Origin of the sequence: Caballeronia arationis, from assembly GCF_001544975.2 — a bacterium.
GTDB lineage: Bacteria > Pseudomonadota > Gammaproteobacteria > Burkholderiales > Burkholderiaceae > Caballeronia > Caballeronia arationis.
Map to the genome: position 1 here is coordinate 1 of NZ_FCOG02000014.1, position 57,671 is coordinate 57,671.

45 protein-coding genes and 2 pseudogenes (1 of these 47 running past the window's edge) are annotated in these 57,671 nt (G+C 63.7%); 17 read left to right on the forward strand and 30 right to left on the reverse strand.

The features are described from left to right. A partial coding sequence (locus AWB81_RS10760; protein ID WP_144444126.1) for a DUF3300 domain-containing protein occupies window positions 1-530 on the reverse strand: 530 nt, incomplete at its 3' end. Window positions 531-1,029: 499 nt separating this feature from the next. On the opposite strand from AWB81_RS10760, the pseudogene AWB81_RS46805 reads away from it, so the two are divergent. Further along, window positions 1,030-1,260 (forward strand): annotated as a pseudogene (locus tag AWB81_RS46805) (SUMF1/EgtB/PvdO family nonheme iron enzyme); the annotation flags it as partial. Window positions 1,261-1,304: 44 nt separating this feature from the next. On the opposite strand, the gene AWB81_RS10770 reads toward AWB81_RS46805, so the two are convergent. Together AWB81_RS10770 and AWB81_RS10775 are read right to left on the reverse strand one after the other, a co-directional pair. Next, window positions 1,305-2,657, reverse strand: a complete 1,353-nt coding sequence (locus tag AWB81_RS10770; RefSeq protein ID WP_062635041.1) for an NAD(P)/FAD-dependent oxidoreductase — start codon at window positions 2,655-2,657, stop codon at window positions 1,305-1,307. Between the two features lie 18 nt (window positions 2,658-2,675). Continuing rightward, a complete protein-coding gene (locus AWB81_RS10775; protein WP_062635043.1) occupies window positions 2,676-3,110 on the reverse strand; it encodes a hypothetical protein in 435 nt (144 codons plus the stop codon). Between the two features lie 139 nt (window positions 3,111-3,249). On the opposite strand from AWB81_RS10775, the gene AWB81_RS10780 reads away from it, so the two are divergent. Continuing rightward, entirely contained in the window at window positions 3,250-4,212 is a 963-nt protein-coding gene (locus AWB81_RS10780; protein ID WP_062635045.1) for a LysR family transcriptional regulator, read from the forward strand. Window positions 4,213-4,249: 37 nt separating this feature from the next. Here the strand turns inward: AWB81_RS10780 and AWB81_RS10785 are convergent, their stop codons facing one another. From AWB81_RS10785 to AWB81_RS10795, 3 genes are all read right to left on the reverse strand, one after another. Continuing rightward, window positions 4,250-5,083 carry a class II glutamine amidotransferase gene (locus AWB81_RS10785; RefSeq protein ID WP_062635047.1) on the reverse strand — a complete coding sequence of 278 codons (834 nt, stop codon included), beginning with the start codon at window positions 5,081-5,083 and terminating at the stop codon, window positions 4,250-4,252. 107 nt (window positions 5,084-5,190) lie between these two features. Continuing rightward, window positions 5,191-6,282, reverse strand: coding sequence for a glycosyl hydrolase (locus AWB81_RS10790; RefSeq protein WP_144444127.1), 1,092 nt, complete (start codon window positions 6,280-6,282; stop codon window positions 5,191-5,193). Continuing rightward, entirely contained in the window at window positions 6,272-8,335 is a 2,064-nt protein-coding gene (locus tag AWB81_RS10795) for a PAS domain-containing hybrid sensor histidine kinase/response regulator (protein WP_062635051.1), read from the reverse strand. Before AWB81_RS10795 ends, AWB81_RS10790 begins: the two co-directional genes overlap by 11 nt. A gap of 273 nt (window positions 8,336-8,608) precedes the next feature. Between AWB81_RS10795 and AWB81_RS10800 the strand changes: the two genes are divergently transcribed. Then, entirely contained in the window at window positions 8,609-9,091 is a 483-nt protein-coding gene (locus AWB81_RS10800; RefSeq protein WP_062635053.1) for a hypothetical protein, read from the forward strand. 25 nt (window positions 9,092-9,116) lie between these two features. On the opposite strand, the gene ptsG is transcribed toward AWB81_RS10800, so the two are convergent. Further along, a complete protein-coding gene (ptsG, locus tag AWB81_RS10805) occupies window positions 9,117-10,895 on the reverse strand; it encodes a PTS glucose transporter subunit IIBC (protein WP_062635055.1) in 1,779 nt (592 codons plus the stop codon). Window positions 10,896-10,917: 22 nt separating this feature from the next. Further along, window positions 10,918-13,455 (reverse strand): phosphoenolpyruvate--protein phosphotransferase, encoded by a 2,538-nt coding sequence (gene ptsP, locus AWB81_RS10810; protein ID WP_062635056.1) that lies wholly within the window; start codon window positions 13,453-13,455, stop codon window positions 10,918-10,920. A gap of 570 nt (window positions 13,456-14,025) precedes the next feature. On the opposite strand from ptsP, the gene AWB81_RS10815 reads away from it, so the two are divergent. From AWB81_RS10815 to AWB81_RS10845, 7 genes are all read left to right on the forward strand, one after another. After that, entirely contained in the window at window positions 14,026-14,595 is a 570-nt protein-coding gene (locus tag AWB81_RS10815; RefSeq protein WP_062635058.1) for a BPSL1445 family SYLF domain-containing lipoprotein, read from the forward strand. A 293-nt stretch (window positions 14,596-14,888) separates the two neighbouring features. Continuing rightward, window positions 14,889-15,998: an AI-2E family transporter gene (locus AWB81_RS10820; RefSeq protein WP_062635060.1), complete on the forward strand. Its 1,110-nt coding sequence runs from the start codon at window positions 14,889-14,891 to the stop codon at window positions 15,996-15,998. Between the two features lie 30 nt (window positions 15,999-16,028). Beyond that, window positions 16,029-17,567 (forward strand): TolC family protein, encoded by a 1,539-nt coding sequence (locus AWB81_RS10825; RefSeq protein ID WP_200822481.1) that lies wholly within the window; start codon window positions 16,029-16,031, stop codon window positions 17,565-17,567. Then, window positions 17,564-18,691 (forward strand): HlyD family secretion protein, encoded by a 1,128-nt coding sequence (locus AWB81_RS10830; RefSeq protein ID WP_062635064.1) that lies wholly within the window; start codon window positions 17,564-17,566, stop codon window positions 18,689-18,691. Before AWB81_RS10825 ends, AWB81_RS10830 begins: the two co-directional genes overlap by 4 nt. 7 nt (window positions 18,692-18,698) lie before the next feature. After that, on the forward strand, window positions 18,699-19,712 hold the full coding sequence (locus AWB81_RS10835) for a DUF2955 domain-containing protein (protein ID WP_062635066.1): 1,014 nt from the start codon (window positions 18,699-18,701) through the stop codon (window positions 19,710-19,712). Window positions 19,713-19,823: 111 nt separating this feature from the next. Next, window positions 19,824-20,204 (forward strand): potassium channel family protein, encoded by a 381-nt coding sequence (locus tag AWB81_RS10840; RefSeq protein ID WP_062635251.1) that lies wholly within the window; start codon window positions 19,824-19,826, stop codon window positions 20,202-20,204. A 106-nt stretch (window positions 20,205-20,310) separates the two neighbouring features. After that, window positions 20,311-21,129 carry a hypothetical protein gene (locus tag AWB81_RS10845; RefSeq protein ID WP_062635068.1) on the forward strand — a complete coding sequence of 273 codons (819 nt, stop codon included), beginning with the start codon at window positions 20,311-20,313 and terminating at the stop codon, window positions 21,127-21,129. Between the two features lie 195 nt (window positions 21,130-21,324). Here AWB81_RS10845 and AWB81_RS10850 read toward each other — a convergent pair whose 3' ends face one another. Beyond that, entirely contained in the window at window positions 21,325-21,594 is a 270-nt protein-coding gene (locus AWB81_RS10850) for a hypothetical protein (RefSeq protein ID WP_062635070.1), read from the reverse strand. 345 nt (window positions 21,595-21,939) lie between these two features. Between AWB81_RS10850 and AWB81_RS10855 the strand changes: the two genes are divergently transcribed. Next, window positions 21,940-22,629, forward strand: a complete 690-nt coding sequence (locus AWB81_RS10855; RefSeq protein ID WP_062635072.1) for a CBS domain-containing protein — start codon at window positions 21,940-21,942, stop codon at window positions 22,627-22,629. Window positions 22,630-22,727: 98 nt separating this feature from the next. Here AWB81_RS10855 and AWB81_RS10860 read toward each other — a convergent pair whose 3' ends face one another. The 6 genes from AWB81_RS10860 to mdtD all read right to left on the reverse strand — a co-directional run bounded on the left by AWB81_RS10860 (window position 22,728) and on the right by mdtD (window position 35,144). Next, entirely contained in the window at window positions 22,728-24,737 is a 2,010-nt protein-coding gene (locus tag AWB81_RS10860) for a glycogen debranching protein (RefSeq protein ID WP_062635253.1), read from the reverse strand. A gap of 64 nt (window positions 24,738-24,801) precedes the next feature. Continuing rightward, window positions 24,802-27,300 (reverse strand): glycogen/starch/alpha-glucan phosphorylase, encoded by a 2,499-nt coding sequence (locus AWB81_RS10865; RefSeq protein WP_062635076.1) that lies wholly within the window; start codon window positions 27,298-27,300, stop codon window positions 24,802-24,804. 21 nt (window positions 27,301-27,321) lie between these two features. Beyond that, window positions 27,322-29,718, reverse strand: coding sequence for a phosphoketolase family protein (locus AWB81_RS10870; protein ID WP_062635077.1), 2,397 nt, complete (start codon window positions 29,716-29,718; stop codon window positions 27,322-27,324). 588 nt (window positions 29,719-30,306) lie between these two features. After that, window positions 30,307-31,818, reverse strand: a complete 1,512-nt coding sequence (locus AWB81_RS10875; RefSeq protein WP_062635079.1) for a Dyp-type peroxidase — start codon at window positions 31,816-31,818, stop codon at window positions 30,307-30,309. 341 nt (window positions 31,819-32,159) lie between these two features. Further along, complete coding sequence (locus AWB81_RS10880; RefSeq protein ID WP_062635081.1) at window positions 32,160-33,434, reverse strand: EAL domain-containing protein; 1,275 nt, start codon at window positions 33,432-33,434, stop codon at window positions 32,160-32,162. A 261-nt stretch (window positions 33,435-33,695) separates the two neighbouring features. Next, window positions 33,696-35,144: a multidrug transporter subunit MdtD gene (gene mdtD, locus AWB81_RS10885; protein WP_062635084.1), complete on the reverse strand. Its 1,449-nt coding sequence runs from the start codon at window positions 35,142-35,144 to the stop codon at window positions 33,696-33,698. Between the two features lie 114 nt (window positions 35,145-35,258). On the opposite strand from mdtD, the gene AWB81_RS10890 reads away from it, so the two are divergent. Continuing rightward, window positions 35,259-36,638: a CoA transferase gene (locus AWB81_RS10890; RefSeq protein WP_062635085.1), complete on the forward strand. Its 1,380-nt coding sequence runs from the start codon at window positions 35,259-35,261 to the stop codon at window positions 36,636-36,638. A gap of 9 nt (window positions 36,639-36,647) precedes the next feature. Here AWB81_RS10890 and AWB81_RS10895 read toward each other — a convergent pair whose 3' ends face one another. Beyond that, entirely contained in the window at window positions 36,648-37,394 is a 747-nt protein-coding gene (locus tag AWB81_RS10895) for a GntR family transcriptional regulator (protein ID WP_062635087.1), read from the reverse strand. A gap of 211 nt (window positions 37,395-37,605) precedes the next feature. On the opposite strand from AWB81_RS10895, the gene AWB81_RS10900 reads away from it, so the two are divergent. Continuing rightward, window positions 37,606-39,048 (forward strand): MATE family efflux transporter, encoded by a 1,443-nt coding sequence (locus AWB81_RS10900; protein ID WP_087134889.1) that lies wholly within the window; start codon window positions 37,606-37,608, stop codon window positions 39,046-39,048. A gap of 18 nt (window positions 39,049-39,066) precedes the next feature. On the opposite strand, the gene AWB81_RS10905 is transcribed toward AWB81_RS10900, so the two are convergent. The 10 genes from AWB81_RS10905 to AWB81_RS10950 all read right to left on the reverse strand — a co-directional run bounded on the left by AWB81_RS10905 (window position 39,067) and on the right by AWB81_RS10950 (window position 50,339). Continuing rightward, entirely contained in the window at window positions 39,067-39,486 is a 420-nt protein-coding gene (locus AWB81_RS10905; protein ID WP_062635089.1) for a Rap1a/Tai family immunity protein, read from the reverse strand. A gap of 73 nt (window positions 39,487-39,559) precedes the next feature. Further along, window positions 39,560-41,650, reverse strand: a complete 2,091-nt coding sequence (locus tag AWB81_RS10910; protein ID WP_062635091.1) for a dipeptide ABC transporter ATP-binding protein — start codon at window positions 41,648-41,650, stop codon at window positions 39,560-39,562. After that, on the reverse strand, window positions 41,647-42,504 hold the full coding sequence (locus AWB81_RS10915; protein ID WP_062635093.1) for an ABC transporter permease: 858 nt from the start codon (window positions 42,502-42,504) through the stop codon (window positions 41,647-41,649). The genes AWB81_RS10910 and AWB81_RS10915 overlap by 4 nt, the downstream gene beginning before the upstream one ends. After that, the gene (locus AWB81_RS10920) at window positions 42,501-43,511 is read right to left on the reverse strand and encodes an ABC transporter permease (RefSeq protein ID WP_062635095.1); all 1,011 of its coding nucleotides are present in this window, start codon (window positions 43,509-43,511) and stop codon (window positions 42,501-42,503) included. Before AWB81_RS10920 ends, AWB81_RS10915 begins: the two co-directional genes overlap by 4 nt. Before the next feature lie 67 nt (window positions 43,512-43,578). Further along, on the reverse strand, window positions 43,579-45,270 hold the full coding sequence (locus tag AWB81_RS10925; protein WP_062635097.1) for an ABC transporter substrate-binding protein: 1,692 nt from the start codon (window positions 45,268-45,270) through the stop codon (window positions 43,579-43,581). 217 nt (window positions 45,271-45,487) lie between these two features. Then, window positions 45,488-45,967, reverse strand: coding sequence for a cupin domain-containing protein (locus AWB81_RS10930; RefSeq protein WP_062635099.1), 480 nt, complete (start codon window positions 45,965-45,967; stop codon window positions 45,488-45,490). A 104-nt stretch (window positions 45,968-46,071) separates the two neighbouring features. Further along, window positions 46,072-48,177: an elongation factor G gene (fusA, locus tag AWB81_RS10935; RefSeq protein WP_062635101.1), complete on the reverse strand. Its 2,106-nt coding sequence runs from the start codon at window positions 48,175-48,177 to the stop codon at window positions 46,072-46,074. Between the two features lie 277 nt (window positions 48,178-48,454). Further along, window positions 48,455-48,916 (reverse strand): DUF192 domain-containing protein, encoded by a 462-nt coding sequence (locus AWB81_RS10940; protein ID WP_062635255.1) that lies wholly within the window; start codon window positions 48,914-48,916, stop codon window positions 48,455-48,457. 296 nt (window positions 48,917-49,212) lie between these two features. Next, a complete protein-coding gene (locus AWB81_RS10945; RefSeq protein ID WP_062635103.1) occupies window positions 49,213-49,425 on the reverse strand; it encodes a hypothetical protein in 213 nt (70 codons plus the stop codon). Between the two features lie 335 nt (window positions 49,426-49,760). Then, window positions 49,761-50,339, reverse strand: a complete 579-nt coding sequence (locus AWB81_RS10950) for a pseudouridine synthase (protein WP_062635105.1) — start codon at window positions 50,337-50,339, stop codon at window positions 49,761-49,763. Window positions 50,340-50,699: 360 nt separating this feature from the next. Between AWB81_RS10950 and icd the strand changes: the two genes are divergently transcribed. Then, window positions 50,700-51,956 (forward strand): NADP-dependent isocitrate dehydrogenase, encoded by a 1,257-nt coding sequence (gene icd / locus AWB81_RS10955; RefSeq protein WP_062635107.1) that lies wholly within the window; start codon window positions 50,700-50,702, stop codon window positions 51,954-51,956. Window positions 51,957-52,249: 293 nt separating this feature from the next. After that, window positions 52,250-52,498, forward strand: a pseudogene (locus tag AWB81_RS48715) (DUF2628 domain-containing protein); the annotation flags it as partial. 96 nt (window positions 52,499-52,594) lie between these two features. Here AWB81_RS48715 and AWB81_RS44645 read toward each other — a convergent pair. Both AWB81_RS44645 and cspD read right to left on the reverse strand, forming a co-directional pair. Further along, window positions 52,595-52,882, reverse strand: a complete 288-nt coding sequence (locus AWB81_RS44645; protein ID WP_144444128.1) for a hypothetical protein — start codon at window positions 52,880-52,882, stop codon at window positions 52,595-52,597. A gap of 171 nt (window positions 52,883-53,053) precedes the next feature. After that, window positions 53,054-53,260 (reverse strand): cold shock domain-containing protein CspD, encoded by a 207-nt coding sequence (cspD, locus tag AWB81_RS10970; RefSeq protein ID WP_008351201.1) that lies wholly within the window; start codon window positions 53,258-53,260, stop codon window positions 53,054-53,056. A gap of 506 nt (window positions 53,261-53,766) precedes the next feature. Here cspD and clpS point away from each other — a divergent pair. Further along, the gene (clpS, locus tag AWB81_RS10975) at window positions 53,767-54,081 is read left to right on the forward strand and encodes an ATP-dependent Clp protease adapter ClpS (protein WP_050453822.1); all 315 of its coding nucleotides are present in this window, start codon (window positions 53,767-53,769) and stop codon (window positions 54,079-54,081) included. Then, complete coding sequence (clpA, locus tag AWB81_RS10980) at window positions 54,078-56,378, forward strand: ATP-dependent Clp protease ATP-binding subunit ClpA (protein ID WP_062635111.1); 2,301 nt, start codon at window positions 54,078-54,080, stop codon at window positions 56,376-56,378. Before clpS ends, clpA begins: the two co-directional genes overlap by 4 nt. Before the next feature lie 85 nt (window positions 56,379-56,463). Here the strand turns inward: clpA and dut are convergent, their stop codons facing one another. After that, complete coding sequence (dut, locus tag AWB81_RS10985; RefSeq protein ID WP_062635113.1) at window positions 56,464-56,910, reverse strand: dUTP diphosphatase; 447 nt, start codon at window positions 56,908-56,910, stop codon at window positions 56,464-56,466. A gap of 4 nt (window positions 56,911-56,914) precedes the next feature. Continuing rightward, window positions 56,915-57,671, reverse strand: partial view of an LLM class flavin-dependent oxidoreductase gene (locus AWB81_RS10990; protein ID WP_062635115.1) — the 3' portion only. The gene runs 251 nt beyond the window's last position; only the last 757 of its 1,008 coding nucleotides appear in the window; its start codon lies beyond the right edge, outside the window — the gene reads right to left on this strand; it ends in the stop codon at window positions 56,915-56,917.

The following is a 57,671-nucleotide window of genomic DNA, read 5'->3' on the forward strand; positions in this document are numbered from 1 at the left end:
GGATTCGCAGGCTGAATCTGAATGGTGTTCTGCGCGACCACTACTTTTTGCTGATCGCCCGATTTCAGGTTGCCCGCTTCGTGCGCCTGCTTGCGCAGCCGCTGAACGGAATCCATCACATCGTTGGGCTGCGCGAGAAACGCATCGCCGATCTGCTTGACCCAATCGGGCTTCGACGCCATGGTGGCCAGCACCTGCGGAAACGCAACGAGCGACTGCACGCTCGGGTCCCACGGCTGCGACGCGACCGCCTTCACGGCTTCGTCACCGGTCATCGATGCGTGAGACTTCGACCACGCCGCGGCCGATTCCACCTCCTTGGGGAACGTCGTGGCCATCAGCACTTGCGCGAGCAATGGATCAGGATAAAGGGCGACGGGCGCGGTCAGCGAATCGAGTTGTTGATTCGAGACCTTCGCCGCGGGTTGCGCATGGGTGAAGCTCGGGAACGCGATGCCCGTCGCGAGCGGCGCGACGAGCGCAGCGCAAAGCACGAGCACAGTTCGAGTGGATGCTTCGGAAAACTTCACGATCGAACCCTCCCAAGACGCATGTTCAAAGCCGCCCAATACGCATTCCAGCCGGCCCTGGAACTTGATATGTGAACCGGAAAATGGACCAGCGGTCCCGATGTTGTCGTAGAAAGAAGAGGCTTCGATTGTCACCGGCCGGCAGCACGGGACTGGGCGAAAAGAAAAGTTTCGCGTTGAGGTTCGTGTAGCGCAGGCCCGATGGTCTTCTTTTGAGCCGTGTCATTCCATGAAGGGAGAGGGTCGCGAGCAACGACAACCGGGCTTTGCGACATCGCGGGCCGACGGAACGGCACCGGTAAATCCTTCAACACTCGGCTCAGGACGCATGTGGCAAACGCTAGAGAAATTGTTGCCCCGGTGGTCGAGTTTATAAATGGGACTTTGGTCCAATAGCGGCAATTCTTCGGCGGTACTACGTTTAATGTGCGATACAAGGATGCGTAATGCACATCATAAGAAATAATAGTGTCGCTGTTTACCCGCATCGCTCATATTCGGAATCCCTGATTCAAGGGACCCGGCCGACCCGGGCGTTCCGGTCGCGGCGCCCAAGCGCGTGACGCGCGGCGGCTCGTTCCTCTGCAACGACGACTATTGCGTCAGCTACCGGCCAGGCGCACGGCGCGGCACCGATCCGTACAACAACATGTCGCATCTCGGCTTCCGGCTTGTGATGGACAAGGACGCCTGGGAGGGTTCGAACAAGCGTCACCAGGTCGCTCGCGCCGATGCTCGATCTCAACCTCGAACTCGATCGGCGCGCCGTCAGCGTCAGTTCAGTTTCACCGTGGGCCGCACACGTTCGCGGAGCCATTGGCTCGCGGCATACATCACCGCTCGCTTGATGCCCGTAAGGCCCACGATGTGTCTGCGGTAGAGGTGCCGGTAGCACGACGCCGCGAACCATCCGTCGATGAAAAGCGGCTGACGCAACAGCTCGCTCATCAAGGCTCCCGCCGCGCCCGCACGACCGAAGGAGATGAGCGTCCCCTGATCGCGGTAGGAGAAGAGCGGCACGGCGCGATCGTCGAGACGCCGCGCGAGCGCGTCGGCGAGGTAGACGGCCTGCTGATAGGCGGCCTGCGCGCGCGGCGGCACGAGCGCGTCGCCCTTCGATGCGGCGCACGCGGCGCAGTCGCCCATCGCGTAGATGCCCGAGCCGCACTCGGCCTGCAGCGTCCCGTCGACGATGACCTGTCCGAGCCGGTTCAACGGCAGCCCTTCGAGCGCGCGCAGGATAGGCGGTCCTTCCACGCCGGCGGCCCAGATGGTGATGTCGCTTGCGAGCGTTTCGCCATCCGCGGTCGAGACCGCATCGGACTCGACCGACCGCACGCGGCAGCCGAGGCGGACCTCGACGCCGAGCCCGGCGAGGACTTCCTGCGCGCGCGTCGAGATCCGCTCGGGCAGCGCGGGCAGCACCCGCGGCGCACCTTCGAGGAGACGAACGCGGATATCGCTCGCCGGGTCGAGCGAGGTGAGGTGATAGTCGCGCACCATCTCGGCGGAGCCGCGCAGCGCGGCGGCCAGCTCGACGCCGGTCGCGCCGCCGCCGATCACCGTCACCGAGACGGGCGTCCTGACGGTGCCGGGCGTCGCCTGCCGTTCCTCGCCCGAGCGCAGCAGGCTCGACAGCAGACGCCGCCTGAATGTCTCCGCCTGCTCCACCGTCTCCAGCGTCAGCGCATGCTGCTCGGCGCCCGGAATCGAGAAGAAGTTCGTGACGCTGCCAAGCGCGAGCACGAGCGTATCGAATGCGAGCGTCCTGCGCGGCCGAACCGGGCGGCCGTCGGCGTCGGTCGTCTCGTCTATGACGATCTCGCGGCGGCCGCGATCGATGCTCGAAAGCGCGCCTTGCTCGAAACGGAAGTGGTTCCATTTCGCGTGAGACGCGTAGTCGATCTGATGGCTCGACGCGTCGATCTGGCCTGACGCGACTTCGTGAAGGAGCGGCTTCCAGAAGTGCGTCGGGCAACGGTCGATGAGGGTCACTTCGGCCTGTCGCCGCTTGCCGACGCCATTGCCGAGCCGCGTCGCGAGCTCCAGTCCTGCGGCGCCACCGCCCACGATGACGATGCGGTGGGGCGAATCAACCTGTTGTTGCGCGTAAGGATTCAACATCATGGCTCTCCCGGAAGGGCTTCATCGATCGGACGAAAATGCGTGACTGAACGGCGCGGAGCCGCGGCGCAATGCATCGCTCAAGGGCACGCACCGCGTGATGCCCGAGCTGCGCGCCTCTTCCAGTCCGCGTTCGTCCACGCCCACCGCGGCGACGCGATGCGCGGGCGTCGCAAGCGTATGAAGCGCCACCGCATAGCGCGTCCCGCATGCGCTCGATGACAGGATCGCCGAGAAGTACGTGATGCCATCGTCGCCCAGGGTCTCGCTGATGGCGTTGTTCAGGCTCGCGGCGTTGAGTTCGCTCATGAGCAGAAGCGGGTAGCCGTCGTCCCGGACGCCTTCCAGGAAGCGCCTGAGCGCGGCGCTCTGCTCGTATTTCGCCGCGGGCTTCGTGTCTTCGCCAGTGCTGGTCCAGACGGGGTCCATGTTCGCCACGATCGCGTCGATTGCCATTTGCTTGCCTCTCGGAGTCGTTGAAAGCGTGTGTGTCGCCGCGGCCGGGGGCTCGCTTGACGACGTCGTGGGAAAAATATAAGTTCGCGAAAATATTTGCGCTATTTAGTATTTATCACCGACCCATAAGTTTTTACTAATGTTAAAGACGACAACCTTCCGGCAATTGAGGACGCTGCAGACCGTTGCGCGCGTGGGCAGCATCTCGGGAGCCGCCCTGGAGCTGCATCTCACGCAGCCGGCGGTGTCACTGCAGATTTCGCTTCTCGGCGAGGCGGCGGGAACGCCGCTTCTGCGCAGGGTGGGGCGCGAGGTGCAGCTCACCGCCGCGGGGGAGGTGATGGCGCGCTACGCGAACGAGATCCTGAGCCTCTGGAACGAGGCCGGTGAGGAAGTGGCGGCGCTGCGCGGCGAGCTCGGCGGAACGTTGCGCATTGGCGCCATCACGACGGCGGAGTATCTCGTTCCGCCGCTTCTCGTCAGATTTACGAAGGAAAGACCCGGTGTGAAGCTGCAATTCCGCATCGGTAATCGCGACGACATCGTGCGCATGCTCGCGACGAACGAGATCGACCTTGCCATCATGGGGCGCCAGCCACGCGAGTTGTGCACGAGCGCTGCGGCATTCGCGAAGCACCCGATGGCGTTCATCGCCGCTCCGTCGCATCCGCTCATGCGCGCAAAGCGTCTGCACCTGACCGATCTCGAGTCGGCGAACTTGCTGGTCAGGGAGCGCGGCTCGGGTACCCGGGTCGCGATCGAAGGTCTATTCAAGGAGGCCGGATTGAAGCTGCATGCCGCGTCGGAGCTATCGAGCAATGAAGCGATCAAGCAGCTCGTCGAAGCGGGACTCGGCGTCGCTTTCCTTTCGCTGCACGCGTGTGCGCTCGAGATGCAGGCCGGACTCCTCGCGAGGCTTCCCGTACCTGCCACACCGATCGAGCGGGCGTGGCACGTCGTGCATATGTCGGAACGGCGCCTGCCTCAGGTCGCTAACGCGTTTCGGGAGTTCCTGATCCAGTCGGGGGCAGCCGTAGCGGGCCTGGCATCGCCACCGGAGGTGCACAAGGCGAGTACGGGACGCAAACCGCAGAAGCTCTGACTTTCCAGTGGCGACCCCCGGCCCATCTGTTGAAGAATCACGGAAGCGCGGGCGTGAATGCGCGTTGTTCGATGCTAGAGCCTCGGGCGACGATCGCTGTGCTCTCGGGGATCTCCTGCCATGCGCCGGGAAGGTCGACGAGCGGCTCCGACAAAACCAGAAAGGCGTCGTCTCCCGCAGCCTTGATGCGTGGATCGTCGGGATACAGCTCGCCCAAATGCCGAAACGATGTGCTGTGAAATAGCGACCGTGACTCTGCCTCACTCGAGTAGCGAACGGCGACGATCTGCTCACCATCGGTTGCGCAGACGGTCATGTTGAGCGGATGCTCGATGCCATGTCTTCGTCCCGCTTCCTCGATGACCGCGACCATGCGCTCCAGCGCCTGAACAGGTGCGACTTGCAGGCCGAATGTGAGCGCGAGGAAGAACATGACCTCGGAATCGGTGGAACCCTCTACCGACGCGAACAATTCCGGATCGATCGCCAGCATCAGGTCGCGTCTGACCTTGGGGTATTCGCGTATCAGGCCGTTGTGCATGAAGAGCCAGCGTCCGTAGCGAAAAGGATGGCAGTTGGTTTCCTGAGCGGGGGTGTCGGTGGCTGCGCGTATGTGCGCGACGAAAAGCGGTGCGTGTACGGCGCGCGCCGCTTCGCGCAGGTTGCGGTCGCTCCAGGCCGGTTGCACGCATCGATAGCGAAACGGGGTGTCCGCCGAAGGTGCGTACCAGCCCACCCCAAAGCCATCCCCGTTAGTGGTCGTGTGACCTAGACGTGAATTCAGGCTTTGATCGATCAGTGAATGCTGTGCGCGGAACAGCACCGCGTCGAGTTGAATGGGGTTGCCCTTGTAGGCGAGCCAACGACACATGAATGTCTCCTGAGGAACATCAATGTACTTACTTCAAAGGTCCGTTTCACGACGAAGCGAGGCACCCGAGGCAGTAGCCGGATCACGCCGAGTCATTCATTTCGAACTCAAGCCGGATTCGCCGCGACAAAGTCCCTGAACGCAAAATATGCGGCGTTCTTCGTCGTACCGTCCGCCTGGATTAGCCCGTAGTCCGGATCGATCACGCTGTACATCATCACAGATTCGATGTTGTATTTGTCCTTGATCGACCGATATTGCCTGAGCGCCTTCGTCACATAGTCGGCGGCCGATTGCTGCGTATCTGCGCTGCCGGCCCAGCCCCACTCGGTCAGCCAGATCGGCATACCGAACGAGTCCTTCAGTACCTGCAGCACGTCCACGCACGCGTTGAAGCGCCCGCCGCACTGGATGTCGCCCGAGGTCTTGTACCAGTGATAGGTCGTGAAATCCCAGCGCAACGCCGCCGCGCCGGACACGCCCGCCGCGCTGCCATCGGGAGAGATGCCGTTCCAAAGCATCTGCAACGCGCGATAGGCCATCGGAATGCCGACGTTGACGCCGCACTTGATGGTCGGATCGATCGACCTCACGCCGTCGATCATCCCGCGCAGCGCGCCGCGAAACGAAGGCCAGTACGCCGGATTCCAGTCGGACGAGAGACTGCCGTCGCCGCCGATCTTGAGCGGCACGTCGAGTTCGTTGCCGCATTCGATGTGCGTCACGAGCCCTTTGAGCGGCCGCGTGCAATTCGCTCCCAGGTCGTGGCCGAGCGTGTACGCCGCAGATTCCGTGCTGGTCCAGTCCCAGCCAGCCGAGTACGGATTGAGCATGGGCAGGATCGACACGCCGCTGCCCGCGAATGCGCCCTTCAAGGCATCGGCGAGCACTTGCGACATGACGCTGCCCGCAGTGTCGCAGCGATAGTTGGTCACGCCGAGACTCTTGAGGATGGCCAGTTGATCGGCGGCCGACATCGTCTTGTAGATGCCGGTGCCAAACCCCATGTGGCCGTTGACGCCGTAAAAAAGACCTTGCGCCGATGCAACTGCCGACGGCGCCTTGCCGACGTTGTCCGTGGTCTGTGCCGCGCCGCCGCCCCCGCCGCACGCTGCAAGCACGCCGCTGCCCGCCGACGCCAGCATCATCGAGAGAAAAGTCCTGCGCGACCTGAGGGTCGCAGAATAGCTAGTCGCCATGATCGGCGAGCACCTGTTGCAATTCAATAATTCCGACCGGTTTGACGAGGTGGTGGGCGAACCCCGCCTCGTCCGACAGCCTCCTGTCCTCCTCCTGGCCGTATCCGGTGTACGCAACAAAAATGGCGTCTTCGGCTCCTGACAAAGCGCGAAGCTCGCGAGCCAGTTCGTAGCCGTTCATGCCGGGCAGGCCGATATCCAGGATGAACACGTCGAATGGCTCACGCTGAGCCCGCTTGATGGCGCTTTGAGCCTCATGCTCCACCACGACAGCGTTGCCGAGGACCTCCAGAACCATGCCCAGGGAGTCGGCCACGTCGACGTTATCGTCAACCACTAGAACGCGACGGCTCCTTGCTTCCCCGCGAGCAGGTTTCCGTTCGTCCACGATCACATCGGCAGGTTCACCGTCCACGCGTGGAAACCGGACGATGAACTCGCTGCCCTGACCCGTCCCTTTGCTGGATGCGCTGACCGTTCCCTCATGTTGCTCGACCAGACTTTTCACGAGTGCCAGCCCGATTCCCAACCCGTCCTCGGCGCGCACGGCAGTTCGTCCGCCTTGCTGGAAAAGGTCAAATGCCGTTCGCAACAGCTCAGGCGTCATGCCGATGCCGTTGTCCTCGACGCTAACGATAACCTCGGTAGGAGAAGCTTTTGTCGTCAAGTTGAGGCGACCGCCGTCCGCGGTGTACTTTGCGGCATTGTTAAGAAGATTGCTCAGAAGCTGCACCAGCCGCTTGTGGTCGCCGCAAACACAAAGGACATCCGCAGCCAGCTGCAAGGTAAGCCGATGCTTGTGCGCCTCGATCAACGGGCGGACTTGTTCCACCGACTCATGCACGATCTGATGAATATCGAGGATGCGCTTGTCCAGAGAAATCAGGCCTCGTGTGACGCGCGAGACATCGAGCAGGCCGTCGATCAGACTCTTCATATGGCCGATTTGCCGCCGAATCACGTCGCTGACCTGCAGCACGCGTGCATCCTCGGAGAGCAGCATCGACAGCATCTCCGCCCCTGCGACTATGGGCGCCAACGGATTGCGCAGCTCGTGAGCGAGCATTGCGAGAAAGTCGTCCTTGCGTCGATGAGCCTCGCGTAGCTCGTGCTCGGCCAGAACCTTTTCGTGGATATCCGTATTCGACCCGATCCATTTGACGATCGCGGCATCGTTGTCCCTGACCGCCACAGCGCGAGCCAGTGTCCACCGGTACGTCCCGGAATGATGACGCACGCGAAACACCGTTTCATAGGGATCGCCGGTCGCCACACTGTGGTTCCAGGCCGTTTTCACGCTGTCGAGGTCTTCCGGATGAACAAAGTGTTCCCACTCGGCGCCGTCCGCCGATGGAGGGCTTGCTCCGGCAAAATCACAGAAATGCTGATTGTAGTAATCGACATATCCGTCGGGTCGCGCCGTCCAGACGATGTGCGGCAACGCGTCGGTGATGAGCCGGAATTTTTCTTCGCCCAGCCGCCATGCGTCTGCTTCTTCGGTGGCTTTTTGCAGCGCCAGTGTGGTTGCACTCAGGGCCTCGCCGTGGCGAAAAACCTGCGCCTCGCTCTTGCTCAACTCTTCCTGAAGCAACCGCGAGCGTTCTCTGAGGGCTTCGTTCGCCTCCAGACTGTGCACATACGCCGTCACGTTCTCGACGCGATGGACGATATAGAGCAAACGGCCGTCAGCGGCCAGCACCGGAGCGTTTACGGGGCTCCAGTACCGAAATTCGAAGCCACCTTCCGTTCGATTGGGGACGTCATACCGCTGGATAGCCATGACATGTGGCTTTTTCGTGGCAACGACGGTCGCGAGCGAAGCGCGCAGGTTCGTCGTGGCGCCCGCCTCGGGAACCGCCGGGTTGTCGGGAAAAACGTCGAAGACGCCTTTTCCGATGATTTCTTCCCGAACCGTAAGCGTTTCTTTGAGATACGCGTCGCTTGCCGCGGCAATCGTGAAGGCGCAGTCGGGCCGCAAAATCAGCAGCGGGCTGGGTGTCGCTTCGAAAAGAAGCCGGAAATCCTCAGCCGGCAACGGACTCTGACTGTCCATGGCGTGAAGTCCAACGAGGGACAAACCTCCTCAGGGTAGGAAGTTGACACTAACGGACAGTGTATAAAGGCTCACCGCGTTAGCAAAGAGCCTTTTTCAAAGAGTCGTTTTATTTGCCAATCTTTCGAGATGCAGAAACTTTGTTCGACAACGCAACGGGCAAATGTCGAAACTGCGGTGTCTTGCTCTCGTAAATACCTAGAGTAGGATTGAGAAAGCGGTGAGGCGACAGCGCCCACGGCGCCATTGCGGGAGGGAACTCATGTCGCAAGCATGCTGGTCTCGTTCGGCGCGCTCGCGCTTTTCGCTTGTGCGCAGCCGCATGAAAAGGTGGCTCCTGGCGAGGACCAGTCGACGCTGATCGCGCGTCTCGGACCGCCGCGCGAAACCTACGATTTGCAGAATGGCGGCAAGCGCCTGATGTGGCCGACCCAGCCCATGGGTTCGACGACCACGGCGGCAGACGTCGATGCGTCGGGCAAGGTGGTGAGCGTACGCCAGGTGCTGCAGGAAACCGAGTTCTATCGCGCCGAAGTTGGAAAATGGACGCGCAATGACGTGCTCATCAACTTCGGCAAACCCTTCGAGACAGCCTACTTCAAGCGCACGGACAGACAGGTGTGGTCGTATCGGTACATGGAGAACAACATCGACCACATGATCTACAACTTCTCGTTCGACAATCAGGGCGTCCTGCGGGAGACGCAGAAGATGCCCGACCCAATGTACGAACGCGACCGGCGCGGCCGCTTCTAGATCCTGTCTGCGGTTTCGTTCGGGTTCATCGCATCGCGACTGCCAGGTTTTCCGCCCCGAGGCCGACGATCAGGTCGAACTGGCCGTTGGTGAAGGATTGCGTCGCGGGGACGCCGGCCGCCTTCAATGCGGCGGTGTCGAGCCGCGAGGCGTCGGACAGCGAGACGCGCAGGCGCGTGGCCGCAAGCGCTTCGAGGTTCGTGATGTTGGCGGCGCCACCCAGCGCCGCGCGGATCTTCTCCGCACGCTCCTTCTGATGCGTCGCGATGTGCGCGGGGGCCGCGACGTCTGTCGCGGGAGCCGTGGCTTCGGCGACAGGCGTTGCACCCGTTGGGAGGTCGGCGTCGCTGCCTGCCGACTTCAGGTATTCCTGCATGTCCGTCTTCATGTTCTCCGAAAGCGGCCCGAAGATCGCCTGCACGCCATTGCCGACCCGCACGACGCCCGCGGCGCCGAGCGCCTTGAGCCTGCCTTCGTTGACGAGCTTCGGGTCCTTCACGGAGATGCGCAGACGCGTGATGCAGGCGTCCAGGCTGGTGATGTTCGAACGGCCGCCGAAGGCGAGCACGAGGTCGCGCGAACGTCCGCCAACGCCGCCCGTGCTGACCGCCGCTGCTTCGTCTGTGTCGTCTTCGCGGCCGGGCGTCTTGAGATTGAAGCGGCTGATCACGAAGCGGAACACGCAGTAATAGATCGCGGCGTAAATCGGACCGAGGATGAACACGTACCAGGCATGAGTCGCCTTGTTGCCGATCAGGTTGAACATCACCAGGTCGATGGCGCCTTGCGAGAAGGTGAAGCCCATGTGCATGTTCAGGGTGTTGGCAACGAACTGCGCCGACGCCGCGAGGCACGCGTGGATGAAGTAAAGGACTGGGGCGACGAAGAGAAAGGCGAACTCGATCGGCTCGGTGATGCCGGTCAGGAATGAAGTCAACGCAGCCGAGACCATCATCCCGCCGACGGCGACCTTCTTCTCCGGCTTGGCACAGTGCCAGATTGCAATCGCCGCGGCCGGCAGGCCGAACATCTTGAACAGGAACGCGCCCGACAGGATGCCTGCGGTCGGATCGCCCGCGAAGAAGCGGGTGATGTCGCCGTGTACCGTCTTGCCGGTTGTCGGGTCGAGGAAGCTGCCCGCCTCGAAGAAGAACGGCACATTCCAGATGTGGTGCAGGCCGAACGGAATCAGGAGACGCTCGACGAAGCCATAGACCGTCGCGGCGGTGCGCGGGTCCGAGACCGCCGCCCAGTGCGAGAACGCCTTGATCGCGCCGCCGATCGGCGGCCATACGACGGACAGGATCCCGCCAAGCACGATTGCACCGATCGCCGTCACGATAGGCACGAAGCGCTTTCCCGCGAAGAAGCCGAGATAGGCAGGCAGCGAGATCCTGTAGTACCGGTTGAAGAGCCACGCCGCCAGACCGCCCGCCAGGATGCCGCCGAACACGCCGGTCTGGATGGAAGGAATGCCCATGATCATGTCGGGCTCGAGGCCCTGTGCCTTGGCGATCACCCCCAATGTTGCCGTCATGACGAGATAACCGATCGTTGCGGCGATGCCCGAGACGCCGTCGTTCTCGGTGAAGCCGAGCGCGACGCCGATCGCGAAGATGAGCGGCAGATTGCCAAAGATCACGTCGCCCGCGTTTTTCATCAGCGCGAGCACGGTGAGTGGAACGTAGCCGTGGAAATCGGTGGCGCCGAGACCGAGCAACAGGCCGGCCACAGGGAGCACGGCGACCGGCAGCATCAGTGATTTGCCGACTTTCTGCAAGACTCCGAACGCATGCGTGAACATGGAACGTCTCCTGGTGAAGCGCTTATTCTGCGAAGGGAGCGAGAAGGGCGCGGACTTCGGCGGCGGTGCCGAGCTGCAGCACCTCGCCGGCCAGCTTGCGCGCTTCGTCCATCGTCAGCCGCGCAAGCTGGGCCTTGATCGAGCCGACCGCGGGAACGCTCACCGAAAGCTCGTCGATGCCGAGGCCCACGAGCACGGGCACGGCCATCGCATCCGAGGCGATGCCGCCACAGACGCCCACCCATTTGCCGTGCTTGTGCGCGCCATCGACCGTCATGCCGATGAGCCGCAGCACCGCGGGGTGGAGCGCATCGGCTTGCTTGGCGAGCTTCGGATGCCCGCGGTCCATCGCGAGCGTGTATTGCGTCAGGTCATTGGTCCCGATCGAGAAGAAATCGACTTCGCGTGCGAGCGGCTCGGCGATCAGCGCGGCCGCCGGCACTTCGATCATCACGCCGACCTTGACGCTGTCCGCGCGATCGCCGGCTTCTTCGGAAAGGATCTTCCTGGCCGCCCGCACTTCTTCGATCGTGGTAATCATCGGGAACATCACGTGCAGGTTGCCGATGGGTGCCGCCCGCAAGATCGCGCGCAGTTGCGTGCGGAAGATATCGGGACGGTCGAGGCTCACGCGCACGCCGCGCAGGCCGAGGAAGGGGTTGTCCTCCCGGGGCAGCGGCAGGTAGGAGAGCGGCTTGTCTCCGCCGACGTCGAGCGTGCGGACCACGAGCGTACGTTCGCGGCCGAGCGCTTCGGCCACCGCGCAATATTCAGCGGCCTGTTCGTCTTCGGACGGCGCGGTGTCGCGGTCGTCGAACAGGAACTCCGAACGCAGGAGGCCCACGCCTTCCGCGCCGGCCGCAACCGCATCGCGCGCTTCCTGCGCGTTGCGGATGTTCGCGACGACTTCGACACGGTGACCGTCGGCCGTCATGGCGACCTTGCTCGCGGCGAGCTTCTCGTCTTCGCGCTTGGCCGTCTGGCGCCTGATGCGTTCGTGCGCTTTCTCGAGTTCCCCGGCGCTCGGGTTGCGCCGCAAGCTGCCACGCGAGCCGTCGAGCACGACGGGTGTGCCGTTCGCGAGTTGCAGCGCATCCTCGTCGATGCCGCAGATGGCCGGGATGCCGAGCGAGCGCGCGAGGATCGCGACGTGGCTCGTGGCGCCGCCGGTCGTCGTACAGAAGCCGAGCACCTTGCTGCGATCCAGCGAGGCGGTGTCGGACGGCGAGAGTTCCTCGGCGATCAGAATCGACTCGTCCGGCACGTCGATCCGCGCCTCTTTCACGCCGGCAAGCAGCCCCAGCACGCGGCGGCCGACGTCGCGGATATCGCCGGCGCGTTCGCGCAGCAGCGGGTTGTCGAGCTTCTCGAGCATGGCCGCCTGCTGCTGGAATGCGTCGCGCCACGCGAAGCCCGCGCTCTTGCCTTCGCTGATGCTGCGGATCGCCATGTCGTTCAGGTCAGGGTCTTCGAGCAGTTCGAGGTGCGCGTCGAGGATCTGCGCCTTGGAGGGATCGGTGAGCCTGGCCTTGAGCGCTTCGATTTGCTGACGCGCATCGTGGCGGGCCGAGTCGAAGAGCGCACGTTCTCGCTGCGGCGATTCGCCCGCTTCCCTGACGTCGATGACTTCCTGCCGGAACTGCACGACCTTGCCGACGGCGAGCCCGGGCGAGGCCGATACGCCGGTCAGTTCGTTGGCATCGGCAGGAGCCGTGCGCGTGTCGGCGGCGGGTGAAGCCGCTGCCGCGCCCGGTGCGGGAGCGGGTGCGTCGCCGGGTTTTTCGCCCGAACCTGCCGCGAGCAAGCGCGCGAGCGCGCCAGCGGCTTCGGCCGCATCGGGACCGGCAGCCTGGACACGCACCTTGTCGCCGAAGTTCGTCGCGAGCCCCATAAGCGACACGACCGACTTGGCGTTCGCGCTGTCGCTGCCGCGCAGCAGGCGGATGTCGGACTTGTACTTCTTCGCTTCGACCGCGAGCACCGCGGCGGGCCGCGCATGCAGGCCTGCGGGATTCGGCAGGGTGACTTCGTCGGAGAGGATTGCGCCGGTCGCCCCTGTCGTCTCTTCCTCGACCGCACCGCCGACGAGCTCGACGGACAGCGCAGCATCGGTGCCTGCGGTGACGAGCCCCTTCGCCGGCACATAGCGCGTCACGAGATCGCCGTTTGCAATCACCATCTGCGTCAGCAGGCTCGCCGCCCTGGCGCCGACGACGAGCGGATCGAAGCGGATCAGCGGCTGGCCCGTAGCGACGATATCGCCTTCCTTGACCAGCGGAGTGAATCCTTCGCCGCGCAACATCACCGTATCGAGCCCGATGTGCAGCAACACTTCGAGCCCGTTATCGCCCGTGATGGTCACGGCGTGGCCCGCGCGATGCAGTTGCGTGACTTTGCCGGGAAGAGGGGCGAGCAGTTCGTCCGAGGTCGGGTCGATCGAAACACCGTCGCCGACCATTTTCTGCGCGAACACTGGGTCCGGTACGGTATCCAGCGGCACCATGACACCCGAGAGTGGCGCCGTCAAATCGATGCGTGCTGGACGCTGAGGAGCTTTCATCTCGACGACTCCTTTTGTTTGTCGCTCGGCTGATGGATTTGATCTGAGCGGCGAGCCCAGGGTTATGTTCAGGATTGACTGGTCTGAAGTTAAACCCTGTGCGAGCCGGACGCCGCGTTTCAATGGAGGTGAACCGACGTAGCTGAATCATAGGCAACGACTTTGCGATTCGCTGCCAAAAATAGTGCAGACGCGTCGTTTTGCGGGCCGTTTTCGAACTGGTCGAAGCGGTTCGAAGAGCGACGCTGCAACAATCGGCCTGCGACCCTCGGTTATCGCAACAACAAGACCGAAGTCGGCTCAAATGCAAAGACAGGTTGCGCGAAGATGCTGCTCCGGAGAAACACGTACTCCGTAGGCATCTCGCTCCCGTGACCTTGGACCAAGGTCCAATACCTGTCGACGTGCGCCAGGCCTATTCTTGACCTGACGTGTTTTGTAGAGATTCACATGACAACGTCCACGGCCGCTTGGCGGCTGTTGTCCGTTCGGCTGATTTGCACGAGACGTGGGCGGCAATCTCCGGTGCGCAAGGACCGAATCGGCCGCATTTCAATCGAGGAGACTCTCATGAAGCGTCGTACCTTCTTTTCGCTGACCGCCATCGCCCTGGCCAGTTCGCTGGCCGCTTGCAACACGGCTTCGACTCCGACGGAAGCGACCAACAAGCGCCGTGAAATCGATACCGGCGTCGATGCCGCCCTCAGCAAACTGTACAGCTCGACGCCAGGCGCGCAGGCGCAGGGCGCCAAGGCCAAGGGCATTCTCGTCTTTCCGTCGGTGATCGCTGCAGGTCTGGTGGTCGGCGGCGAATATGGCGAAGGCGCGTTGCGCGTCGGAGGCTCGTCGATCGGCTATTACAAGACGAGTACCGCATCGTTCGGCTTGCAGATCGGCGCGCAGTCCAAGGCCGTGATCCTCATGTTCATGACCGACGACGCGCTGACCAAATTCCGGACGAGCGACAAGGGCTGGACCGCCGGCGTGGATGGCTCGGTAGCGGTGGCTAAGACCGGTGCCAACGGTGCGCTCGACACCGCAACGACGAATTCACCGATCGTGGGCTTTGTGGTGACCAACTCCGGCCTGATGGCCAACCTCAGCTTCGAAGGCACCAAGGTCAGCAAGCTCGATATCTGATATCGGGCCACGGCGCATGACCATCGAGGCGTAGTTCGGGCGCGTGCGCACGCAGGTCGATAGCCCTTCCCGGGAACTGGCGTGAGGTTCAGCAATTTCCCTGGGATGGACGCCATCGTCATGTGGGCGCGCCCGGCACTGGCCCGGCCATAGACATCGGTGCAAGGCCCCGAGCGGACGAAGCACGTTCGCAAGGGGGCCGGGTCGAGGGCGCGTACACGGAGGCGATGGTTATGCACGTGCGCTGGATTGCCGCGTGCAGATCCTCGAGGTGACCTGCCGGGAGAAAAATCATGCTGCTCACACCGACTAGCCGACGGGTGTTGTCCAGGGAACTGCTCGATGTTCTGATCCGTGCGGGGCTCGTTGTTGTTCTCGCCATGTTCTGTTTCAGGATCTTCGCCCCGTTCCTGAACCTCATGGTCTGGGCGTTGATCCTCGCGATCACGCTGTATCCGCTTCAAGTCAGACTCCGGCCTGTGTTCGCCAACAAGGACGGTCTGACCGCTACGCTCATCGTGCTCATCGCGTTTGTCGTGATTCTCGTGCCGACCTATCTGCTGGGCGTCGCGGTGGCCGAATCGATAGACCATGCGAAGGACATCTTCCAAAGCGGCAGCTTCCGCGTTCCACCGCCTGCCGAGTCCGTGGCCAGCTGGCCGCTGGTCGGCCCGAAGGTGTACGGTTTCTGGCAGCAGGCATCGACGGATATCACCGGTCTTGCGCAGAAGTTCACTCCACAACTCAAGGATGCCGGTCTCGCTCTGCTCGGAACGATTACCGGTCTCGGCGCGGGGCTGCTGCTGTTCTTCGCGGCCCTGATTGTCGCCGGCATACTCATGGCGTTTGGCGACTTGGGCCACAAAAGCGCAGTGGAGATCGCCTCGCGCATCTTCGGACCGGAAAACGGCTCGCAGATCGCCGATCTTTGCACGGCCACCATTCGCGCGGTCGCTCAGGGCGTGGTCGGGATCGCGTTCATCCAGATGCTGCTCATAGGTGTCGCGTTCATCGTCATGGGCATTCCGGGCGCGGGTCTGCTGGCGCTCGCGGTGCTGCTGATCGGCATCATGCAGTTGCCCGCCACGCTGATCACCGTGCCCGTGATTGCCTTCGTGATCGTCACGGAAGGCGTGAGCGTAATCACGATCATCTTCTCGATCTATGTGTTCGTCGCGGGGCTTGCCGATAACGTGCTCAAGCCCTTGATGCTGGGCCGCGGCGTTGCGGTACCCATGCCCGTGGTGCTGATCGGCGCGATCGGGGGCATGGTGACGGGCGGCGTGATCGGTCTCTTCATCGGACCCGTGATGCTGGCAGTCGGGTATCAGCTGTTCTGGCGATGGGTGAGAGACCAGTACCAGCCGCCCCCCGACGAGCTCCAGGAACAAAAGCAGTCTTGAAGCTGCGGGGACGGTTCCGTGTCGCCTTTCATGCGCTCGTACGGGATGGCGATACTGCTTGGCGCAGGCTGCCTGAGCGGATGCATGCGGGTGGGTCCGGACTTTCAGCCTCCGCATGAGAGCTTGAGCGAGCACTGGAGCAGCGAATCCATCGCGCGGGTCACGCAACAGGCAGCGCAGCCCGACGTGCGGCAGTGGTGGCAGATTTTCAGCGACGGAAACCTCGAGCGCCTGATCGCGCAAGCCGATGCCAACAATGGCGATGTGAAGATCGCCGGCCTGCGTGTCATCGAAGCCCGTGCGCAACTGGGCATCGCGCTCGCGGGACGCTACCCTCAGGTGCAGCAGGCCAACGCTGACGTGTTTTACGGGGCGCGCAAGCGTTCGGATGGATTCAATACCCGCTCGGGCGGTTACTGGCAGTACGGTGCGGGCTTGAGCATCGGATGGGAGCTCGACTTCTGGGGGCGTTTCAGCCGCGCGATCGAGTCGGCCGACGCCGGGTTCTTCGCCGCGCAAGCCAACCGCGATGCGGCGTTGGTGCTGTTGCACGCGCAGGTCGCCGATACGTATTTCACGCTGCGCACGGCCGAGGCGCGCCTGCGCATTGCGCGCGAGAACGCTCAGTTGCAAAAGCGCAGCTTCGAGATTGCGCAGAAGCTCTTCAAGAGCGGCGAGACCGATGAACTGGATCTCCAGCAGGCAAAGACGCAGTACCTGGGCACACTGAGCAGCATCCCCGAGTTCGAAAGCCAGATCGTGCTCGCGCATCATGCGCTGTCCGTGCTGATCGGGCGACCGCCCGGCCCGCTGCCGGAACTCGACGTGCAGTCCGGGAAGGAAGGCGTCGTCCCGCTGGTGGACCATGTGGTGTTGCAGGATGTGCCGGCGGATCTGCTGTTGCGTCGCCCCGACGTTCGCGCCGCCGAGTATCAGATGGCCGCGCAGTCGGCACTCATCGGCGTGGCGAAAGCCGATCTCTATCCGTCCGTCTCGTTGCTGGGCTCGCTCGTATGGAGCGCGAGTTCGCTGACCGGCTCACCGAACACGCTGGCCCTGGTTGCTGGCCCGAGCGTCACATGGAACATTTTCGATCACGGGCGAATCACCAACAACGTGCGCGTGCAGGACGCCCGACTGCAGCAGCTGACCGTCGTCTACCAGAACACCGTGCGCTCAGCGGCCCGCGAGGCCGACGACGCCGCCACGGCGCTGATCGCCGCATTGCAGCGAGACACTATCCTGAACGACGCGCAAGGGGCCGCGCGGCGCTCGCTCACGCTCGCCAACACGATCTACAGGGAAGGGTACTCGGACTTCCAGCGGGTCCTGGACGCGCAGCGTGCACTCTTCGCGCAACAGGACAACTACGTCGTCAACCGCAGCAACGCGGTGGGCGGTCTGATTGCGCTCTACAAGGCTCTCGGCGGAGGCTGGTATTCGGAACAGCCGCTCGTCGATTCCGCGACGCGCCGGCAGATGCAGCAACGCACCGACTGGGGCGACTTGCTGGACGAGCCGAATGCTCCGTCCGCCACCAGCAGCCCGTCTGAAGAATCGTCCCCATGAGCGACAAGCCCGAGCCTACCGCTGCCACGCCGCCGAACCTGCCGGCGCCTCCCGCCGACCCGTCGGGCAAAGCGGTGAAGGTGGTCGTCTGCGTGATCGTCGTCAGCCTGATCTGGTATCTGCTCGCCGATCGTTTTACTCCTTATACGCAACAGGCACGCGTTCAGGCGTACGTCGTATCCGTCGCTGCGGAAGCGTCGGGTCGAGTGACTCGCGTCCTCGTGCATAACAACCAGGAAGTCAGGGCCGGGGATTTACTCTTCGAGATCGATGGCGAGCCGTATCGGATCGCCGTCGACCGCGCGCGGGCCGACCTCGAGTCGACGCGCCGGCAGGTCGGCGCCGGCACGGCCGGGATCGATTCGGCGCGCGCATCGTTGCGCGCGGCAATCGCCAATGAGATCAAGGCACGCCAGGACAGCGACCGCCTCGAAAGGCTGTACCGCGATGATGAAGGCACCGTCTCGCTGCGACGCCTCGAAGTGGCGCGAGCGACGCACGAGCAGGCCCAGAGTCAGGTTGTCGCGGCACGTGCGGAAGTGGAACGGGCACGCGAGCAGCAGGGCGGCAATGAGTCGGAGAACGCCCAACTGCGTGCCGCTGCCGCTGGTCTTGAAAAGGCCGAACTCGATCTTGCCAACACGCGGATCACGGCGCGCTCGGGTGGTGTGATCACGGATCTGCGCGCGGAGGTCGGTCAGTTCGCAGCGGCGGGCAACCCCGTCATGACGCTGATTGCCATCCGCGATGTGTGGATCAGCGCGGATATGACCGAAAACAATCTGGCGCATCTTGAGCCCGGCACGGCCGTGGAGATTGCGCTGGACGCGCTGCCGGGCGAAGTTTTCCGGGGGCGGGTTCGCAGTATCGGATACGGCGTGAGCGTGGGCCAGCCCGCGCCGCCCGGCAGCCTGCCGACCGTGCAGAACAGCCGCGACTGGCTGCGCCCTGCGCAACGCTTTCCCGTAATCGTCGAGTTCGACCAGGGTGAGCGGGCGCGCCTTAACAACGTTCGTGTCGGCGGGCAGGCCGAGGTGATGGCGTTTCCCGGTTCGGGCAATCCGCTCAACCCGCTCGGCAGAGTGTTCCTGCGTGTGATGAGCTGGTTTTCATACCTCTACTGAGACGCCCATGCAACGCGAGCTTCAGCGCCCTGGTTATCGCACGTTGCGCGTTGCCGTCGGTACCGCACTGTGTCTTTCGATCAGTTTTGCACTCGACCTGCCGATTCCCGTGGTCGCGCCGGTGTTCGTCGTCTTTCTGCTCGCCACGCAGACGCGGCCGCTGTCGTTCAAGACTGGCCTCGCGCTTGCGTTGGTCGTCGGGTTGACGACGGGCAGCGGCCTGCTCCTTGTCCCGTTGCTTCGGCATTACGCGTTCGCTGGAGTGATGCTGGTCGGCCTCCTGCTCTTCCTCGCGTTTCGCTATGGTCTGCGCGGCGGGAACAATCTGGTCTCGACCTTTCTGGTGGCCGGACTGACGATGATTTCCGCTGCGGGAACCGCTGACTTCCAGCTGGCCGTGACGGTTGTCGGCGCGCTGGTGCAGGGACTTTTGCTTGCCGTGCTGGTGTCGGCATTGACTCATGTACTCTTTCCGGAGCCCGCGAGCATGCGGGCGCAGCCAGCCGCCCGGGTGATGCCCGACGACCAGGCTGTGCGCATCGCGCTGCGCGCCGCGCTGGTCGTCATGCCGGCGTATCTGCTCGCCATGGCCGATCCGGCGAGCTACATGCCGATCATCATGAAGTCCGTCAGTCTGGGCAGACAAAGCTGCACCACGACGGCTCGCAGCGCGGCGCGCGATCTGATCGGTTCGACGCTGCTCGGTGGCCTGCTGGCGATCATGTTCTGGTTCGCACTCAGGCTCTTTGTGCACCTGTGGATGTTCTTTCTGTGGATGCTGCTGTTCGGCCTGTTGGTGGGACGCAAGCTGTACGGCATCGGCCCGACGCGTTACTCGCCGGGCTTCTGGCTGAATAGCCTGGTCACCATGATCATTCTGCTCGGCCAGTCGGTGCAGGACAGCGCCGCGGGAAAGGACGTCTACACGGCGTTCGCGGTGCGTATGGGGCTCTTTGTGGCGGTCACGGTCTACGCGTGTCTGATGTTGCTGATTTTCGAGCAACGAAGCCGCGCGCGATGACACTGCGCGCACCCGCGCCTCGGGCCGACGCACACATCGGCGTTCCTGCTGATGACGCGCACGATGACACGCACGCCCAAGCGGGCGCGCACGATGAAGGAGGTGCCTGCGATGGGAAATATGACACGCGACGCGGTTGTGCACCTGCGGGCACGCGAGATCTTGCGGGAATCCGGCAGGACCCTCTGGTACCTGCGAGCGATCCTGGCTGGCCTTCTGGTGCTGTTCGCGCTGCTGACGGTCGCCATGTATTACATGGGAGACCCGGTCGAGACGGTGAAGCGAACGGCTTCGCCGTGGGGGGAAACCGTGTATTTCTGCGCGATCACGGCGCTGACCATCGGGTACGGCGATGTGGTCCCAACGTCAACTTTCGGCCGAATCGATGCGATATTGCTTGGCCTGCTCGGCATGGTGTTCACGGGGCTGATCGTTGCTGCAGCTGTCAGGGGCGTGCAGGAAGCTGCGCGCCGGGCGAGCCTTCAGGATTAGTCTGGGGGCGCTGCCGGAAGAACGAGACTGGCAGGCTGGCGGTCTCGCAAAAATGCGCCGGCGCCTCGCGGATACGAATCCGTGTGGAGAGAGGCAGGAGAGCATCATGACTCGACGGTCGAAATGCATTGCTGCGTTGACGACGGCTGCGATAAGCAGCTGGGCGTTCGCGACCGACCCCCCACCGGTCGACGCCGGCACGCAGTGGCAGTTCGCAGTGGGACCTTACCTCTGGTTGCCCACCGTGAGCGGGACACTGCGCTTCACGGTGCCCGGCGGCGGCGCCGACGCGTCCAGCGGCCCGTACAACTATCTGCAGAACCTCAGGTTCGCGTTGATGCTGCAGGGGGAGGCGCGCAAGGGCGAGTGGAGTATCTTGGCCGACGCCATCTACCTCAACTTCGGCCGACACGAGGCTGCTGTCAATGCGACGAACGGTGTCCTCGGCACGCGCGAAACGCAGCACGACGTACAGACGAGTTTTGCGGGGACGCTGATCCAGCTCGGCGGCAGCCGCACTCTCGTGTGGCGGGAATGGGGATACCTCGATGCAGTCGCGGGAATGCGCTATCTCGGTGTAAAGGGAACACTCGACGTCGGAATCGGCGCGACAGTTGGCTCAGGACCCGGGGCCAGTACGAACTTTCATGTTGCGCAGATGCAGAACCTCTTCAACGGTTTTGCGGGCGTGCGCGGACGTGCGACCATCACCCGGGACGGCGCCTGGTACATCCCTTTCTATCTCGACGTCGGGACCGGCACCTCAAAGTTCACATGGCAGGCGCTGACAGGGGTGGCCTACGCGACAAGGCGCGTCGACTTCGGCCTGCTTTATCGCTACCTCGCGTTTTACGGCTCGGGCGATCAACTCGTACAAACGCTGCGCTTTAGCGGCCCGAGCATAAATGTGACCTTCAAGTTCTGATCGCGCTTTGGCGGCCGTTCGGATCGAAAGACGCCGGCGGCAGGCGGCTTGAATTCACAACCCGGTCTGCCTGAATGCGAGACAACGGATTGCCGCGTTGCAGCGGACGAAACCGACACGCTGACCACAGGCGTCGCAGGGCGGCCGATGCGTGCTCCGCTATTGGCGGTCACGCCATTCGACCGGCTCTCTCCGTTAGTACTTGATGTCCCGCTTTTGCTGGCGGCCTTCCTGCTTCGTGTCGCGCTTGTCCTGCCGGCACTGGGAGTTGCTCTTCTGGTTTGCGGCGCGGCAGTCGACCTTGGCCGTGCGCGCTTCGTGTTTGGCGGCCTGGTTTACGTTCCTGCCTTGCTGGCGTTGTTGCGACTGGGTGGTGGCCAGCGCAGCGCCCGATAGCGCCAGGAGTCCGGCCGCGGCCAGCATTGCGCCCGTTCGCCTCCAGAGTCCGTTTCTCGATTCGACCATTTTCACGCTCCTCCGTGCTTGGTTGAAACGGCGGTCAGCTCGCGTGCCAGTCCGCCTTCGCATGCTCGTAGAGAGCCAGACTCAAGAAGCCTCCTACAAGAGCATTCATGCTTGAAGTCCATGATGGCACGAATGCGCGCCGCCGGGAGAATTCCCATGCGGCCACGTTGAAACTCCTCGTATTGGGCAGACTCGTGTTCTACTCTCTCAGGTCCGGCGGAAAAGCTGGCGTTGGCGCCGCATCCACCCGCGCGATTCGAGGCTTGATCGTTGCACGATTCCGATAGCACAATAGCTCAATAGCCGTCAGGCGAGACGGTCCGTCCATACTTGGAGGAAACGCACATGCGAGCTGTCGACATCATGACGACGTCGGTCATCACCGCCGATCCAGAAATGACGGTGCGCATCGCGGCGGGAACGATGGTTTTCGCCGGCATCAGCGGAATGCCGGTGATCGATCCGGACGGCAAACTCGTCGGCATGGTCACGGAAGGCGACCTGATGCGCCGCGAAGAAATCGGAACGGGCAAACGTCAATCCTGGTGGCTGGAATCGCTGGCATCTACCACTGATCTTGCGAACATGTATGTCAAGGAGAATGCGACCAAGGTCAAGGATGTGATGAGCACCGACGTCCTCACCATTACCGAAGCGTGCACTGTCGCCGAGATCGCCGAGTTGCTGGACGCGCGGCGGATCAAGCGCGTGCCTGTCGTCCGGGACGGCAAGTTGGTGGGTGTCGTGAGCCGCGCAAACCTGATCCGCGCGCTCGTGACGGTGGTGCCGAAGCAGCCGGCCGTGACCGACGGCGACGACGCCGGTCTGCGAGACGCAATTCTTCTTGCGATGACGGGTCACCGCTGGGCGCTCCCGCGCGAGAACGTGATCGTCAAGGACGCAACCGCGCATCTCTTTGCAGCAGCCAGAAGCGACGAAGAACAAAGAGCGATTCGCGTTGCAGCCGAGACCGTGCCGGGCCTCAAGGAAGTCGTGATGCACACCGAGCCTCCGACGGGGCTCGCGGCGAACTAGGGCGCTCATCGCAGCGCTCGATCGTCCGGCCGGTCTCCACGAACTCCAGATACGGCAAGCGCATTTCGGCTTGTCCGGCGACGCCACCGCACCGCCGTTCAAGCGGCTTCGAGAACTACGACGCTGCGCGCTTCGACGCGGCACTGCCCGGATTCCAGCGTAGCGTGCAGCGCAATGGGGACGATGTCGTATGGGCTGGTCAGCGCGGTGTCGACAACGCGATGCCAGGATCGCCCGTCGAGCGCGGGCAACTCGACTTGGCGCGCATCGTCGTGCATGTTGAGAATGATGTGCAGCGGAGGTTCCTCGGGCGCTTCGCCACCCACGCTGAAGACCAGCAGGCGAGCGCCAGGATTACCCCAATATGGCTCGTTCAGGCGTTCGCCGTGCCAGACTACATCGGGCTGCATCTGGCCGGACGAGGGGCGGCCCGTGAGAAATCGTCGACGGCGCAGGCTGGCGTGGCGCTTTCGTAGCGCGATCAGTTCACTCAGGAAACGTAGGGCGCCCGATTCGGCTTCGGGTGAGCGCCAGTCGAACCACGAAAGGGCGTTGTCCTGGCAATAACAGTTGTTGTTGCCGCTCTGACTGCGCAGCACCTCGTCGCCTGCAAGGATCATGGGCACGCCCTGGCTCAGAAAGAGGATCACCAACAGGTTTCGGACCTGCCGGCCGCGCAGGCTCAGGATTCCGGCGTCGTCGGTCTCGCCTTCCGCACCGCAGTTCCATGACAGATTATCGTTGCTGCCGTCACCGTTCTCTTCGCCATTGGCCTCGTTGTGCTTCGCGTTGTAGCTCACGAGATCGTTCAGCGTGAAGCCGTCGTGGCAAGTGACGAAATTGATGCTGTTGACCGGCAGTCTTCCATCGTCCTCATAGAGGTCCGCGCTCCCTGCGATGCAGGTGGCGACCTCGCCGACGATGCCGGGGTCGCCGCGCACGAAACGGCGGATCACATCCCGATAGCGCCCGTTCCATTCCGACCACGCCATGCCGGGGAAGGCGCCGACGTGATAGAGGCCGCCTGCATCCCATGCTTCGGCGATCAGCGGCACGCGAGAAAGTATGCGAGAGGATTCGATTGCCCAGGGCAGCGGTGGATCGTTCATGAGATCGCCATGCTGATCGCGCGCAAAGACGCTCGCCAGATCGAACCGGAAGCCGTCGACGCCCAGTTCTTCCACCCAGTATTCGAGGCATCGGACAATGTACGCCGTCACGAGAGGATGATTGCAATTGACGGTGTTTCCGCAGCCGGTGTAGTCGCGGTAGTGGCGGCGGGCGTTGTCCAGATGATAGAAGATGTCGTTCGCCAGGCCCTTGAAATTGATCACAGGCCCCGATGCGCCGCCTTCCGATGTGTGGTTGAAGACCACGTCGATCAGCACGCCGATGCCCGCCATGTGCAAGGCGTCGGTGAGCGCGCGGAATTCCTGCGGCGCGCGCGCGGGATCGACGCAATAGCGGGGATGCGGACTGTAGTAGCTGTGCGTGCTGTAGCCCCAGTAGTTGGTCAGCCCGCGGGCCGCCACTCGTGGAGGCACATCCTGCTCGTCGAAGGCCATCACGGGAAGAAGCTCGACGTGGGTAACGCCGAGCTGTTTCAGATAGGGAATCTTCTCGATCAGACCGGCAAAGGTTCCGGGATGCCTCACACCGCTCGACCGATCCCGGGTGAACCCGCCGACGTGCAGTTCATAGATGACGGCGTCGTCCAGCCCGCGGGAAACCCGCGCGCCGCTCGCGGGTACGGGCTCCGTCACGATCGCGCGGTGCGAAGCGTGCCCGGCTTCGAATGGTGCGGCGGGAGCGGGTCGCTTCCACAGGACGTCGCTCACGGCACGGGCATATGGATCGAGCAACTCGTTGCGTGGATAGAATGCGCGGCCTGTGCGTTCGATGTCCTCGGGTCCGTCCAGACGCCATGTATAGCAGGTGCCCAACGGCAGGCCGACGACCAGGACATGCCAGTAGAAGAACGTCCGGTTGCGTTCGGGCAGGAGCGGTATGACCTGAAACGGCTCAGGGCTGTCGGGGGCGGCATACAGGAGAAGTTCGACCTGCGTGGCACGGCGGCCGAAGACGCAAAAGTTGACGCCTTCAGGCACCACCGTCGCGCCCGGCGGAAATCGCGACCCGTGGCCGACCGGATATCGCGGGGCCGGCCCGGTGTCAGAGTCGGTCAAGGGCAATGCTCACAGGGCGGATCTTCCAGATCTGGTCGCAGTACTCGCCGATGGCGCGGTCGGACGAAAACTTGCCCGAGCAGGCGGTATTGAGGATGGACATGCGAGTCCAGCGCCGCGAGTCCTGCCAGGCGGCGCTCACGCGCTCCTGGCACGCCACGTAGTCGGCGTAGTCGGCCAGCACCAGGAACGGATCGGACTGGAGCAGGTTTTCGACCAACGGGCGGAACACGTCGCGGTCGCCGCGTGAGAAATGCCCGTCTGTGATCAGTGCAAGAACGTCACGCAACTGCGGGTTTGAGTTCGCGTAGTCCGCCGGGCGGTAGCCCTCGCGCCTTACTCGCTCGACCTGATCTGCGGTCAGGCCGAACAGGAAGAAATTATCCTCGCCGACTTCCTCGCGAATCTCGACGTTGGCTCCATCCAGTGTTCCGATGGTCAGCGCGCCGTTCATCATGAACTTCATGTTGCCGGTGCCCGAAGCCTCCTTGCCGGCCGTCGATATTTGCTCCGAGAGGTCCGCCGCCGGGTAGACGAGATGAGCGTTCTTGACATTGAAGTCGGGAAGGAACACGACCTTCAGTCGGTCGTTCACCGCGGGGTCGTTGTTCACCACTTCGGCCACGCCATTGATCAGGCGGATGATCAGCTTGGCCATCGCATAGCCCGGTGCCGCCTTGCCGCCGAACACGAAGCAGCGCGGCGCGACCGCCAGTTGTGGATTGCTCCGCAGGCGCTGGTAGAGGCTGATGATGAAGAGGGCGTTCAGATGCTGGCGCTTGTACTCGTGAATGCGCTTGACCTGAACGTCGAACAAAGCGCCGGGGTCGGCGACGATGCCTGTCACGCTCCGGATCCGCCCCGCCAGCGCTTCCTTCTTCAATAATTTGACGCGACGCCACCGCTCCTGGAAAGCGTCGTCGTTGGCGTGTGCCACGAGTCCCTGAAGCCGTTTGAGGTCGGTGATCCAGCCTTCTCCGACTGTCTCGTCGAGCAACCGCGCGAGCTCGGGGTTGCAGAGCAACATGAAGCGGCGCGGCGTGACGCCGTTCGTGACGTTGTGGAACCGCTCGGGCCACAGTTCGGCAAAATCCCGCAACACGGTCTGCCTGAGCAGGGTGGAATGCAGGGCGGCTACGCCATTGACGGCATGGCAGCCGACGGTCGCGAGGTGCGCCATGCGCAGCAGCTTGTCGCCGCGCTCGTCGATCAGCGACATCCGCGCCACACGCGCCTCGTCATTGGCGTAGCGCTGACGGAGATCGTCGAGAAACCGGCGGTTGATCTCATAGATGATTTCGAGCGGGCGTGGCAGCAGGCTCCGGAAGAGCGGCAAACCCCAGGTCTCGAGCGCTTCAGGCAGGAGCGTGTGGTTCGTATAGGCCAGTGCGCGCCCGGTGATGTCCCAAGCCTCGTCCCACGGCATTTGCCTCTCGTCGATCAGGAGCCGCATCAACTCGGCGACCGCGATCGCCGGATGGGTATCGTTCAGCTGCGCCGCGAACATGTCCGCGAACCGTTGCGTCGGTTCGCCCTTGAGGTCGAGCAGGCGCAGCATGTCCTGCAGCGAGCATGAAACGAAGAAGTATTGCTGGGCGAGGCGCAGGCGCTTGCCCGCTTCGGGCTCGTCGTTGGGATAAAGCACCTTCGATAGCGTTTCGGAGATCACCTTTTCCTGGACGGCCTGGTAGTAGTCACCGGCGTTGAAGTCCTGCAGGTCGAACGACTCTACCGCCTCGCTCTTCCATAGCCTCAGCGTGTTGCAGGTGTTGACGCGAAAGCCGAGCATCGGGATGTCGCAGGCAACGCCCTTGACCTGGTTCGCCGGTATCCAGCGCACGCGAAGGCGGCCGTCTGCATCGGTCTCGTTCTGGATGCGTCCGCCGAAGGGCACATAGAACGTGACGTCCGGACGCACGATCTCCCAGGGATTGCCCTTCTGCAGCCACTTGTCGGTGATTTCCACCTGCCAGCCGTCGCGGATCTCCTGATCGAAGATGCCGAACTCATAGCGGATGCCATAGCCGATCGCAGGCGTTTCGAGCGTGGCGAGCGAATCCAGGTAACAGGCCGCGAGCCGGCCGAGCCCGCCGTTGCCGAGACCTGGCTCTTCTTCCAGCGCGAGCAGCGTGTCGAGGTCCTGGCCGAGCGCCTGCATGGCTTCGCGCGCATTGGCCTCGATGCCCAGGTTGACGATGTTGTTGCCGAGTTGCGGCCCGATCAGAAACTCGGCGGAGAGATAGCAGGCGACCCTGACCTCGCGCGCGGCATAGGTCTGCACCGTCGCCACCCAACGGGCCAGCATGCGGTCGCGCACGCTGTAGGCGAGTGCCATGTACCAGTCGTGCGGGGTGGCGATTGCCGGATAGCGGGCCTGCAGGCAGATGAGGTTGTCGATGACGTCGCGCTGCAGCGCGTCGGCATCCAGCCCGCTTCGTGCGGGTTCGGCGCTGCTGGATGTGGTGGCGCTCGGGCCGTCGGCCATGGTCTTTTCCCTCGGGCGGACTCAGTCCGGCCACACCCAGTCGGTGATCTCGGCGCGGTCGATGCCATGCGTGTGCGCATAGTTCAGGTTGCTGATGATGGCGTTCATCATGTCTTCCCTGAGATGCGCCGTTCTGCCCTGCAATCGCGGCACGCGGTCGAGCACATCGATCACGAGATTGAAGCGGTCGACCTGATTGAGAATCGCGAGTTCGAGCGGTGTGTTGATGTTGCCCTTCTCCTTGTAGCCGCGCACGTGCAGATGCTCGTGGTTGCGGAAGCGATAGGCGAGCTTGTGGATCAGCCACGGATAGCCGTGGAAGTTGAAGATCACCGGCTTGTCCACCGTGAAGAGACTGTCGAACTCGCGCTCGGTCGAGCCGTGCGGGTGCTCGCTCGCGGGCTGCATCCTGAAGAGGTCCACCACGTTCACGAAGCGCAGCTTCAGTTCGGGCAGCCGCTCGCGCAAGATTGCCGTCGCTGCCAGCGCTTCCTGAGTGGCGACATCGCCGCACGATGCCATGACGACGTCCGGCTCCTCGCCCTCGTCGTTGCTCGCGCGTCGCCACACGCCCAGACCCTTCGCGCAGTGCACGATCGCTTCGTCCATGGTGGTGAACTGAAGGTGCTTCTGCTTGTCCGCGACAATCACGTTGATGCAGTCGGTCGAACGCAGACATTCGTCAGCGACGACGAGCAGCGTATTCGCATCCGGCGGAAGGTAGACGCGCGTGACAGAGGGGCTCTTGTTGCTGACGAGGTCGATGAAGCCGGGATCCTGATGCGAGAAGCCGTTGTGATCCTGCCGCCAGACGGTCGAGGACAACAGGATGTTCTGCGACGACACCGACGCACGCCACGGCACATGGTTCTTGCAGATGTCCAGCCATTTCGCATGCTGGTTGAACATCGAATCCACGACATGCGCGAATGCCTCGTAGGTGTGGAAGAAGCCATGCCGCCCTGAAAGCAGGTAGCCCTCGAGCCATCCCACGAGCGTGTGCTCCGAGAGCATTTCCATCACCCGGCCGTCGCGCGACAGTTCTCCGCCGTCTTCGTCTTCGGGCAGCAGATCGCCCATCCAGACCTTCTTGCTGACTTCGTAAATCGACTGGAGTCGATTGGAAGCCGTTTCGTCCGGGCCGAACACGCGGAAGGTGCTCATGTTGTCGCGCATGGCGTCGCGCAGGAATTCGCCGAGTGGCCGCGTATTCTCGTAAAGCACCTTGCCCGCGCGAGAGACATCGACTGCATAGTCGCGGAAATCCGGCAGCTTCATCGCCCGGCGCAATACGCCGCCATTGGCATGCGGGTTCGCGCTCATGCGTCGCGGCCCTGCCGGTGCGAGGGCGCGCAGTTCCGGCATCAGCCGTCCATCGGCATCGAATAGCTCTTCGGCCTTGTAGCTGCGCAACCAGCTTTCCAGAAGCTCGAGATTGGCCGGAGTGTTCCGGACATCGGAGAACGGCACCTGATGTGAACGCCACGAGCCCTCGGCCTTGTGGCCCTTGACCTCCTTCGGCCCGGACCAGCCCTTGGGCGTTCTGAGCACGATCATCGGCCATCGCGGCCGCTCGGGCTCGTCGCCCGCGCGCGCTTTCTCATGAATGGCGCGGATTTCCGCAATGACGGCGTCGAGCGTGGTGGCCATCTTTTCATGCATCTCTGCATGATCCGATCCTTCGACGAAATATGGCTTGTATCCATAGCCCACGAACAGCGCCTCGAGTTCCTGGTGGCTGATGCGCGCGAGGATGGTCGGGTTCGCGATCTTGTAGCCGTTCAGGTTGAGAATCGGCAGCACGGTGCCGTCGCGCACGGGATTGAGAAACTTGTTCGAATGCCACGCCGTGGCGAGCGGCCCGGTTTCCGCTTCGCCGTCGCCGACCACACAGGCGACGATGAGGTCCGGATTGTCGAGCGCGGCACCATACGCATGAGACAGGCTGTAGCCCAGTTCGCCGCCTTCGTGGATCGAGCCGGGCGTCTCCGGCGTGACATGCGAACCGATGTGGCCGGGAAACGAGAACTGCTTGAAAAATTTCTGCATGCCCTCTGCGTCTTCGCTCTTGTCCGGATACACCTCCGAGTAGGTGCCTTCCAGATAGGCGGGACCGAGCACGCCGGGCGCCCCATGACCGGGGCCGGCCATGAAGATCACGTCGAGGTCGTCGCGCTTGATGACCCGGTTCAGATGCGCCCATGTGAACGACAGCGCCGGACTCGCGCCCCAGTGACCGAGCAGACGCTGCTTGACGTGATCGACCTTGAGCGGCTCCTTCAGCAAGGGGTTGTCGATCAGATAGATCATGCCGACCGAGAGGTAGTTGCACGCACGCCACCACGCATCGATCAGTCGAAGCTCGTCGGAGCTGAGGGTAGTCTGCTGTGAAGCGCCCGAAGTGGGAAGCTGGCCCATATCGACATCTCCTGTCCATGGCGCTTCACCCACGAGGGTTTGCGATGGGTGACCCGCACCGGCGCTTGTTTGAGTTTGCGGGCCGCGTCGCGCCTGTCGGCGGTCTCACTACATCGAATCGGGAAGGCAAAGAGGATGGGTCGCTATCAACGCAGAATACGTTATTGCATGTGGATTTCAAGCCGCTCGATCCCGGGGTTTGCCCGAAAGCACGCCTGCATAACGCGAAGCGGAATCTTCAGAGGTACTCGTCCGGTCAACCGCATTGCGCTGGTTTAGATGTGTGAAGAGATGAGCGACGTTGACTCAAGAGAATATCGATACACGTCGATGAATAATTTCAGATGCTGATACGACACCGCTGTCACGCGAAACGTGTTTGTTTCAGTTTCACGAGTGTAGTGTGCGAATTGCTGGGGAATCTAAGCGATGCATTCCCTCTTGCCGCTCATCTGCTATTGAGCGTCGACACGGTCCGTGCGCAGGACCAAGCCGGCGCGGGTCAAGTAGACGACCCGCAACGCAACAAAAAGCGCTTCGGGCGGTTGCCCGCCCGAAGCGCCAAACCATCGTCATCGCAAGCGCGGTCTACACCGCCTGCAGCCCCACGCCACGCAGGAACGTAAGCGACGGCGCGAAGAAGTACTCGCCGCCCTTCATCGTGACGAACGGATCGAAGCCGATCTTCTGCGGCTGTGTCCCCGGCGTGTGACCGTCGAGCCACGTGTGTTCGTGACTGGCTGCGTCCGCGGTCTGCCCGATGATCGGATCGATCCCCGTCGACGGCCGCATCTGCGACGCCACGATGTTCGCCACGAACGCCTTGTTGTTCGCCCATGACTTCTGCGTGAACTCGAACTGGTTCTCGATGTTCGCCATGTACGCCATGAAAAGCAGCCCGACGTCCTTTTCCGGCTCGTGCCCGGCATCGGCGAATTCGCTCAGGTCGGCGCTGTGCGGACGCAGCGCGCCGTAGGTGATGCCGCGCCGCGCCATGATCGGGCGACGCCCCGGTTCCAGATCGGTCGCACCGGTGATGCGCTCGATGTCCCCGCGCGGATTCACCTTGCGGATATGCGCGTGAAACGGGCACTTCGCGGCATCCGGATCGCCGGAATAGTCGAAGTTGTTCGGCGGCGCGAGACCGGCTTCGTGATCCGAGAGAACGAGCGGCGTGCCATCCTCGAAGCGCCCGACGACCATTGCGCCCGCGCGGTCGAGCTGCACTTTTTGCGCGTCAGTGAGATCGCCTTCTTCCGCGGTGATGCCGAAGAGCTTCCGCCCGAGCGCTTCCTCGGCCGCGTTGAAGCCGCGCACGTTCTGCTCCAGCTTGCGGAACACGAAATAGCTGCCCGCCGACATCGGCCCGCTGCCGTTCGGATCGGTGACCAGGAACTGTGACGGCTTGAAGCGGAAGTCCCAGCCGCCCGTCGAGAGCGCTTCCTCGTCGATGTCTTCCTGCAGGAAGAGGGGCTGGCTGCGACCGTCGACATAGCCGAAATGCTCGACGCCTTCCGCGACGCCCGGACGGAAATTGCGCGTCTGCTGCAGGCCGCGCTCGATCGCGAGGACGGTCACGCCCGTCAGCGTGAGCCATGCCTTGACTGCGTCGGCGTCGGCCTCGACGGCTTGCGGGTCGGCGTCGGCGATCAGGAACATTGCGTCGGCCTTCGTGTCTGCCCAGCCTTGCGGATCCCATTTGCAGCGATCCGGGTCGCCCAGGTCCGTGCCGCGATCGGCCATGCCTGCGCGAAACGCCTCGCCCGGCGGAATCTCGACGTTCGGCCCGAGCGCCTGATAGCCGCTTGCACTGAGAAAGAGGGTTCGCAACGTGCCGCCGTCGAGAAAGGGCGGCAGGCGCTTGTTGGCACGCAGTTGCTCGTAGGCGCTCGTGCAGGCCTGTCCCAGCGCACGGACGATGCCCGCGGTCTGGTCCGGGTCGAGGCCCTGGAAGTTCATGAACACATGCGCGCTGTGATGGCGCCCGTGGCCCTTGAGGATGTTCGCCTGCAGGTCGTCGAGAAAGGCGCGCGTATCGGCATCGACGGCGGCTTGCGTCCAGCGCACGGGGGTATCGAGGAGGGTATCGAGTGAAGGCATGTTTTGCGGCTCCGGATGAAACGGGTTGGGACAGGCCCGGCCGGTCCGGCTGAGCGTCGGGGCAGCACCTGTCTCGGGCGCGTCGCTCGCGGTCCGCGTGAGCGGAACGCGAGCGGATCAAAAGGGGATCAAATGTGGTTCAAGCCCGGCAGCCGACGCGAAAGGTTGCCGAAAGCCAAGCCCAAGCGTAGTGCGCTTCCCGTTCGCAGCGTTATGACGATCTGACGAATCGATAGGACGATCTTGCGGAGGAGGGTCGCGCGGGGGAGGTCGGAGGGGAGGTGAGAATGTCAGCGGCGGCGCATCGGGCCGCCGCTGTCAACAGAAGGAAACGCCGCGCTTTAACGACGGCGGATGGCCGCGTCCCAGTTGATGTCGACGCACAGCACCTGCAGGCCATGCGGCGTCTGCGCCGCGATCGACGCGGTAACGCAGAGGTGCGCCTCGTTGATCGACAGATACGGCGCCGTCAGATGCACGCGGCCGGGCGCGCGCAGCGCCTCGATGAAATACGGGCGGCGCTCCCAGCTTGCGCCCTCGGAATGCAGGAGCGGACTGAAGCGCTTCGCCCGCTGCGACGTGCGCACGACCGGCACGACGTTGTCGCCGATCTGGCGGCCTGCGTGATCCAGCAGAAAGCAGCGCGCGGTGTCGAGCAATTGCAGCAGGTCGCGTGTGGCCGACGCGAGCGACTCGCCGTCGACGAGCCGCGCCGCCGCGTTCTCCAGCCCGCTGACATACGGTTCAAGCCGCGCCGCCTGCGCCCGCTCGCGCGCCGCGGCGCGCGAGCGCGACGCCGCCGAGAGCGTATCCATCAGATGGGCGGCGGCCTGCGGCTTGACGGCATCGACGTTCGGTCCGGCGAAATACGCGCCCTGCACGAAGTCGACGTTCGATTCCAGCGCGATCAGCGCGTCGCGTTCGGTGGCGAGGCCGCCCATGAGCACCAGTTGCCCCGATTCGTGCAGCAGCGACACGAGTCCCGGCAGCACGCGTTCGATGTGCTTGTGCTCGCTCGCCTGCTGAAGGATGCAGCGGTCGAGCGACACGATATCCGGCCGCAACTGCCACACGCGGTCGATGTTCGAGTGCTTGACGCCGAAGCCGTCGAGCGAGATCAGGAAACCCGACTTGCGCAGCGAATCGATGATCTCCGTGAAGCGCGTCGTCTCGCCGCCCGCCTGCTCGGGCACTTCGAGCACCACGCGCTGCGGCGGCAGGCCGAGTTCCTTCAGCGCGGCGAGCAGCGCGTCGCCGTAGCTCATGTCCATCAGAGCGGCGGGGTGCAGGCTCAGAAAGAGCCATTCGTCGTGGCTGTCGAACGCGAAGAAGTTGCCGAGATGCAGCGACTCGGCGAGCCGCCCGAGTTCCAGCAGGTCGCCGCGCCGGGCGGCCTGCGTGAACACTTCGTGCGACGGCACGTGGCGCTCGGAATCGTCGCGGGCACGCAACGACGCGTGATAGCCGATCGCGCGCCGGTGCGACACCGAAAACACCGGCTGGAACACGCTGAACACGGTGTATTCGCCGTACAGGACGGTGCGCCGCGAACCGTCGTCGCCGGCAACGGGGCGCGGCGGCTGGAAGCGGGGAGGGTCGAGATCAACCATGCTCATGGTGTCGGGGCGGTCGGGTGCGCTGGCGAATTGACGTATCCAGCAAGTTTACAGGATAGCCGCCTGTCCGTCCGAGCAAGAACCATGCGCGTTTGGCGTTTATTTGCGATATGAGAGCCGATTTGTGTGTTCAATGGGCTCTTCGGGTGGCGGACGCCCGCCGCGCCGTCGCTCGCCGTGCGCGGCCGTGGCGCGAGGCGGTGCCGCGCGCACTGTTCGTGTGCGTCGCGCACGACCGGACGGCGGAATTCGCAGGAAAGTCTAGTTCGATTCGGACGGATCGGGTTTGCGCTTCGACGCCGCGCGGATCTCCGGCGCAAGCTGCCCGAAGATCCACGCGGTCGCCGCCGTGATGACGCCGACGCAAAGGAAGGTCGCATGGAAGGCGGGCAGCGAATTGCTCTCGGTGACGCGCGGCAGGATGCCGGTGAACGTCGCGAGGATCGCGCCGGCGACGGTCACGCCGAGGCTCATCGACAGCATCTGCACGAGCGAGAACAGGCTGTTGCCGCTCGACGCGCCGCCCGTGCCGAGGTCTTTCAGCGTGAGCGTGTTCATCGCGGTGAACTGCATCGAATTGACGCCGCCGAAGATCGCCAGTTGCACGAGCCGTAGCCAGAGCGGCTGATCGACGCCCACGAGTGAAAAGCTCGCCATCATCAGCCCGACGAGCACCGTGTTCACGACGAGCACGCGCCGGTAGCCGTGACGCTCGATGAGGCGCGTGACGAGCCGCTTGCACAGCATGCCGGCGGCGGCCACGGGCAGCATCATCATGCCGGCCTGGAACGCGGTATAGCCGAGGCTCACCTGCAGGAGCAGCGGAATCAGATACGGCATCGCCCCGCTGCCGATGCGCGCGAACAGGTTGCCGAGCAGGCCGACGCTGAACGTGTGGATCTTGAACAGATCGAGCGAGAAGATCGGCTGGGCGGCGCGCGTCGCGTGCAGCCCGTAGGCGACGAAGCAGCCGAAGCTCAGGATCAGCAAGACGAGCACGATGGCGTGCGCGAGGCCGAGGTCGGCGAGGCCGTCGAGGGAGATCGTCAGCGCGACCATGCCGACGGCGAGCAGCAGATAGCCCGCGAGATCGAAGGGCGGCGTGGCCGGGTTGCGGCTGTCGGGCATGTAGAGATGCGTCGCAATGCAGCCGACGATGCCCACCGGCACATTGATGAGAAAGATCCAGTGCCAGGAGGCGATCTGCACGAGCCAGCCGCCAAGCGTCGGCCCGATCAGCGGGCCGATCAGCCCCGGAATCGCGACGAACGCGAGCGCGGAAAGATAACGCTCGGCCGGAAAGACGCGCAGCACCGCGAGCCGTCCGACGGGCAAGAGCATCGCGCCGCCCACGCCCTGCACGACGCGGTAGATGACCAGTTGCGTGAGCGACTGCGCGTTCGCGCAGAGCAGCGACCCGATCGCGAACACGAGGATCGCGCTGAAGAACACGCGCCGCGTGCCGAGCTTGTCGGCGAGCCAGCCGGAGACCGGAATCATCATCGCCATCGTGAGCGAGTATGCGATCACGACGCCTTGCATGCGCAGCGGCGCTTCGCCGAGGCTTTTTGCCATCGCAGGCAGCGCGGTGTTGACGATCGTCGAGTCCAGCGTCTGCATGAAGAAGCCCGTCGCGACGAGCCACAGCATGATCGTGAGCGAACGGTCGGAGGGCGCGGCGGTGGCGGTCGGCGGGAGGGTATCGGGCATTAGGACGGGCGCGGCGAGGGCCTTTCGGGGGCGAAGGCCCATGATTTTACGGTTGATCCGCGCTTCGTGCCGCTCGTAGACTGACGGTTCCGGCAACCCGTCAGAGGCGTTTCGATGACTCCGCTCGAACAGGTTTGGCACGTGGCGCGGTGCGATCCGGCCGCGCTGTCGCGCGTCGCGGTGACAGGCGGCGATCCGCAATTACCTTCGGTGTATCGCGTGGCGGGGCTCGCGACGGCCGTGATCGCCGCAGAGGCGCTCGCCGCCGCCGAGTGCTTTCGCGTGCGCACGGGCCGCGAGCAGCAGGTGGAAGTCGATGCGCGGCGAGCGTGCGTCGCCTTTCGCAGCGAGCGCTATCTGCGCATCGACAACGGCCCCGCCCCCGAAATGCGCGATCCGCTGACGGGTTTCTTCGAGACGCGCGACGGCCGCTGGATCCAGCTTCACGCGAACTTCGCGCACCATCGCGCGGGGATCGTGAAGCTGCTCGGATGCGCCGACGATCCCGATTCGGTCGCGGCCGCGATCCGCAACCGCGACGGCGCCGCGCTCGATCAGGCGCTGGGTGAAGCGGGACTGTGCGCCGCGCTGATCCGCTCGCCCGAGGAATGGGCCGCGCTGCCGCAGGCGCAGGCGGTGGCGAAACTGCCGCTCATGGAAATCGAGCGCATCGGCGACGCGCCCGCCATGCCGATCGGCGATCCGGCGGGCGCTGCGCCGCTGTCGGGCGTGCGCGCGCTCGACCTGTCGAGGATCATCGCGGGGCCGGTCGGAGGGCGCACGCTCGCGCAACACTGCGCCGACGTGCTGCTGATCAACGGCCCGCATCTGCCGAACATCGCGCCGCTCGTGATCGACAATGGACGCGGCAAGCGCTCGGCGACGCTCGATCTGCGCGAGCCGAGAGGCCGCGATTCGCTGCGCACGCTTCTCGGGCAATCCGATGTCTTTCTGCAGTCGTACCGGCCGCAGGCGCTCGCGTCGCGCGGATTCGGACCCGAGGATGCGGCGCGGATCAAACCCGGCATCGTCTACGTGACAGTCTCGGCGTACGGACACGAAGGCCCGTGGTCAGCCCGTCGCGGCTTCGACAGCCTCGTGCAGTCGGCGAGCGGCATCGCGTGGACCGAAGCGCGCGCGGCCGGCCAGGAGAAGCCGCGTCATCTGCCGTGCCAGGCGCTCGATCACGCGACGGGCTATCTCGCGGCGTTCGGGGCGATGGTCGCGCTGCTGCGCCGTGCGACGGAAGGCGGAAGCTGGCTGGTGCGCGTGTCGCTCGCGCAGACCGGCCGCTGGCTGCAGTCGATGGATACGCTCGACGGCGGCCAGCGCACTCAGGACCCGACTTTCGACGACGTCCAGGACGCGTTGATGACGATGGATTCGCCTTTCGGCAAGCTCACCTGCACGCAGCCGGCGGAACGCATGCCACTCACGCCGCCGCGCTGGACGCGGCCGCCCGTGCCGATCGGCACCGACGAAGCGCGCTGGTGAACGCCCGGCCTATTTGCGCAGTTCCGCGACGAAGTCGTAGTAGTCGTTGCGGCAGTAGGTATCGGTGAGTTCGATCGCGCGCTGGTCGGCCGTATAGCCGACGCGCGTGATGAGCAGGAGCGCGTCGTGCGGCGCGATGCCCATCTGCTGCGCGATCTCGTCGCTCGCATTGACCGCGCGAAAATGCTGCAGCGCGCGCACGATCGACAGGCCGCGCTGGTCGAGGAAGCTGTAGAGCGAATCGCCGACCGCGAGCGGATCGGGAATCAGCGAGGCGGGGAAAGTCGAGTTCTCGACGGCCATCACGATGCCGTCCGCGAGACGCAGTCTTCGCAGGCGCGCCACCGCCGCGGCGGGCGAGAGGCCGAGCTGGATCACTTCGTCGCGATTGGCGGGTTCGATCACGCGCGAAAGCCATTTCGAACTCGGCGTGAAGCCGCGCCGGCGCAGCATCTCGCTGAAGCTGGAGAGGCGCGAGAGCGGGTCTTCGTAGCGCGGCGTGATGAAGCTGCCCGCGCCCTGCGTGCGGCGGATGAGGCCCTGCTCGACGAGCAGCGCGATGGCCTTTCTCGATGTGATCCGCGACACGCCGAGCGCCTCCGACAACACGCGTTCCGAAGGCAGCGCTTCGCCTGCGTTCCAGCGGTTCTCGTGGATCGCGTTGGCGAGCTTGCGCGCGAGCTGCAGATAAAGCGGGGTGTCGCTGTCCGGGTCCGGGCGCAAGTCGCGCCAGCGGTCTTCCGATGTCGAGTTCATAAAGCGGACGCAAGGGAGGCCAAGCGGCGATTCTAAGACAAACGGGTCGTGCGGCGGGCCTTAACCGCAATGGAACCGCAATCGAACCGCAATGTCGCGGGTATTTGCCGGCGCACGCGCCGCCCGCATGCGTCTCGCGCGGCACGCCACACGCTCGTTCGTGCCATGATGCGCACATCGAATTTCGGGGCAGCGTCATGAGGGTAGCGCAATGACTTCGACGACAGCGGCAAACGCCGCCCGCTTCGTCACCGGCTCGACGATGCGTCATGTGATCGTCATGGCCGGCACGGGCGCGATCGGCCTGATGGCCGTCTTCGCCGTCGATCTCGCGAACCTGTTCTACGTCTCGATGCTCGGCGATACCTCGGTCGCGGCGGCGGTCGGCTTTGCCGGCACGATCAACTTCTTTCACGTTGCGATCTCGATCGGGATGACGATCGGCGTGAGCGCGACAGTCGCGCGCCTGCTCGGCGCGGGCCAGAGCGCCAAGGCGCGGCAGGTCGCGACGGCCAGCCTCGCGTTCATGGTGATCGTGACCGTCGTGCTGACCGCGGCGACGCTGCTGCTGCTCGAACCGATCCTCGACGTGCTCGGCGCCACCGGCGAGACGCGCGACCTCACGCGCCTGTTCCTCTACATCACCGCGCCGACTTTGCCGTTGCTTGGGATCGGCATGTGCACGTCCGCGCTGATGCGCTCAACCGGCGATGCGCGCCGCGCGATGACGGTCACGCTCACTGCCGCGATCGTCACCGCGATCCTCGATCCGATCCTGATCTTCGGCCTGCATCTCGGGCTGACCGGGGCCGCCATTTCGAACGTGATTGCGCGCATCGCGCTTGCGTGGGTCGGGCTGTATGGCGTCGGGCGGGCGAACCGGCTGATCGGCCGCTTTCAGGCGCGGCGCGCGTGGGACGACGTCAGGCCCGTGCTGAAGATCGCGCTGCCCGCCGTGCTGACCAATCTCGCGACGCCCGTCGCGAGCGCCTACGTCACGCATGCGATGGCGCGTTTCGGGCCAGCCGCGATCGCGGGGCAGGCGACCATCGACCGCATTACGCCCGTCGCCTTCGCGCTGATCTATGCGCTGACCGGCGCGGTCGGGCCGATCGTCGCGCAGAACCTGGGCGCGGGACGCGCGGACCGTATCCGCGAGACCATTCTCAACAGTCTCGGCTTCGTGCTGGCCACGGTGGCGCTCGCCTGGCTCGTGCTCGCGTTTGCACAGAACGGGCTGATCCGCGCGTTCTCGGCGCAGGGCGTGACGGCCGCGATCATCTCGACGTTCTGCTCGTGGCTCGTCGCAAGCTATGCGTTCGTCGGGTGTCTCTTCGTCGCCAACGCGACGTTCAACAATCTCGACCGCCCGCTCTTCTCGACGATCTTCAACTGGGGAAGGACGACGCTCGGCACGATCCCGTTCGTCGCGGCCGGCGTCAAACACGGGCCGATCGGCGTGCTCGTCGGGCAGGCGGTCGGCAGCGCGATCTTCGGGCTGATGGCGATGGTCGTCGCGTGGATTGTCGTGAAGCGGCTGCCGATGGTCGATTGCGCACGACTCGCGCGCCGCCACGCGGAGGAGCCAACGGCGGCTTCGGTCAGCGTGCCCGGCGCGGCAGCGGGCAATACCGTGGCGCCCGAAGTGCAGTGACCGCGCGGGCGCGCTCCGTCACATGCAGGCGTGATGCGAATGGACGGACCCGAGCACCGCGACTTCCGCGGGCGTGCGCTTGAGGTCGTCGTCCTTGACCTGCTTCGCGTCGGCGAGGAAGTCGTCGACGATCGCCGATACCTTCACGTCGTTCAGGCACAGCGAGACGCGCTGGGTTTCGTTGGCGGGCAGCGACGCGCGCTGGCCGAGGAACAGCACGCCGTACTGATAGCCCCGCACGATCCCGCGCACGGCACCGACGCACTGGCCTTGCGCCGTGTTGTCGCTTTTCTGCGCGCACTGTTGGGCGAGCGAATAGGCGGTGAAGCTCGGATCGACGGAGGCGGGCGCGTTCTGCTGCGCGTTCGCAGACGTTGCGATGCCGAGCGCGGCGGACAAGGTGCCGATGGCGAGAGCAGTAAAGACGTGTCGCTTCATTGGTTATCCTCATATCGAACGGTGTTCGAATGAGAGGCGTCGCGTTTCGATAGGTTCCGTGAAGTTGGGCTCGCTAGGTTGCCCCGGCTTTCGCGACCGTCTGTAGCACGCGCAATTCCTCGACCGGAATATGGCAGCGGATCCGGTGACCGTCGCCGGCATCGGCATCGGGCGGCGCCTGTTCCTCGCAGATCGCGCCGAGCTTGCGCGGGCAGCGCGTGTTGAACACGCAACCCGAGGGCGGATTCGCCGCGCTCGGCAATTCGCCCGACAGGCGGATGCGCTTGCCGTGCCCATCGCCGCCACCGGCCATCGCGGGCACCGACGACAGCAGCGCTTCGGTGTACGGATGCTGCGGCCCGCCGAAGACGTCGGCGGCGCGTCCGATCTCCATGATCCTGCCGAGATACAGCACGGCGATCCGGTCAGACAGATAGCGCACCACATGCAGGTCGTGCGAGATGAATACGTAGCTCACGCCACGCTCGCGCTGCAGGTCGGCAAGCAGATTCAGGATCGCGGCCTGCACGGATACGTCGAGCGCGGACGTCGGCTCGTCGCAGACGACCACGCGCGGATCACCCGCGAACGCGCGTGCGATCGCGACGCGCTGCTTCAGTCCGCCCGACAACTGCCGCGTGCGCGAACCGAGATAGCGCTCGGGCAGCCGCACGGATTCGGCAAGCGACTGCAGCCGCGCTTCCTTCGCCGCGCCGCGAAGCGAAGCGAGCTTCGCGAGCGAGCGCGAGATCAGCCGACGCACCGAATGCGCGCGATTCAACGCCGAGTCCGGATTCTGGAACACGATCTGCAGCGACTTCACCTGCGCGTCGTTGCGGCGTGTCACGCGCGCGGGCAACGCGGCACCGTCGAGTTCGAGCGTCGCGCCTTCGTCGGGGGAGAGCAGGCCGAGCAGCAGTTTCGCGAGCGTCGTCTTGCCGCTGCCCGATTCGCCGACGAGCCCGAGCGTCTCGCCTTCCGCGAGATCGAGCGATACGTCGTGCACCGCGCGCACATGCTCGTTGCCGACGCGAAACGTCTTCGACACGTTGCGCGCGCGCAGCGCGACGCCCGTGCGCTCCGGACCGGCCGATTCGCTCGCGGCTTCGGGCGTCGCGCGCGGCAGGTCGATCGCGCGCTCGTGATAGTGGCAGCGCGCCATCTGGTCGCCGTTCGCCGCTGCGACGCGATAAGGCGGCGGCGCGTCGCGCAGGCATCGTTCGTCGGCGAGCTTGCAGCGGTCCGCATAGATGCAGCCCTGCGTCACCGTGCCCGGCAGCGGCAGCGAGCCCGGAATCGTGTCGAGCCGGCCTGCGTCCTTGCTGCGTCCGGCGGTCGGCAGGCATCGCAACAGGCCGACCGTGTACGGATGGCGCGGCCGCGCGAACACGTCGCGGGTTGCGCCTTCCTCGACGAGCTTGCCCGCGTACAACACGCCGACGCGATCGCACATGCGCCCGATCACCGCGAGGTTGTGGCTGATGAAGAGGACCGCCGTGCCGAGTTCCTCGCGCAGTTGCGCGATCAGGTCGAGCACTTCGGCTTCGACGGTGGCGTCGAGTCCGGTTGTCGGCTCGTCGAGGATCAGCAGTTCCGGATTGCAAGCGAGCGCCATCGCGATCACGACGCGCTGCTGCATGCCGCCCGACAACTGATGCGGATAGCTCTCCATCACGCGCTCGGGCGACGCGATGCGCACGCGCCGGAGAATATCAACGGTTCGCGTGAGCGCGTCGGCGGCTGAGGCGCCCGACGCCTCGAACGCCTCCGACACCTGCCGCGCGATGGTCAGCGACGGATTGAGCGCGCGGCCCGGGTCCTGATAGACCATCGACACCGCGTTGGCCCGCAATTCGCGCAGCGCGTCGGCGGAGAGCGACGCGACGTCGTGCCCGCCGATCGAAATCCTGCCCGCCTTCACGCGGCCGTTGCGCGGCAGATAGCGCAGCACCGCGAGCGCGGCCGTCGACTTGCCGCAGCCCGATTCGCCGACGAGGCCATACGCTTCGCCGCGCCTCACGCGCAAAGTCACGTCCTGCAGCACGCCGCGCTCGCGTCCGCGCATGCGATAGGCGACCGTCAAGCCGACGATGGTCAGCGCATCGGCGCGGTCACGCTTGCCGACGTCGAAGGTGGGGAACGCGGCGGGCGGAGGTCCGTTCATCGGTCGAGCACTCCTTCGACGGCGTCCGCGACGAGATTCACGCCAACCACGAGTGACGCGATCGCGGCGGCGTCGAAGACGACGGTCCACCAGGCGCCGCCCGCCATCAGCGTGTAGCTTTCGGAGAGCGCGAGGCCCCAGTCCGCGGACGGCGGCTGGATGCCGAAGCCGAGAAACGAGAGCGTCGCGACCGCGAAGATCGCGTAGCCGAGCCGCACCGTCGCCTCGACGATGATCGGCTGCAGCACGTTCGGCAGGATCTCGGCGAACATGATGTAGAACGCGTGCTCGCCGCGCAATTGCGCCGCGAGCACGTAGTCGAGATTGCGCTCGGCGAACACTGCCGAGCGTACCGTGCGCGCGGTGATCGGCGCGAAGGTTAGGCCGATCACGACGATCACCGTCGCGTTGCTCGCGCCGACCGCCGCGAGCGCGAGCAGCGCGACGATCACGAGCGGCAGCGCGAGCAACGCGTCGATCACGCGTCCGATCACGTTGTCGACCCAGCCGTCGAAATAGCCGACGACGAGACCGATGGCCGTGCCCGCGAGCGTGCCGAGCAGCGTCGCGAGCGGCGCGATCGTGAGGATGTCGCGCGCTCCGACGATCACCCGCGCGAACACGTCGCGGCCGAGCTGGTCGGTGCCGAACCAGTGCGTGGCGTCGGGCGGCGTGAGCGAGTTGAGCGGATCGGAGGCGTACGGGTCCTGTGGCACGACAGCGTGCCCGACGAGCGCGCACGCCACCCAGAACAGCAGGATCAGCGCGCCGATCAGGAAGGTCGGCGAGCGCAGCAGCGCCGTCGAGCGTTCGAAACGCGGTGCTTTGACCGTGGGCGAAGGCAGGGTGCTCATTGGGATTCCTTCACGCGCAGTCGCGGATTGAGCACGACATAGAGCGCATCGGCGATCAGGTTCGCCGCCGTGTAGATCACCCCGACGGTCAGCACGCCGGCTTCGAGCATCGGGAAGTCCTTCGCCTTCGCGGCGTTGTAGATCAGCGAGCCGATGCCCTGATAGTGAAAGAGCGTCTCCACCACCACGAGCCCGCCGATCATGTAGCCGAGTTGTGTCGCGGCGACCGTCACCGTCGGCAGGAGCGCGTTGCGCAGTACGTGCCGCCAGATCACCGTGCGGCGTGGCAGGCCCTTCAGGATCGCGGTGCGCGTGTAGTCGGCGTCGAGCGCCTCGACGGTGCCCGCGCGCGCCATCCGCGCGATATAGCCGAAGAACACCAGCACGAGCGGCAGCACCGGCAGGATCAGGTGCTTCAACTGCACGAGGACGTTGGCATCGGGCGGGAAGGTGGCTTCGATCGGCAGCCACTGTAACCACACGCCGAACACGAGGATCAGCACGATCGACGAGACGAATTCCGGCACGACCGTCGCCGAGAGACCGGTGATGCTGATCGCGCGATCAATCCAGCGGCCCGCGTGCAGCGCCGCGTACACGCCGCCCGCGATGCCGAGCGGCACGACGACGATGAACGCGAGTGCGCCGAGTTTCGCGGAATTGGCGAGCGCTTCGAGTACGAACGGCGCTACGGCCGCGCGGAACGCGTAGGACTGGCCCATGTCGCCGGCGAGGAAGTGGCTGATCCACGCGATGTATTGCGTGAGAAGCGGCCGGTCGACGCCCAGCTGGTGATTGAGCGCCGCGACGGCGCGCGCGTCGGCGAGCGGGCCGAGGATCGCGCGGCCGACGTCGCCCGGCAGCATCTGGCCGCCAGCGAACACGATCACCGAAAGGAGCCACAGCGTAATCAGCGCCAGCACGAGTCGCGTGCCGACGAAACGCGCGATGCGCCACGCGCTGCCATCGTTGCGCGCGGGCGCGAGCGCTTCTGTCGCGGTGTTCATGGTCGCGGGGTCCTCCTTTTGCGCGCCGCGCGGGCGGTGCAACCCTCAGACGGATCGGCCACTCGGATCAGCCGCCCAGGGTCGCGCGATCGAGATAGAGCTGCGAGTTCGCATTGAACCGCACGCCCGCGACGTTCGCCCTCGTCACGACCAGATAGTCGTAGAAATACGGAATCACGACTGGCGTCTCATCGAGCAGCAGGTTCTGGATCTGCGCGGACAGCTTTTTCTGCGAGGCGACGTCGAGCGCCGCCACGAACTCGGCGACCAGCTTGTCGTATTGCGGATTCTTGAAGTGCGCGGCATTCCACGTGCCGCCGCTTTCGAGCGGCGCATTGAGAAACACGTTCGGCACGCCGCGATGGCCGTAGTCGGTGATGCCGAGCGGCGAGTCGAGCCAGTCCGACTTGCCGAACGTGCCCGCGCCGTAATACAGCTCCTGGCTTTCCACCTTCAGCGAGATTTTCACGCCGATCGCCTTCGCCGCATTCTGGATTACGACGGCGAGGTCGGGAATCTCCATGTATTTTTCGGTCGTCAGCGTGATCTCGAAGCCATTCGGCACGCCGGCCTGCGCGAGTAGCTGCTTCGCCTTCGCGACATCGATCTTGCGCTGCGGCACCGACAGGTCGCTCGACGTGAACACCGGTGCGAACGGGCTGTCGTTTCCAAGCGCGGCGCGCCCCCGGAACAGGCCCTTGACCATGATCTCGCGGTCGATGGCGAGCGCAAGCGCCTGACGCACGCGCTTGTCCTTGAACGGGCCCATGTCGTTGCGCATGTGCATCTGCCGATGCGCGCTCGACTTCACGCCGAGCACCTTGAACTCGCGGTTGTTCAGCACGGACAGGCCGCCCTGGACGGTGAAGTCGCCCATCACGTCGGCCTGGCGGCCTTGCAACGCGAGCAGTTGCGCCTGCTGGTCGGCGTAGAACGCGAAGGTCACGCGATCGGGCAGCGCCTTCTCGCCCCAGTAGTCCGGATTGCGCACGAACGACGCGCCGACCTTCGGCGTGTACCTCTCGAACTTGAGCGGCCCCGTGCCGATGAACGATTTCTCGTAGCTGCCCGAAAAGTTCGCGGGCAGGATCACGGCGTTGAAATTGTCGGAGGAAACGTAGAACGGGAAGTTGCCGTTCGGCGCATCGAGATGGAATTCGACGGTGAGCGCGTCGATGGCCTTGACCGAATCCTTCGACAAAACGCCCTTCAGCACCGAGAGTGCCGCCGAGCCGCTGCCGGGGTCGGCCAGGCGGTTGAAGGTCGCGGCCACGTCCTTCGCGGTCATCTTCTGGCCGTCGTGAAACCTGACGTTGTCGCGCAGCTTGAAGGTCCACACGTCGCCCTTGTCGTTCGACTTCCACGACAGCGCGAGCGCGGGCCGGAGCGTGAGCTTCTCGCCGTCGTCGTCGATCAGGAATTCGCCGGTCTGGTTGATGAGCGCGAGGCCGGCGGCGTCGGTAACGGTGAGCGGATCGACCGCGCCCGCGGGCGTCAGGTGCGCGACGCGGATCGTGCCGCCCGGCTTGCCCGCGCCCTGCGCGCGGGCGCGCGGCGTGCCGATTACACCGTCCAGGTCGATTACGCCGCCCAGCGCGAGCGCGAGTCCGAGCATGCTCGCGTGCCGCAGCAGTTCGCGCCGCGTGAGCCGGCCGGCCTTGAATTCGTCGATGGCGTGGTTGCCGAGTTCGCCCGCGGATGCTCTCGAAACGTCGAGGGCGCGGTCGAAGGCCTGATCGTGGTCGGTCGATGTCTTCATCAGTGGGCGTTCCGTTCCGTATGTTGTAATTGTTGCGGGCGGCGCGATACGACGCGCTGCCGGTCCACCTGCAGTCCGATGATGGCCCGGCTTGCCGAGCCTGATAAGGCCTCGTCAGTTTAGCCGGGCAGAATTCGTTTTCGACGCGACCTGGCGTATTCGCTTCGCGCCGGCTCAAGCAGCGACGTTTAGCAAGTCCTGCGCCGCATTTGCTGCTTCAGTGTTCGTGCGGGTGCTTGTGGATCGGATCGACCCAGAAAACCTCTTCCGGTTTTTCCACCGCATCGATATTCAGGTTCACCACCACAGCCTCATTGTCGCTGCGCACGAGCACGCATTCGAGCGGCTCGTCGGTGCGCGCGTTGATCTCCTGATGCGGCACGTACGGCGGCACGAAGATGAAATCGCCGGGGCCGGCCTCGGCCGTGAATTCCAGATGCTCGCCCCAGCGCATGCGCGCGTGGCCGCGCACGACGTAGATCACGCTTTCCAGCGCGCCGTGATGGTGCGCGCCGGTCTTGGCATTCGGATGGATCGTCACGGTGCCGGCCCAGATCTTCTGTGCCCCGACACGCGCCGCGTTGATCGCGGCCGCCCGGTTCATGCCGGGCGTCTGCGGCGTATTGGTATCGAGCTGGCCGGCGCGGATCACCTTCACGCCGTGTTCGCGCCAGTCGATCTTCGGTTCGTCGCTCATCGTCGTCTCCGGTCATTGTCAAGGTGAGGCGCGCGGATAAAAAAAGTCCGTTGCGGCCACACGTGAAGCACGGGCATACAACGGACTCGTAACAGCGATGCGGCTTACTTCGACTTCGAATTCACAATGCCTTCGGCGACGTTCGACGGCGTTTCCGCATAGTGCTTGAACTCCATCGTATAGGTCGCGCGGCCCTGCGACAGCGAGCGCAGCGTAGTCGAATAGCCGAACATTTCCGCGAGCGGCACCTCAGCGCGCACGAGCTTGCCGCCGCCGCCCGCGATGTCCTCCATGCCCTGCACGATGCCGCGCCGCCCCGACAGGTCGCCCATCACGTTGCCCATGAACTCCTCGGGCGTTTCGACTTCGACCGCCATCATCGGTTCGAGCAGCACGGGTTTCGCCTTGCGCATGCCGTCCTTGAACGCAATCGATCCGGCCATGCGGAACGCGTTTTCGTTCGAATCGACGTCGTGGTAGGAACCGAAGGTCAGCGTGACCTTCACGTCGACGACCGGATAGCCCGCGAGCACGCCCGCCTTCAGCGTTTCCTGAATACCTTTGTCGACAGCCGGGATGAATTCGCGCGGCACGACGCCACCCTTGATTGCATCGACGAATTCATAGCCGCCGCCCGGCTTCTGCGGCTCCATCTTGATGACGACATGACCGTATTGCCCGCGTCCGCCCGACTGCTTGACGAACTTGCCTTCGACATCTTCGATCGGCACGCGGATGGTCTCGCGATACGCGACCTGCGGCTTGCCGACGGTCGCCTCGACGTTGAATTCGCGCTTCATCCGGTCGACGAGAATTTCGAGGTGCAACTCTCCCATGCCCGAGATGATGGTCTGGCCGGATTCCTCGTCGGTCTGCACGCGAAACGACGGATCTTCCTGCGCGAGCCGGTTGAGCGCGATGCCCATCTTTTCCTGGTCGGCCTTCGTCTTCGGCTCGACGGCCTGCGAGATCACCGGCTCCGGAAAGATCATCTTTTCGAGGATGATCACGTGATTCGGATCGCAGAGCGTGTCGCCGGTGGTCGCTTCCTTCAGGCCGACGGCGGCGGCGATGTCGCCTGCGTACACCTCCTTGATTTCCTTGCGCTCGTTGGCGTGCATCTGAAGAATCCGCCCGAGCCGCTCCTTCTTCTCCTTCACGGCGTTGTAGACGGTATCACCCGAATTCACGACGCCCGAATACACGCGGAAAAAGATCAGTTGCCCGACGAACGGGTCCGTCATGATCTTGAACGCGAGCGCGGAGAACGGCTCGTCGTCGGTCGGATGGCGTTCCGCTTCCTTGTCGTACTCATCGTGGCCGAGGATGGCGGGCACGTCGACCGGTGAAGGCAGGTAGTCAATTACTGCATCGAGCATTGCCTGCACGCCCTTGTTCTTGAACGCGCTGCCGCAGAGCATCGGCACGATCTCGTTCGCGATCGTGCGCTGGCGGATGCCGCTCTTGATCTCTTCCTCGGTCAGTTCTTCGCCGCCCAGGTACTTCTCAAGATAGGCTTCGTTCGCTTCGGCGGCGGCCTCGATCATCTTGTCGCGCCATTCCTGCGCGGTGGCGAGCAGGTTCGCCGGAATCTCCTGATACTCGAACAGCACGCCCTGGCTCGCTTCGTCCCAGATGATTGCCTTCATCTTCACGAGGTCGATCACGCCCCGGAAGTTGTCTTCCGCGCCGACGGGAATCTGCAGCGGCACGGCGACCCCCTTCAGACGGTCGCCGATCTGGCGCTGCACGCGGAAAAAGTCGGCGCCGACGCGGTCCATCTTGTTGACGAACGCGATGCGCGGCACCTTGTACTTGTTGGCCTGGCGCCAGACGGTTTCCGATTGCGGCTGTACGCCGCCGACCGAGTCGTAGACCATGCACGCGCCATCGAGCACGCGCATCGAGCGCTCGACCTCGATGGTGAAGTCGACGTGCCCGGGGGTGTCGATGATGTTGATCCGGTGCTCCGGATAGTTGCCGGCCATGCCTTTCCAGAAGGCCGTCGTAGCAGCCGACGTGATCGTGATGCCGCGCTCCTGCTCCTGCTCCATCCAGTCCATCGTGGCCGCGCCGTTGTGAACCTCGCCGATCTTGTGGTTCACACCGGTGTAGAAAAGAATGCGTTCGGTGGTGGTGGTCTTGCCGGCATCGATGTGAGCGCTGATGCCAATGTTCCGATAGCGCTCGATGGGAGTCTTGCGGGGCACTTGAACCTCCTGTGGATGGGTCGAGCGGATGGCGAACTAACCCTGAAGCGGCGAAAGGCAGGCTGATGCCGCCATCGCGCGCGGCCGGGAAAGCGCCGGACAGCGTCTCGCTGGTCTATTAGGATAGCGCTTCGACACGCTTCTTGCAGGATTCCTGCCAGGCGCGGGCAGGCGCCGGAAGCCGGGGCGCGCGATGCCGCGGGCGAAAAAAAACCGGCGCGTCACATGGACGTGCCGGCTCGGCGGATTGCGCTCGCGCAGGGCTGCTGCGACAGGGCTATTGCGCGGCTGGAAGCCCCTGAATCTTCATGCCCGGCTTGATGCCTTTCGACGTGAACCAGCCCTTGCTCATCTCGAGCGCATAGACGCCGTTGTTGCGCGGACAGTGGTTGTCGGTCGTCTCGGCCTGCATTTCGTCGATGTCGGTGATCGTGCCGTCGCCGCGAATGAACGCGATCGACAGCGGGATCAGCGTGTTCTTCATCCAGAAGCAATGCACGGCGGTTTCGTTGAAGACGAAGAGCATGCCCTCGTTGGGCGCGAGCTTGGTGCGATACATGAGGCCCTGCTCGCGGTCGGCGTCGTTTGCCGCGACCGCTGCGTCGATCACGAACATGCCGGCCGTGAGTCGCGCGCGCGGGAATTCGGCCGGCTGCTTCGCGCCCGGAGGCAGTTGCTGCGCATGAACCGTGGAGATCGCCGCGATTGGCAGAAGGAGCGCCACGGCGAGCGCGCGCAGGCGACGGCCGAAACCGGATTGGCGAAGCGAAGCGAGCGGATTGAACGAAGGGAGCGGATTGAATGAGCGCAGCGAAAGACGCACGACGAAACTCCTTGGAAGCCTGAGTAGCAGAAAAGAACGGGGAAAAGCCGCAAAAGCCGAAATGACCCGCGCATGTTACTCGATGCATCTGCAAAAGAAAAAGGCAGAGTGCCCTGGGGGCAATCTGCCTTTTAAACGCCATGACAACGGCTGTACTGCTATGTCTGTACTGCTGTTTTCCTGGCTTCGCTATAAAGCGAGTTACAACAAACTTACTGCGATGCGCCCGTAGCAGCGGCCGGTGCTGCTTGAGCCGACGAAGCTGCCTTCTTGTGCGACGACTTGTGCGACGTCTTCTTGTGGTGGGTCGACTTGTGGGCCGTCGAAGCCGCTGCCGGTGCTGCCGGAGCCGTTGCGTCCGAAGCTTGTGCGAATGCAGCCGTTGCGAACAGGCCAGCGACGAGAGCAGCGATCAGTTTGTTCATCTGTGAATCCTCAGCTTTAGTAAATTAACCAAACGACCCGGTTATTGGAGTCATGTCGGTAAACGAGCCATCCACCTTTCGGTTGACAGTGATATCGATAAATAAACCGATATTTCTGCGAGCGCTAAAACCTTACAAAAAGCCTGTGAAAAGCAGGTGTTTGATGCGGTCATTCGCTAATGCCGGATAGCTTTGCAAGGCATCTGCGACCACTAACGCAGGGTGGCTGAAGTCGGTTGACGAAAATCTTTTTTGATATTGCGGGTCGATTGAAATCGCTTGGTGTGCCGTGCATTAACGCTTTTTCGTGACAGCATGTTTAAGCAGGGCGAGATTCACGCGATGCCGTTCCACGGTGCGCGCGGCGGCAACTCCGTCGATTCCCCTGGTGCGAGTCCGAGCGCGAACACATCGAGCGCGCCGATGCCGACGCGCACGAGCCGCAGCGTCGGATAGCCGACCGCCGCCGTCATGCGCCGGACTTGGCGATTCTTGCCCTCGGTGATCGAGAGTTCGATCCACGTCGTCGGGATCGCCGCGCGATAGCGGATCGGCGGCGTGCGTGGCCAGAGTTGCTCGCCGGTGCTCGCTGAATCGACGAACGCCACCTGACATGGGCGCGTGACGTAGTCCCCCAGATCGACGCCCTTTGCGAGCCGCGCGAGCGCCGCTTCATCAGGCGCGCCTTCCACTTGCGCCCAATAGTGCTTGACGAGCTTGTGACGCGGCTCGGCGATGCGCGTCTGCAAGGCGCCGTCGTCGGTGAGGAGCAGGAGGCCTTCGCTGTCGGCGTCGAGTCGGCCCGCGGGATAGACGCCCGGCGTTTTCACCCAGTCTCCAAGCGACGGGCGCGTCTCGTGCGCGGAAAACTGACAGATCGTGCCGAACGGCTTGTTGAGGGCGATGAGCGACATGGCTGGATTGAGAAAAATCGGGAAGAGGGCGCCGGGCCTTGATCCGCGCGGCTTCGGGCTTGCCTGGGGCTAGTCCGCGCGCTGGCGGTTGGCGGCATATTAATGCATAATCCGAATCTGCAACTTGTAGGTCTTATATAAGACATATGAGTCGAGCGCGGTTCCGTCGGCGTGACGGTGCGCGCGCTTTGGCCGCTCCCGGCGCTACGCGGCCGCCTGCCCCAGTGGGCTAGAATATTATTCTGGCTGCCCGGCCGGCCACGGGCGCGCGGCGACGCTCGCCGGGCCACGCAGACCCATGCATCGTCGCAATCTGCTTCAGCTAGCTTTCAACCAGCCCAGCCTTCTTTGGAGTCGACCATGCCGTATCAGCACATCAAGGTTCCGACGGGCGGTGACAAGATCACCGTCAACGCGGATTACTCCCTCAACGTGTCCGACCAGCCGATCATTCCGTACATCGAAGGCGACGGCACAGGCGTCGACATCACCCCGGTGATGATCAAGGTCGTCGATGCAGCGGTCGAGAAGGCGTACGGCGGCAAGAAGAAGATCCACTGGATGGAGATCTACGCGGGCGAAAAGGCGACCAAGGTATACGGTCCGGACGTCTGGCTGCCGGACGAAACGCTCGACGTAGTGAAGGAATACATCGTCTCGATCAAGGGTCCGCTCACGACGCCCGTCGGTGGCGGCATCCGCTCGCTCAACGTGGCGCTGCGCCAGCAACTGGACCTGTACGTCTGCCTGCGGCCGGTGCAGTACTTCAAGGGTGTGCCCTCGCCGGTGCGCGCGCCCGAGAAGATCAACATGATCATCTTCCGCGAGAATTCCGAAGACATCTATGCCGGTATCGAGTGGGCGGCGCAGTCGGAGGAAGCGAAGAAGGTCATTAAGTTCCTGCGCGAGGAAATGGGCGTGAAGAAGATCCGCTTTCCGGAGACATCGGGCATCGGCATCAAGCCCGTTTCGAAGGAAGGCACGCAGCGGCTCGTGCGCAAGGCGATCCAGTACGCGATCGACAACGACCGTCGCACGGTCACGCTCGTGCACAAGGGCAACATCATGAAGTTTACGGAAGGTGCGTTCCGCGACTACGGCTATGAACTCGCGCAGCAGGAGTTCGGCGCGGAACTCATCGATGGCGGTCCGTGGATGAAGTTCAAGAACCCGAAAACGGGCAATGACATCGTCGTAAAGGACGTGATCGCCGATGCGTTCCTGCAGCAGATCCTGCTGCGTCCGGCGGAGTACGACGTGATCGCCACGCTCAACCTGAACGGCGACTACGTTTCCGACGCGCTGGCGGCACAGGTTGGCGGCATCGGCATTGCGCCGGGCGCGAATCTGTCGGATTCGGTCGCGATGTTCGAAGCGACGCACGGCACCGCCCCGAAGTACGCGGGCAAGGACTACGTGAATCCGGGCTCGGAGATTCTGTCGGCGGAGATGATGCTGCGTCACATGGGCTGGACCGAAGCGGCGGATGTGATCATCAGTTCGATGGAGAAGTCGATCCTGTCGAAGCGCGTGACGTATGACTTCGCACGGCTGATGGAAGGCGCGACGCAGGTCTCGTGCTCCGGGTTCGGGCAGGTGATGATCGAAAATATGTAAACGCGAATTCCTCTAAAGGAATCGATGACCCCGGCTGGCATGGAATTGTCGCCGGGGTTTTTTATGACCTATGGGTTTTAATGCGGTGCGGTTTCGAGAACCATTAAGAACAAATCCTGTTTTCTACGTCGTGGATAGAATTGTGCGACGAACGATTGATTATTGTCATCGCTCATCGTTTCAACAATAGTCCACGGCCTTTGAAGAGGAAGTGTCGTGGAAAATCAAGTACGGGCCGTTGCCGCTCCTCCGATTCGATCCCGCTGTAGGCGAAATGGCGCGAACGCTTTGCGTTCTTCGAAGCGCATGGCGGGCCGCGAGACCCGCCGTTCAAGCCTGCGCTGAAGGCGCTGCCGTCCGGCGAGCGCATGCTCGTCCCGAAGAACTTTCCCGCGTTCTTCCGGGGTCCGATCTATTTCTTTGCGACAGGCATGTGGAGAAGAGGGCTCACGCTATTGGGCTGCTCGTTTTGGCGGCGTTCGTGGCGATTGCCGGCGAGGCGACTTTCTACAGCGGTACGGGCAATGTCTCGGGGCTCGTGATCGCTGTGATGAGCGGGATCAGCGAGAATTATTCGCACGATTTCAAATGGTAAAGGGAAATAACGGCGGGGATTTTTTCGAAGATCCGCGGCTCGTTTAAAGGGGCTTGTCGAGTTGAGGCAATCGTGAATCGGTCATTTTTGCCGGGTTGACGTGACACGCGCGAGGCTCGAGCGCCGCTGGATTCCGCCGCTCGTCGCGCTGATGCTCGCCAAGGCTGCCGCTAACGCCGCAACAGCCATGCTCGGCGACCGTATTGCGATCGAGTTTTCGGGCATCCCGCATGCCGTGGGTGGGCGTTTCGAACTTCGCGTTCCCGCCGGCAGCGGTCGGGAAAAAGCCCTGTTTGCCGCAGGCGAAATCGACCTTCCGCGGTGGATGCATTTCATGCTCCGCCGCGCGTCGACCTGCTCGCGTCCGACGCGGCGATGCAGACCGCACCGGCGTAGCGGTCCTCATCTGCCGCCGCCGTCGCGCCTGCACGTCACAGCACCCTGAAACCAAAAAACCCGGCACGAGGCCGGGTTCAGCAGGCAATAAAGTGCGATCGAACGGTCAGGCCGCGTCCTGAATATTCGAAGCCTGTTTGCCCTTCGGTCCCTGGACGATCTCGAAGCTGACCTTCTGGCCTTCCTTGAGCGTCTTGAAACCGTTCATCTGTATAGCCGAGAAATGTGCGAACAGATCCTCGCCGCCTTCGTCGGGCGTGATGAATCCGTAGCCTTTCGCGTCATTGAACCATTTGACCGTACCAGTTGACATACCTACTTCCCCTCTAACTCTCGTCGCTACCACGAGCACGCTCGAAAAGCTCAGCGGCCACTATGTGAACCGTGCCCTCCTCACTAGCTCACCTCGGCATTTTTTCGCCTGTATGGCCTTCGGAAAAAAGTGCCAGTTTGATTGTTGAATCTCTTAAATCAGGTGTCAAGAAAATTTTGAGATGGTCGATAAGCCCGTTGTAAAGAGCACATTCGTAGGGTTATTCCTGCTTTCCGTGTGTGCGGCCGCGCAAGCAAGGCATCTTGAAAAGTCGCATAATCGTCTCACTTGAGTGGTACTCGCGAGGCGCGCCCTGCAGTCAGTTTTTTTTGAAGCTGTGCGATACTGGATTCATAGAAGGTTCAAGCGGGCTGGCGCGCAGACGGCGCCGGCTGAATTCAGGCAGGATGGGCTCGATGCGGGCATCCGTGGTGCCAGTTTTCCGACCGGACGGTTGGCGTTATCGGCGGCATTGCGGGCCTGTCCGAGTTGTTTAGAATGGGTGTATGGCGATCAATCCCAACAAGCAGGACGGCACGGTACTGGAGCGGCAGGAGCAAAAGCTCAAGCAGCCTGCGATGTACAAGGTGGTGCTGCTGAATGACGACTTCACGCCGATGGAATTCGTCGTGATGGTCGTGCAGGAATATTTCAACAAGGATCGTGAGACTGCGACGCAAATCATGCTGAAGGTTCATCGCGAGGGCAGGGGAGTTTGTGGGGTCTACACGCGGGACATTGCGTCGACCAAAGTTGAGCAAGTCGTTAGCCATGCACGGCAAGCGGGGCATCCGCTGCAGTGTGTGATGGAGGAAGCATGATTGCCCAGGAACTGGAAGTCAGTCTGCACATGGCGTTTATGGAAGCACGTCAGGCGCGGCACGAGTTCATTACGGTCGAGCATCTTTTACTGGCCTTGTTGGACAACCCGACCGCGGCTGAAGTGTTGCGCGCGTGCGCAGCAAACATAGAAGATTTGCGTCAGAACCTGCGCAATTTCATTCATGACAACACGCCGACCGTGCCCGGCACGGACGACGTCGATACCCAGCCGACGCTTGGTTTCCAGCGCGTGATTCAGCGCGCGATCATGCACGTGCAGTCGACGTCGAATGGCAAGAAGGAAGTGACCGGTGCGAACGTGCTGGTCGCGATCTTCGGGGAGAAAGACTCGCACGCCGTCTACTACCTGCAGCAGCAGGGCGTGACGCGGCTCGACGTCGTGAATTTCATTTCGCACGGCATCGCGAAGACGAACAGTGGGGACGCCGCGAAGGCGAGCAGCGAGGCAAATCCGGAAACGGACGACGCCGCCGCGCAAAAGGAAACGCCGCTTGCGCAGTTCACGCAGAACCTGAACCAACTCGCGAAGGACGGCAAGATCGATCCGCTGATCGGCCGCGAGTCGGAAGTCGAGCGCGTGGTGCAGGTGCTTTGCCGTCGTCGCAAGAACAATCCGCTGCTCGTCGGCGAAGCCGGCGTCGGCAAGACGGCGATCGCGGAAGGCCTCGCCTGGCGCATCACGCGCGGCGAAGTACCGGACATTCTTGCCGATGCGCAGGTCTACTCGCTCGATATGGGCGCATTGCTCGCGGGCACGAAATATCGCGGCGACTTCGAGCAGCGTCTGAAGACGGTGCTGAAGGAACTGAAGGAGCGTCCGCACGCCATTCTGTTCATCGACGAAATCCACACGCTGATCGGCGCGGGCGCGGCATCGGGCGGTACGCTCGACGCGTCGAACCTGCTGAAGCCGGCGTTGTCGTCGGGGCAGCTGAAGTGCATCGGCGCGACCACGTTCACGGAATATCGCGGCATCTTCGAGAAGGACGCGGCCTTGTCGCGGCGCTTCCAGAAGGTCGACGTGACCGAGCCGACCGTCGAGCAGACCGTTGCGATCCTGCGCGGCCTTAAGACGCGTTTCGAAGAGCACCACGGCGTAAAGTATTCGTCGGGCGCGCTTTCGGCTGCGGCTGAACTGTCGGCGCGCTTCATCACTGACCGTCATCTGCCCGACAAGGCGATTGACGTGATCGACGAAGCGGGCGCGGCGCAGCGCATTCTGCCGAAGTCGAAGCAGAAGAAGACGATCGGCAAGAACGAGATCGAAGAGATCATCTCGAAGATCGCGCGCGTGCCGCCGCAAAGCGTCTCGCAGGACGACCGCAGCAAGCTGCAAACGCTCGATCGCGACCTGAAGAGCGTCGTGTTCGGGCAGGATCCGGCCATCGACGCGCTTTCGGCTTCGATCAAGATGGCGCGTGCCGGTCTCGGCAAGACGGACAAGCCTATCGGCGCGTTCCTCTTCTCGGGTCCGACGGGCGTCGGCAAGACGGAAGTCGCGAAGCAACTGGCGTTCACGCTCGGTATCGAACTGCTGCGCTTCGACATGTCCGAGTATATGGAGCGTCACGCGGTGAGCCGGCTGATCGGCGCGCCGCCGGGCTACGTCGGATTCGATCAGGGCGGTTTGCTGACCGAAGCCGTCACGAAGAAGCCGCATTGCGTGCTGTTGCTCGACGAAATCGAGAAAGCGCATCCGGACATCTACAACGTGCTCCTGCAGGTGATGGATCACGGCACGCTGACGGACAACAACGGCCGCAAAGCGGATTTCCGCAACGTCATCATCATCATGACGACGAACGCGGGCGCCGAAGCGATGAACAAGTCCGTGATCGGTTTCACGAATCGCCGCGAAACCGGCGACGAAATGGCCGATATCAAGCGCATGTTCACGCCGGAGTTCCGCAACCGCCTCGACGCGATCATCAGCTTCCGCTCGCTGGATGAAGAAATCATCATGCGCGTGGTCGACAAGTTCCTGATGCAGCTGGAAGATCAACTGCACGAGAAGAAAGTCGACGCGCTCTTCACCGACGCGCTGCGCAAGCACCTGGCCAAGCACGGTTTCGACCCGCTGATGGGCGCGCGGCCGATGCAGCGCCTGATCCAGGACACGATCCGCCGGGCGCTCGCCGACGAATTGCTGTTCGGCAAGCTGCTTTCGGGCGGACGCGTGACGGTCGACGTGGACGAGAACGACAAGGTGTTGCTGACGTTCGATGAAAACCCGGTCCCGCGCAATCCGAATCCGGAAGCGGTCGAGGTCGAGTGACGAAGTATCGCGGCGCGCCTTGACGGCGCGTCGAAATGACAAAACGGCGCGGATTTTTATCCGCGCCGTTTTTTTTTGCGTTGACTCAGTGCTTGCCGGTGCTTCCAAAACCGCCCGCGCCGCGATCGCTCGCCTCGAAGTCACCGACGATGTTGAGCTCGGCCTGCACGACCGGCACGATCACCATCTGCGCGAGACGCTCCATCGGATTGAGCGTGAAGGCCGTGTCGCCGCGATTCCACGTCGAGATCATCAGCTGGCCCTGGTAATCCGAGTCGATCAGGCCGACGAGGTTGCCGAGCACGACGCCATACTTGTGGCCGAGACCCGAGCGCGGCAGGATCATCGCGGCATAGCCGGGATCGCCGAGATGGATCGCGAGGCCCGTCGGCACCAGCGCCGTCTGGCCGGGCGCGAGGATAAGCGGCGCGTCGATACAAGCGCGCAGGTCGAGGCCCGCACTGCCGGTCGTGGCGTAGGCGGGCAGGAAGTCGCGCATGCGCGCATCGAGAATCTTGACGTCGAGTTTCATGAGTTCAGTTCGAGCGGCCGAGTTCGAACGCTTCGGCCAGGAGTTGATAGGAGCGGCTGCGCGCGCGGTAGCTTCCCGCGACAGTCAGCACGATGAGTTCGTCGGCGTCGAAACGTTGCTGCAGCGCGTGGAGCGAGTCGGTGACGCGCTCCGGCGTGCCGATGATGCTGCGGTTCTTCTCGCGCGCGATCACGTTCAGTTCGCGCTCGCCGTAATGCTGCGCGGCGCCTTGCTCGATCGACGGAATCGGCATGTTCAGGCCGTAGGCCATCTGCACGCGGCGTAAGTCCACGGCTTTTTCGAGTGCGGCCGCTTCTTCGTCGGTGTCGGCGCAGATGACGAACACGGCGGCGGCGAGATACGGCTTCGCCTCGTTACCCGGCGTGAAGCGCTCGCGATACGCCTCGGCCACGCGATGTCCATATTGCGCGTTGATGAAATGCGCAAACGCGTAACGGATGCCGAGCTGCGCCGCGAGCAGGCCGCCGAAGTCGCTGGAGCCGAGCATCCACAGTTGCGGGCGTGTATCGATTTGCGGCTGCAGGAGCACCCCGTTCGCGAGGTGATCGTCGGGCAGCGTGCCGTTGAACAGCCCGATGAGATCGGCGACTTGCTGCGGGAAGATGTCGCCGCGGTTGTAGTCGCCGGCCGCGACGGCTTGCGCGGTGCGCATGTCGCCACCGGGCGCACGGCCGACGCCGAGGTCGATGCGATTCGGAAACAGCGCTTCGAGCATCAGGAATTGCTCGGCGATCTTGAAC

Excerpts from the sequence above, each read along its gene's own strand:
- AWB81_RS10770 (WP_062635041.1), bottom strand. The coding sequence starts at position 2,657 with ATGATGTTGAATCCTTACGCGCAACAACAGGTTGATTCGCCCCACCGC.
- AWB81_RS10775 (WP_062635043.1), bottom strand. The coding sequence starts at position 3,110 with ATGGCAATCGACGCGATCGTGGCGAACATGGACCCCGTCTGGACCAGC.
- AWB81_RS10780 (WP_062635045.1), top strand. The coding sequence starts at position 3,250 with ATGTTAAAGACGACAACCTTCCGGCAATTGAGGACGCTGCAGACCGTT.
- AWB81_RS10785 (WP_062635047.1), bottom strand. The coding sequence starts at position 5,083 with ATGTGTCGTTGGCTCGCCTACAAGGGCAACCCCATTCAACTCGACGCG.
- AWB81_RS10790 (WP_144444127.1), bottom strand. The coding sequence starts at position 6,282 with ATGGCGACTAGCTATTCTGCGACCCTCAGGTCGCGCAGGACTTTTCTC.
- AWB81_RS10795 (WP_062635051.1), bottom strand. The coding sequence starts at position 8,335 with ATGGACAGTCAGAGTCCGTTGCCGGCTGAGGATTTCCGGCTTCTTTTC.
- AWB81_RS10800 (WP_062635053.1), top strand. The coding sequence starts at position 8,609 with ATGCTGGTCTCGTTCGGCGCGCTCGCGCTTTTCGCTTGTGCGCAGCCG.
- ptsG (WP_062635055.1), bottom strand. The coding sequence starts at position 10,895 with ATGTTCACGCATGCGTTCGGAGTCTTGCAGAAAGTCGGCAAATCACTG.
- ptsP (WP_062635056.1), bottom strand. The coding sequence starts at position 13,455 with ATGAAAGCTCCTCAGCGTCCAGCACGCATCGATTTGACGGCGCCACTC.
- AWB81_RS10815 (WP_062635058.1), top strand. The coding sequence starts at position 14,026 with ATGAAGCGTCGTACCTTCTTTTCGCTGACCGCCATCGCCCTGGCCAGT.
- AWB81_RS10820 (WP_062635060.1), top strand. The coding sequence starts at position 14,889 with ATGCTGCTCACACCGACTAGCCGACGGGTGTTGTCCAGGGAACTGCTC.
- AWB81_RS10825 (WP_200822481.1), top strand. The coding sequence starts at position 16,029 with ATGCGCTCGTACGGGATGGCGATACTGCTTGGCGCAGGCTGCCTGAGC.
- AWB81_RS10830 (WP_062635064.1), top strand. The coding sequence starts at position 17,564 with ATGAGCGACAAGCCCGAGCCTACCGCTGCCACGCCGCCGAACCTGCCG.
- AWB81_RS10835 (WP_062635066.1), top strand. The coding sequence starts at position 18,699 with ATGCAACGCGAGCTTCAGCGCCCTGGTTATCGCACGTTGCGCGTTGCC.
- AWB81_RS10840 (WP_062635251.1), top strand. The coding sequence starts at position 19,824 with ATGGGAAATATGACACGCGACGCGGTTGTGCACCTGCGGGCACGCGAG.
- AWB81_RS10845 (WP_062635068.1), top strand. The coding sequence starts at position 20,311 with ATGACTCGACGGTCGAAATGCATTGCTGCGTTGACGACGGCTGCGATA.
- AWB81_RS10850 (WP_062635070.1), bottom strand. The coding sequence starts at position 21,594 with ATGGTCGAATCGAGAAACGGACTCTGGAGGCGAACGGGCGCAATGCTG.
- AWB81_RS10855 (WP_062635072.1), top strand. The coding sequence starts at position 21,940 with ATGCGAGCTGTCGACATCATGACGACGTCGGTCATCACCGCCGATCCA.
- AWB81_RS10865 (WP_062635076.1), bottom strand. The coding sequence starts at position 27,300 with ATGGCCGACGGCCCGAGCGCCACCACATCCAGCAGCGCCGAACCCGCA.
- AWB81_RS10870 (WP_062635077.1), bottom strand. The coding sequence starts at position 29,718 with ATGGGCCAGCTTCCCACTTCGGGCGCTTCACAGCAGACTACCCTCAGC.
- AWB81_RS10875 (WP_062635079.1), bottom strand. The coding sequence starts at position 31,818 with ATGCCTTCACTCGATACCCTCCTCGATACCCCCGTGCGCTGGACGCAA.
- AWB81_RS10880 (WP_062635081.1), bottom strand. The coding sequence starts at position 33,434 with ATGAGCATGGTTGATCTCGACCCTCCCCGCTTCCAGCCGCCGCGCCCC.
- mdtD (WP_062635084.1), bottom strand. The coding sequence starts at position 35,144 with ATGCCCGATACCCTCCCGCCGACCGCCACCGCCGCGCCCTCCGACCGT.
- AWB81_RS10890 (WP_062635085.1), top strand. The coding sequence starts at position 35,259 with ATGACTCCGCTCGAACAGGTTTGGCACGTGGCGCGGTGCGATCCGGCC.
- AWB81_RS10895 (WP_062635087.1), bottom strand. The coding sequence starts at position 37,394 with ATGAACTCGACATCGGAAGACCGCTGGCGCGACTTGCGCCCGGACCCG.
- AWB81_RS10900 (WP_087134889.1), top strand. The coding sequence starts at position 37,606 with ATGACTTCGACGACAGCGGCAAACGCCGCCCGCTTCGTCACCGGCTCG.
- AWB81_RS10905 (WP_062635089.1), bottom strand. The coding sequence starts at position 39,486 with ATGAAGCGACACGTCTTTACTGCTCTCGCCATCGGCACCTTGTCCGCC.
- AWB81_RS10910 (WP_062635091.1), bottom strand. The coding sequence starts at position 41,650 with ATGAACGGACCTCCGCCCGCCGCGTTCCCCACCTTCGACGTCGGCAAG.
- AWB81_RS10915 (WP_062635093.1), bottom strand. The coding sequence starts at position 42,504 with ATGAGCACCCTGCCTTCGCCCACGGTCAAAGCACCGCGTTTCGAACGC.
- AWB81_RS10920 (WP_062635095.1), bottom strand. The coding sequence starts at position 43,511 with ATGAACACCGCGACAGAAGCGCTCGCGCCCGCGCGCAACGATGGCAGC.
- AWB81_RS10925 (WP_062635097.1), bottom strand. The coding sequence starts at position 45,270 with ATGAAGACATCGACCGACCACGATCAGGCCTTCGACCGCGCCCTCGAC.
- AWB81_RS10930 (WP_062635099.1), bottom strand. The coding sequence starts at position 45,967 with ATGAGCGACGAACCGAAGATCGACTGGCGCGAACACGGCGTGAAGGTG.
- AWB81_RS10945 (WP_062635103.1), bottom strand. The coding sequence starts at position 49,425 with ATGAACAAACTGATCGCTGCTCTCGTCGCTGGCCTGTTCGCAACGGCT.
- AWB81_RS10950 (WP_062635105.1), bottom strand. The coding sequence starts at position 50,339 with ATGTCGCTCATCGCCCTCAACAAGCCGTTCGGCACGATCTGTCAGTTT.
- icd (WP_062635107.1), top strand. The coding sequence starts at position 50,700 with ATGCCGTATCAGCACATCAAGGTTCCGACGGGCGGTGACAAGATCACC.
- AWB81_RS44645 (WP_144444128.1), bottom strand. The coding sequence starts at position 52,882 with ATGCATCCACCGCGGAAGGTCGATTTCGCCTGCGGCAAACAGGGCTTT.
- cspD (WP_008351201.1), bottom strand. The coding sequence starts at position 53,260 with ATGTCAACTGGTACGGTCAAATGGTTCAATGACGCGAAAGGCTACGGA.
- clpS (WP_050453822.1), top strand. The coding sequence starts at position 53,767 with ATGGCGATCAATCCCAACAAGCAGGACGGCACGGTACTGGAGCGGCAG.
- clpA (WP_062635111.1), top strand. The coding sequence starts at position 54,078 with ATGATTGCCCAGGAACTGGAAGTCAGTCTGCACATGGCGTTTATGGAA.
- dut (WP_062635113.1), bottom strand. The coding sequence starts at position 56,910 with ATGAAACTCGACGTCAAGATTCTCGATGCGCGCATGCGCGACTTCCTG.